Here is a 57,671-nt window from a genome sequence, read left to right on the forward strand (position 1 = left end):
CAAGAAATATCCGGAGGACACCGATCTTCTGGAGGATGTCATCACTGAGAATAAGCAGGCAATCGAAATGGCCAATGTGTACAGCGGTATCCTGAACGGAACTATGGATGCTTTTGCATCGATCATCTCCAATAATATGAATATCGTTATGAAGGTACTGGCGATCATTACCATTGTCATGAGTATTCCGACTATTGTGTTCAGTGCTTACGGAATGAATGTGGCTGGTTCCGGTATGCCCTTATCAAGGAGCCCATTGGGATTTCTGATCATTATCCTGATTTCTGTGGCAATCAGTGTTGTGGCAGCGATCATTCTTTCCAAGAAGCGATTTTTCTGATTTTCAAAAGTTTTCTGAAAGGAGATTTTAATGAAATTTATCGACAAACTGGAACGTAAATTCGGAAGATTCGGGGTTCCGAATCTGACTGTTTACATCATCGGATGTTATGTGTTGGGGTATTTTCTGGCTATGTTTGCTCCGGGAGTTTTGAATATGCTGAGTCTTGATATGTCCATGGTCATGAAGGGACAGATCTGGAGACTGGTGACATGGGTGATCTATCCGCCGTCCAGTGTGGGAGGAACCGGCAATCTTGTGATGTTCCTTCTCGCAATCTTTTTTTTCTATTATCCGATCGGTACTTCACTGGAACGTACCTGGGGAACTTTTCGGTACACATTGTATATTTTTTCAGGTGTTTTGTTTACTGTGATCGCAGCAGTGCTTTTACATGTATTTACAGGTGGTTATGTGGTGATGAACGGGATCGCCTATTCTCTTGGCGGAAATATTTTTACCACATATTATATCAGTCTTTCTATTTTCCTTGCCTATGCAGTCACATATCCGGATCTTCAGCTGCTTCTTATGTTTGTGATCCCGATCAGGATGAAATGGATGGCCTTTGTATACGGACTGTTCATTGCGTGGGATATCGTATCTTATCTTCGAGTCGGGCTTTGGGTAGGTGTAGTACCGATCGTAGCATCACTTTTAAACTTTGTGATCTTTTATTTCAGTACCCGTGATATGAACCGATACAATCCGAAGGAGATCCACAGGAGGCAGCAGTTTAAGAAGGCTGTGGCTCCTTCCAGAACAGGGTCCGGTCCGGATGGGATCGCCAAGCATAAATGTGCGATCTGCGGACGTACCGAAAAGGATGACCCAAACCTGGAGTTTCGTTTCTGCTCAAAGTGCAACGGAAATTATGAATATTGTCAGGATCATTTATTTACACATAAACACGTACAGTAAAACGTAAAAAGAAGGAGAATAATTGATTATGAAAAAAACTAAGATCATTTGTACACTTGGACCTGCCAGCAATAACAGGGAAACTCTGAAGGCTCTTATGGAGAATGGAATGGATATTGCCAGATTCAACTTTTCTCACGGAGACCACGAGGAGCAGAAGGGCCGTGTGGATATGATCAAGGAGCTTCGTGAGGAGCTTGATATGCCTATTGCCATGCTTCTTGATACAAAGGGACCGGAGATCCGTACTAGACTTTTAAAGGACGGACAGAAGGTTAAGCTGGAAGCGGGAAAACAGTTTGTACTTGGAATTGGCGATTTTGAAGGCGACAGCACAAAGGTTGCTATCACATATGAGACACTTTACAAGGATGTAAAACCGGGAAACAGGATCCTCATTGATGATGGTCTGATCGAGTTGGAGGTTAAGGCGATCAAGGGAACCGATATTGTCTGTGATATCTTAAACGGTGGTGAGCTGGGAGAGAAGAAGGGTGTAAATGTTCCCTATGTAAAAGTAAATCTTCCGGGAATCACAGAGCAGGATAAGAAGGATATTATCTTTGGTATCGAGCAGAAATTTGATTTCATCGCGGCATCTTTTGTTCGTTCCGCAGAGGTGATCCGTGAGATCCGTAAGCTTCTGAATGATAATGGTGGAAAGGATATCGGTATTATCGCGAAGATCGAGAATGCAGAGGGTGTTGAGAATATTGATTCCATCATTGAAGCATCTGACGGTATCATGGTTGCCAGAGGAGATCTCGGTGTGGAAATTCCTGCAAGCCAGGTACCTCACATCCAGAAGGCGATCATCCGTAAGTGTAATGAACATTATACACCGGTTATCACAGCAACACAGATGCTTGATTCCATGATCCGTAATCCGCGTCCTACACGTGCAGAGGTAGCTGATGTTGCCAATGCGATCTACGACGGAACCGATGCGATCATGCTTTCCGGAGAGACAGCAGCTGGTAAATATCCGGTTGATGCTCTTAAGATGATGGCAGATATCGCAGAGATGACAGAGCCGCATCTGGATTATAAAGTGTTTATTGAACATCGTTCCATGGATGGAAGAGAGAAGATCTCCAGTGCGGTGGCACTTGCAACGGTGCGTACTGCAAAGAACCTGAAGGCGAACGCTATCGTAACACCGACAATGAGTGGAAATACAGCCAGACTGATCTCCAATTTCCGTCCGAAGGTTCCGATCTATGCGATCACACCAAACTCAACCATCCAGCATAAACTTCAGCTGATCTGGGGTGTAACACCTCTGAAAGGATATCAGAGAGATACCACGGACCATATCATGTCTCAGGCTATGAATGTTGTCCGCAGCCGTCATCTGATACATAAAGGAGACCTTGTTGTATTTACAGCAGGAGACCCTGCGACCAACATGACAAACGGTCGTGGTGCAGTGACAAATATGATGCACGTGATCGAGGCAGAATAAGACTGAGTTTTCTTCGGGAACAGCAGTCGGAAAAACAGGAGATGCAGTTATTATGAAAAAAGAACCATTTGTGACACTTGAGAAACTCAACGAAATTACTGAAAAGTTTCCGACACCCTTCCATCTCTATGATGAGAAGGGAATCCGTGAGAATGCAAAAGCCCTGAAAGAGGCCTTTGCATGGAACAAAGGATTCAAGGAATTTTTTGCGGTAAAGGCAACACCGAATCCATATCTGATCAATATTCTGCAGGAGTATGGCTGTGGCTGCGACTGCTCCTCAGAAACAGAGCTTATGATGGCCAAGGCAGTAGGTTGCAAAAAGGGCGATATCATGTTTTCTTCCAATGACACACCGGAGAAAGAGTTCAGATATGCAGATGAGATCGGTGGGATCATCAACCTTGATGACATTACACATATTGAGAGCGTAGAGAAAGCTCTCGGAAAAATCCCGGAAGTGATCAGCTGCCGTTACAATCCAGGTGGAGTATTTAAGATCAGTAACGGTATCATGGATAATCCCGGAGATGCAAAATACGGAATGACTACCGAGCAGATCTTTGACGCATTCCGTATCCTGAAATCCAAAGGTGCCAAAGAGTTCGGAATCCATGCATTCCTTGCAAGCAACACAGTGACCAATGATTATTATCCAATGCTTGCAAAGGTTATGTTTGAGCTTGCCGTGAAGCTTCAGAAGGAGACAGGTGCACACATTAAATTCATCAACCTTTCCGGTGGTATCGGAATTCCTTATAAACCGGATCAGGAGCCAAATGATATCCGTGTGATCGGTGAGGGTGTCCGCAAGGTTTATGAAGAAGTACTTGTTCCGGAAGGAATGGGTGATGTTGCGATCTATACAGAGCTTGGCCGTTTCATGATGGGACCGTATGGCTGCCTTGTCACAAAAGCAATCCATGAGAAGCATACACATAAAGAGTATATCGGCGTAGATGCCTGTGCAGTAAATCTGATGCGTCCGGCTATGTATGGTGCTTATCATCACATTACGGTTATGGGTAAGGAGAAAGAGCCGTGCGATCATAAATATGATGTGACAGGTTCCCTCTGTGAGAATAATGATAAATTTGCCATTGACCGTATGCTTCCGAAAATCGACAAGGGAGATCTTCTTGTGATCCATGATACAGGTGCTCATGGTTTTGCAATGGGTTATAACTACAATGGTAAACTGAAATCTGCAGAAATCCTTCTTCATGAGGACGGCAGCTTTGAGATGATCCGTCGTGCCGAGACACCGAGAGATTATTTTGCAACCTTTGACTGCTTCCCTGTTTTTGAGAAACTTCTTCAGGATGAAGACGAATTGAAATAAAATAGCGGAAATATATAAAAACAGCCTTCTGTGCATCTTGGTAATGATGCCGGAAGGCTGTTTTATGTTTAAGTGTCTGGTAGGTATAAGATCGCGAGCAGGGCGGAAGGTGGTCAAATGCAGGGTTACAGCTTCCGGCTGCCGGAGATTTCTGCCAGGGCTTTTCTAAACTCAAAGAAAAACAGGATGGCAGTAAATGTAACGGCCAGGATATCCGCAACCGGCTCGGCCATATAAACTGCATTTGTCCGGTCAGCACGGAAAATATTGGGCAGGATATAGATCAGCGGGATGACCAGAATAAATTTCCGGACAATAGCCACAATGATGGAATCTTTGGCTCTGCCAAGGGAGATAAAGGTCATCTGGCAGGCAATCTGGATACCAAAGATAAACACAACTGCCATATAGATCCGGAGCGCTGTTTTTGTGAAAGCAAGTAATGTACTGTCCGAAGTAAACATTCCGGCAAAGATCTGCGGGAAGATCATAATGATCAGCCACAGGATCACGGAATAAGAAACACTTGTTTTTATAAGAAGCTTAAATGTAGAACGTACACGTTTTTCGTTACGTGCACCATAGTTGTAGCTGATGATAGGCTGTGCACCCTGACCAAGTCCCTGAAGAGGAAGCATGGCAAACTGCATGACGCTGGTAAGGATGGTCATGGCTCCTACGGCAACATCCCCGCCGTATTTTAAGAGTGAGGAATTGTAGCAGACAGAGATAACGCTTTCACTGAGCTGCATGACAAAGAGAGAAGAGCCAAGAGCCATACAGGGCAGAATGATATCGGCTTTCAGTTTCATGGTGCTTTTCCGAAGCTTCAGGAAGGTCTTTTTTCCAAAGAGGAAGGAGAGGACCCAGATGCAGGAAAATGCTTGGGAGATCACCGTTGCCAGAGCAGCGCCCCGGACACCCATGTGGAATCCGAAAATAAAAACCGGATCCAGAATAATGTTGGAGATCGCACCGATCAATACGGAGAGCATTCCGGTTTTTGCGAATCCCTGGGCTGTGATGAAATTATTCATGCCAAGAGTCAGCTGTACAAAGATAGTTCCTACTGCATAGATATTCATGTAACCCACCGCATAGTCGATGGTGTTTGCACTGGCGCCGAATGCAAGGAGAAGGCTGCGGTTTCCGAGAAACAGGATAACAGTCAGGATCAGGGAGATGATGATCTGCATGGTGAAGCAGTTTCCGAGAGTCTGTTCGGCTTTCGACGTGTCATTTTTACCCATAAAGATGCTGGCTCTGGGAGCGCCTCCGTTTCCGACAAGAGCAGCGAAGGCAGATACGACCATAATAAGCGGCATACATACACCTACACCGGTAAGGGCAAGAGCACCCTCTCCGGGAATATGACCAATATAGATACGATCGACGATATTGTAGAGCATATTGATGAGCTGTGCGGCAACGGTAGGAAGTGCAAGCTGCAGAAGAAGCTTTCCGACAGACTCGGTTCCTAAAAAGCTTTTGTCTTTTTCCATTTTTTTATTCCTTTCGTGTTTTTTGATAGTATATAATAAAGACCTGACAGATTTCTCCGTCAGGTCTTTTATGCGAATGCCGCTGGCCGGACTCGAACCGGCACGGATCGCTCCGCTTGATTTTGAGTCAAGTGCGTCTGCCAATTCCGCCACAGCGGCATAACCATTTATTATAATAGCACAGTATCAGGTGGCTTGCAAGGATTTTTTCAGAATAAAGGTATTATTTGGAAATATTTTTAATTCTAAAAAGTTTATGAAATCGGATGAGGCATCCTTGAAATTGACTGAAAAAAGTGGTAGAGTGTACTACAAGGCTGTACCACTTGATATAGCACTGTGGATATAGCAATATACTATAAGATAACGGAGGAGACTGCATGAATCTGAATTCAAAAAAACCAGAGAAGCGGCCGCTGTATGTATATTACATTATTGCGGTCGTAATTATTGTTTTGCTGAATGTTTTTGCTCTTCCTGCTCTTTCTGAGAGAAGTGTAAAAGAGACCGATTACACCACCTTCCTGAAAGCTGTAGACAGAGGAAAAGTATATGAAGCAACTATTAATTCTGATTATATCTATTATACGATGAAGGTAGATGGAAATGATGTCTATTGTAAGACGGTATCTGTAGAGGATCAGGATCTTGTATCCCATCTTTACGATGCGGGCGTAAGTATAGAGGGTACTGCACCGCAGAGACAGTCCCTGCTTTTATCTCTGATCCTGGGATATGTACTCCCGATCGCAATCTTTATTCTCCTGGGACGCTGGCTCAGCAAGAAGATGATGAGTTCCATGGGAAACGGAGGACCGGGAGGAATGATGTCCTTTGGCAAAAGCAATGCCAAGGTTTATGTGAAATCCTCTACGGGAATCAAATTTTCAGATGTTGCCGGTGAGGATGAAGCCAAGGAGCTTTTGACGGAAATTGTAGATTTCCTTCATAATCCGGAGAAATACAGAGAGATCGGTGCCTCCATGCCGAAGGGTGCCCTTCTTGTAGGCCCTCCCGGAACCGGTAAAACTCTTCTTGCCAAGGCAGTTGCCGGTGAGGCGGAGGTTCCGTTTTTCTCAATTTCCGGTTCGGAATTTGTGGAGATGTTTGTGGGTATGGGTGCTGCCAAGGTCCGTGATCTTTTTAAACAGGCCAATGAGAAGGCACCATGTATCGTATTTATTGATGAGATCGATACGATCGGTAAGAAACGTGACGGCTCCGGAATGGGCGGCGGAAACGATGAGCGTGAGCAGACACTGAACCAGCTTTTGACAGAGATGGACGGTTTTGACGGTTCCAAGGGTGTTGTGATCCTGGCAGCTACCAACCGACCGGATTCCCTTGACCCTGCACTTCTTCGTCCGGGACGTTTTGACAGAAGGATCCCGGTTGAGCTTCCGGATCTTCAGGGGCGTGAGGAAATCCTGAAGGTTCATGCCAAGAAGATCAAAATTGCGGATACAGTCCGGTTTGATGAAATTGCCAAGGCGGCAGTCGGTGCCTCCGGTGCGGAGCTTGCCAATATTGTCAACGAGGCAGCTCTCCGTGCAGTCCGCGACGGACGGAAATTTGCCACACAGGCGGATTTTGAAGAAAGCATCGAAGTTGTTATTGCCGGATATCAGAAAAAGAACCGTGTACTTTCCAATAAGGAAAAGCTGATCGTTTCCTATCATGAGGTTGGTCATGCACTGGTTGCTGCCAAGCAGACAGATTCTGCACCGGTCCATAAGATCACGATCATTCCACGTACCTCCGGTGCACTGGGATATACCATGCAGGTAGATGAGCAGGAACATTTCCTGATGACTAAGGAAGAACTGGAGAATAAGATCGCTACATTTACAGGCGGCCGTGCAGCGGAAGAGCTGATCTTCCATTCCATTACTACCGGTGCCTCCAATGATATTGAGCAGGCGACCAAGATTGCCAGAGCGATGATCAGCAGGTATGGTATGAGTGATGATTTTGACATGGTTGCCATGGAAAATGTAAGCAATCAGTATCTTGGCGGAGATGCAAGTCTAACCTGTTCCTTTGAGACGCAGACGCTTTTGGACAAGAAGGTTGTGGAGCTTGTAAGACGGGAGCATGAAAAGGCTACGAAGATCCTGACAGATAATATCGGAAAGCTCCATGAGATTGCCAAGTATCTGTATGAGCATGAGACGATCACCGGTGAGGAGTTTATGAAGATCTTGAATGAAGCGCCGGTGGAGATTGAGAATACACAGGAAAATTAAATATGTTGGCGGGAGGGACGCCGAAGGGAATACTTCTGTATGGTCTTCGGCTTCCGTTGGGCGTTAGTTCTAAGACCCTGAAAATCTGCTAAAACCATTAAAAAAAGTTCGGAACTCGCGGCTTGTTGCCGCTCAGACAGCCGAACTTTTTTTAATAACGCAGATTTAACGCAGATTTTTAGAACCTAAGGACTAGCAGCCCTCATCCAGAGACAGAGCCATACAGAAGTATTCCCTCCGGCTGTGCTCTGGCCATGTGGATTGCTTCTGACTAGTCTTTACCATATTTCCGGGTGTACCTTGGAACAGGTGAGTGCCAGACTTCCGGGGCCGATGTGGCAGGAAACGCTCAGGGAGAGAGGGAAGATGTTGACTTCACCGATATTCGGAAAGGTGGTGAGGACTTCTTTTCGGAATTCTTCGGCTGCTTCCAGGTTGTGGGAGTGGATGACATCCAGGTTGATCTTTTCTCCAAAGCGGTCTGCAATGTCATCTTTGATGGCTTTAGTCATAGTGCTTTTTGCCTGGGTCATGGTGCGGGCCTTGGAGAAGGCGTCCAGCTTTTCGCCCTGGATCTGCAGAACCGGTTTCAGACGGAGCATGGTTCCGAGGGCTGCAGCTGCAGGAGTGATGCGGCCGCCCTGTTTCAGGTACTTCAGAGTAGCTACAGTGATATAGATGCTGGAGTCGAAGCGGGTTTTTTCCAGCCAGGTTCCGATCTCATCGGCAGAGAGACCGTTTTTAGCCTGCTGGATAGCCTCGATGGCAGAGTAACGTAAGGTCCCGGAGATCCTCTGGTTGTTTACGACACGTACACGGCCATCATAGTCTTCTGCAAGCATGCGGGCAGTCTGCATGGAGCTGGAGAGACCGCTGGACATGGGGATATGTACGATCTCGTCGTAGTCTTTGAGCAGCTTGTCCCAGAGGGTAGTGACGGATTCCGGTGTAGGCTGGGATGTGGAAACTCTGCAGCCTGGATTTTGTTCAAGATGCTGAAAGAACTCTGATTGGTTCATGTCAATGTCTTCCAGATATTCCTTATCATCTATAAAAAACGGCATTGGAAGCATGTAGATGCCAAGGTCTTTTACCTGAGTGGGAGACATGCCGCAGTTACTGTCTGTAACGATTGCTATAGATTTCATAATGGTGATCCTCCTTGCCTGGATTTTCATATTTGGTCAGTTTTTCTGTTTTCTGACCGGGACATCTCAAGTATACCACAGGAAACCGCCCTTGTCATTCAACGTTTAATTCGCTATAATGATATAACATTCTGGGAAATATTTCCCCAGTCTGGGGCAAATTGTGAAGCGGGATCTCAGAAGAGGCTTATCATATGGGAGAATCCGCTGCTTTGAAAGAGAGGAAAAATATGAACTGTCGTATTGCAGAGGGAATGGTTAATAAATATATCGATCATACGTTGCCGTTGAATGATCTGGAGGATTTTCTGGAGCATATTGAGAAGTGTTCCTCCTGCTACGATGAGCTTGCCACATATTTCATTGTACATAAGGCCATGCAGCAGCTGGATGAGAAACAGGAAGATACTGTTCTGGATTTTAAGGAGCTTCTGGAAGAGGATATCCGAAAATCCAGAAGGTATATCCGAAAAAAGAAATTTCACAGAGCGATCGCTGCAGTGGCAGTCTGCGTTCTGATCGCGGCACTGGTGGTCTTTCTTGTTTTTGTGATCCTGGAACTGAAGGAGGGAATTTGATTTTGAGTGAAAAAATATTACTGATCGATGGTCACAGCATCCTGAACCGTGCGTTTTATGGTCTGCCGGATCTTACCAATGCAGAAGGACGTCATACAGGAGCGGTATATGGATTTCTGAACATTATGTTCAGGATCATGGAGGAAGAGAAGCCGGAGTATCTTACCGTTGCATTTGATCTGAGTGCACCTACGTTCCGGCATAAGAGATATGAAGCCTATAAAGGCACCCGAAAACCCATGCCGGAGGAGCTTCGGGAACAGGTTCCGCTGATCAAGGAGATGCTTTCTGCCATGGGAATCAACATCATGTCCCTGGAAGGCTATGAAGCAGATGATCTTCTTGGTACGGTCGCCAGAAGAAGTGAAGCAAAGGGGATGGATGTTACCATTCTTTCCGGAGACCGTGATCTTCTTCAGCTTGCCACAGATAAGGTGCTGATCCGGCTTCCGAAGACTGTCCGGGGAAAGACAACCATTGAAAACTACCATACAGCGGAAGTTCTTGAGAAATATCAGGTAACGCCGCCGCAGATCATAGAACTGAAAGCGCTGATGGGCGACAGCTCCGATAATATTCCGGGAATCCCGGGCGTTGGAGAGAAAACCGCGACCAAGATGGTCGTGCAGTTCGGTTCCATTGAGAATGCTCATGAGCATCTGGAAGAGGTAAAGCCTAATAAGGCGAAAGAATCTCTTCGTGAGCATTATGATCTGGCACAGCTTTCCAAAGAGCTTGCAACCATCAACACAGATAGTCCGCTGGAATTTTCCTACGAAAAAGCGAAAGTGGAAAATCCCTATACTCCGGAGGCATATGAATTGTGTAAACGCCTGGAATTTAAGAACATGCTGAACCGTTTTGATCCGGCTACGATAGCAGATTCCTCCATGGAACTGGAATTTTTTACCTGTAATGATCTTTCCGGTGTGGAGGCACTGTTTGAAAAAGCAGCGCAGAAAGATCAGGTGGGTATTTCTGTTCTTGCAGATCCGGATCAGGTGTATACCGTGGGACTGGTCCTGGATGAAAAAGAAATCTATCAGATTCCGGTAGGAGGACTTCTCACAGGGGATTACCTTTGCGGAAAACTGAAAACTCTGGCGGACAGTACGGTGCTCTGTGCTATGGATATTAAATCAGTTCTCAAACATGTTTCCCTTGATGATCCGAAGAAGGTTTTTGATGCGGGGGTTGCTGCATATCTTCTGAACCCGCTGAAATCTTCCTATTCCCATGATGACATCGCCAGAGAATATCTGGATAGTATGATGCTCCCCTCAAAGGAAGACCTTCTTGGAAAGACTTCTCTGAAAAAGGCCTGGGAAGAGGAACAGGAATGCCTTGGAAATTATGCCTGCTATCAGGCGTTTGTGCCCTGCATGGCCCGAAAGGTTCTTCTTGAAAAACTGGATGAAACAGGCATGCGTAAGGTTTATGATGAGATCGAGCTTCCTCTTGTCTTTACCCTGGATTCCATGGAAAAATGGGGGATTTCCGTTAAGGGTGAAGAGCTTAAGAGCTATGGTGAAAAACTTAAAGTCCGTATCCAGGAGCTGGAAAAAACCATCTGGCAGGAAGCAGGGGAGGAGTTTAATATCAATTCCCCGAAACAGCTGGGTGTGATCCTTTTTGAAAAGCTGGGACTTCCAGGTGGAAAGAAGACCAAGACCGGCTATTCCACAGCGGCGGATATCCTGGATAAGCTGGCGCCGGATCATGCCATCGTAAAAGATATCCTGGAGTACCGCCAGCTGACCAAGCTGAAATCCACTTATGCAGATGGTCTCGGAAATGTGATCGGAGAAGATGGAAGGATCCACTCTACTTTTAATCAGACGATCACAGCAACCGGTCGTATCAGCAGCACAGATCCGAATCTTCAGAACATACCGGTCCGCATGGAGCTGGGAAGGCTGATCCGTAAGGTTTTTGTGCCGGAAGAGGGATTTGTATTTCTGGATGCTGATTATTCCCAGATCGAGCTTCGTGTGCTGGCACATATGTCCGGTGATGAAAAACTGATCCAGGCTTATCGTGAGGCGGAGGATATCCACCGGCTCACCGCATCCCAGGTGTTTCATGTGCCGCTGGATGAAGTGACATCTCTTCAGCGAAGAAATGCCAAGGCGGTAAATTTTGGAATCGTTTATGGGATCAGTTCCTTTGGACTGAGCCAGGATCTGAGTATTACCAGAAAAGAGGCATCTGCCTATATTGAGAAATATTTCGAGACCTATCCGAAGATCAAGGGCTTTCTGGACGGTCTGGTAAAGGATGGCAAGGAACACGGTTATGTGACAACTATGTTCGGCAGACGAAGGCCCGTGCCGGAGCTGAGATCCAGTAATTTCATGCAGCGCTCCTTCGGAGAACGTGTAGCCATGAACTCTCCGATCCAGGGTACTGCAGCAGATATCATCAAAATAGCCATGAACCATGTTTATGAACGAATGAAAAAAGAGGGACTGCGTTCAAGACTGGTGCTGCAGGTTCACGATGAGCTTCTGATCGAGACAAAGAAAGAAGAGATCGAGGAAGTTTCCCGTATTCTGGAAGAAGAGATGAAGGGAGCTGCAGACCTTGCAGTGGAACTTGACGTAGATATGCACCAGGGTGATAGCTGGTATGAGGCGAAATAAATGAGAGTGATCGGAGTAACCGGCGGAGTAGGGGCCGGAAAAAGTACAGTACTTGGAATCATGGAAGAAGATTTCCAGGCATATGTGATCCAGGCAGACCAGCTTGGTCACATTCTGATGGAACCGGGGGAAGAATGTTACGATGCGGTGATCGCATTGTTTGGAAAAGAAATCATAAAAAAAGATAAAACTATTGACCGGAGACGGATTTCTGATGTAGTATTCACAGATAAGGATATGCTTTTGAAATTAAACGGGATCATCCATCCGGCTGTAAAGCAGAGAATCCTAGATCTTCTTGGAGAACAGAAGGAAGCCGGAAGAGAGATCTGTGTTGTGGAAGCTGCTCTTTTTCTGGAAGAGAATTATCAGGAATTCTGTGATGAAGTCTGGTATGTGTATACAGAGGAGGAAATCCGGATCCGTCGTCTGATGGAAAGCCGTGGCTATTCCAGAGAGAAATCTCTTGGCATTATCCGAAACCAGGTATCTGACCAGGTTTTCAGAGAACATACGGATTATGTGATCGAGAATAATGGAGATCTGAAGGGTACCCGGAGACAGATCAGAGAAGGGATAGAGAGAAATGAGACTTTGTAGTATTGCCAGCGGAAGCAGCGGCAACTGTATTTATGTGGGATCTGAGGAGGCACATGTTCTGGTAGATGTGGGAATCAGCGGGAAGAGTATCGAAAAAGGCCTGAATTCCCTGGATCTTACCGGAAAAGATGTGGACGGTATCCTGATCACACATGAACATTCCGACCATATCAAGGGACTGGGAGTGATCTCCAGAAAATACGGAATTCCCATCTATACCACAGGTGGAACAGCAGATGCCATGCTTCGTATGAAATCCCTTGGAAAAATGCCGGAGGGACTGATCCACGAGATCCGGGAGGATGAGCCTTTTGGGATCAAGGACCTGACGGTAAATCCTTTTACCATTCCCCATGATGCTGCACAGCCGGTGGGTTACCGCCTGGAATGCGGAGAGCATTCTGTGGGCATTGCCACAGACCTTGGAAAATATAATGATTACATTGTAAAAAATCTGGAGAATCTGGATGCGGTGCTTTTGGAAGCAAATCATGACATCCGCATGCTTCAGGTTGGAAAATACCCTTATTATCTCAAACAGAGGATTCTGGGAGACCGTGGGCATCTCTCCAATGAGAATGCAGGACGTCTGCTCTGTCGGATCCTCCATGATAATTTGAAGGCGGTTTTTCTTGGCCATTTAAGCAGAGAAAACAACTATGAAGAACTTGCCTACGAGACTGTGTGCTCGGAGGTGACACTTGGTGACAACCCGTACCGTTCCAGGGATTTTAAGATCCAGGTAGCGAAGAGGGATCACATATCAGAAATAATCACAGTGTAGAAAGGAAAAAACGATGAAGAAGACAATTATCACAGTAGTAGGAAATGACACAGTAGGAATTATTGCAAAGGTTTGTACATATCTTGCAGAGAATCAGGTTAATATTCTGGATATTTCTCAGACCATCGTTCAGGGTTACTTCAACATGATGATGATCGCAGACACAGCAAAATGTGAAAAGGATGGCGGTGAACTTGCAAAAGAGCTTGAAAATCTGGGCAAGGAGATCGGTGTTGTGATCCACTGCCAGCATGAAGATATTTTTAACATGATGCATCGAGTATGATCAAGCAGCGAGTGCGGATTGTCAATGAATATGATATCTACTTTACATCAATCATCAGGGAGAAAATAAAATGATCAATATTTTTGAGGTAAACGAGACAAATAAAATGATCGAGCAGGAGAATCTGGATGTGCGTACCATCACCATGGGGATCAGCCTTCTGGACTGTATCGATCCTGACCTGGATGCACTGAATCAGAAAATATACGAAAAGATCACCACAAAGGCCAGAAATCTGGTAGCTACCGGTGATGAGATCGCAACCGAGTACGGTATCCCGGTTGTAAATAAACGAATTTCCGTAACACCCATTGCTCTGGTTGGCGGGGCTGCATGTAAGAAACCGGAGGATTTTGTGACCATCGCAAGAACGCTGGATAAATGTGCCAAGGAAGTTGGCGTTAACTTTATCGGCGGATATTCTGCACTGGTAAGCAAAGGAATGACTCCGGCAGAGGAGCTTCTTATCCGCTCCATTCCTCAGGCAATGGCAGAAACAGAGCGCGTCTGCAGTTCTGTAAACGTTGGTTCCACCAAGACCGGTATCAACATGGATGCCGTAAAGCTGATGGGCGAGATCATCCTCGCAACAGCAGAGGCTACTAAGGACCAGGATTCTCTTGGATGTGCCAAGCTGGTAGTATTCTGTAACGCACCGGATGATAACCCGTTTATGGCAGGCGCGTTCCACGGTGTCACAGAGGCGGACTACATCATCAACGTAGGTGTCAGTGGCCCTGGCGTTGTAAAGAAAGCTCTGGAGCAGGTTCGTGGCGAGGACTTCGGAACTCTCTGCGAGATGATCAAACGTACCGCATTCAAAGTTACACGAGTTGGACAGCTGGTTGCACGTGAGGCATCCAAGCGTCTTGACGTGCCGTTTGGTATTGTGGATCTTTCTCTTGCACCGACACCGGCTATCGGTGATTCCGTAGCTGAGATCCTGGAAGAGATCGGCCTTGAGAGAGCCGGTGCACCTGGAACAACTGCAGCGCTTGCACTTCTCAACGACCAGGTGAAGAAAGGCGGCGTTATGGCAGCAGCTGCTGTGGGCGGATTAAGTGGTGCCTTTATTCCTGTCAGCGAGGATCAGGGAATGATCGATGCGGTAAACGAGGGAGCTCTTACTCTGGAGAAGCTGGAAGCCATGACCTGTGTATGCTCTGTTGGTCTGGACATGATCGCAGTTCCGGGAGATACCAGGGCGACTACACTGGCAGGTATCATTGCAGATGAGTCTGCTATCGGCATGGTAAATCAGAAGACAACTGCAGTACGTCTCATCCCGGTTATCGGTAAGGGTGTGGGCGAAACGGTTGAGTTCGGAGGTCTTCTTGGCTATGCTCCGATCATGCCTGTAAATTCCTTCTCCTGTGATGCATTTGTACAGAGAGGTGGAAGGATCCCGGCACCGATCCACAGCTTTAAGAATTAATTTTATTTTTGGACTTGACAGACTCACGTTGATGTGCTAAAGTAAACACAACTTAAAAAACAAACCAGTGAGAAAGAGAAGTAAACATTTCAGGAAGCTTCACAGAGAGCGGTGATGGTGGAAATCCGCAGGGGACCAGATGTTGAATGGACTTTCGAGGGCGGCCCGAACTATTTATCTGTACAGTAGGCGCCGACGGGAACCGAACCCGTTACCAATGAGGAGTGTATGTTAGTACACCGGAAAGTGGACGATTCGTCAATTTGAGTGGTACCGCGATAATAAAGAACTTTTATTACCGTCTCAAGCATGATATAAGCTTGGGACGGTTTTTGTGTTACAGGAAAAGCGATTCTGTCGCATGAAAGTTGTTCCGGAAAAGCAGACCGCAAGGTGTACAAAAGGTAATCATAAGCGGAAATAAGAAGGGAGAACAAAACCATGAAAAAAAGAATGTTAGTGATCGCAGCAGCAGTAGCAGCAACAACTATGATGATGACAAGCCCGGTTATGGCGGAAGATTTTAAAGTGGGCATCTGCAATTATGTAGATGATGCTTCCCTGAACCAGATCGTAGACAACATCCAGTCCCGTCTGGAGGAGCTTGGCAAAGAAAAGGGTGTCACATTTGATGTGTCTTATGATAACTGTAATGCAGATGCCAGTGTTATGGAACAGATTATTTCAGATTTTCAGGCGGATAAGGTTGACCTGATGGTTGGTGTGGCTACACCAGTAGCAATGCGTATGCAGTCCGCTACAGAGGGAAGCGATACACCGGTTGTTTTCTCCGCAGTATCTGATCCGGTTGGCTCCGGTCTTGTAGATTCTCTGGATGCTCCTGGTGCAAATATCACAGGAACCAGCGATTACCTGGATACTTCTTCTATCATGAAGCTGATTCAGGCACAGAATCCGGATGTAAAGAAGATCGGTCTTCTCTATGATGTCGGACAGGATTCCTCCACAACAGCGATCCAGGAAGCAAAAGATTATCTGGATAAAGAGGGAATCGAATATGTAGAGCGTACCGGAACCACTACCGATGAAGTCCAGCTCGCAGCAGATGCACTGATCGCTGACGGTGTGGATGCCGTATTTACACCTACGGACAACACCATCATGACAGCAGAACTTTCTATTTATGAAAAATTCATCGACGCAGGAATCCCGCACTACACAGGTGCCGACTCCTTTGCATTAAATGGTGCCTTTGTAGGATATGGGGTTGATTATGCAAATCTGGGACAGAAAACAGCCGATATGATCGCTGACATCCTGATAGATAATGCGGATCCGTCTAAGACAGCTGTTGAAACCTTTGACAATGGTACTGCAACAGTTAATACAGAAACCTGCAAGGCACTTGGACTTGATTTCGATACCGTAAAGAAGGCATTTGAGCCTCTCTGCACACAGGTAAATGAGATCACAACTGCAGAAAGCTTTGATGAAGTAGAATCAAAATAAATTAACCGCTCACTTTTGTGAGCAGTTATGAAATAAATCCAATTGGAGGAAATCACTGTGACGATTGCAACTATGCTCTCCCTCGGGGAGACTGCCCTGAAGCTTGGACTGATCTGTTCTCTGACAGTTCTTGCTTTGTTCCTTAGTTATTCCATGCTGAATGTCTGCGACCTTTCTACAGATGGCTGCTTTACCTTCGGGGCCGCTGTAGGAGCCGTAGTTGCTGTAAGCGGACATCCGTTTCTGTCCATTGCGGCAGCCATGGCAGCAGGTGTTACATCAGGATTTGTAACGGCTATCCTGCAGACGAAGCTGGGAGTAGACAGCCTGCTTGCAGGTATTATTGTAAATACTGCGTTATATTCCGTAAATATCGCGGTCATGGGAGGGTCATCCCTGATCAATATGAATCGGACGACCACAGTATTTACCATGATGAAGGATGCGCTTGCAGGTACACTGTTAAAAGGCAGGGAAGATATCCTCATTGCAGCCATCGCAGTGATCCTCGTGATCGTATTTCTGGTATTCTTTCTGAAAACAAGACTTGGTCTTGCGATCCGGGCAACCGGAAATAATTCTGATATGGTAAAATCTTCCTCCATCAATCCGGTCTTTACAACGGTCATCGGCCTTTGCGTGGCAAATGCATTTACCGCACTTTCCGGATGTCTTCTGTCTCAGTCACAGAAATCCGTAGATATCAACATCGGTCAGGGTATGGTCACCATCGCACTGGCATCCTTGCTGATCGGAGGTACCCTTCTCGGACATGGAGGAATTTTTGTGAGAGCGGTGGGAATGGTGCTTGGTTCCTTTATCTTCCGCCTTGTGTATACCATCGCACTTCGGTTCAATATGCCGGCATTTATGCTGAAGCTGGTATCCTCTGTGATCGTTGTTCTTGCAATTTCCGGTCCGTATCTTAAGAAACAGTGGCCGCAGATCCGAAGAAGAATGACTCATACAAAAGGGGGAAGATGATCTATGTTAAAAATCAGCCATATTTCAAAAACATTTAATCCGGGAACCGTAAACGAAAAAAAGGCGATCACAGATCTTTCCCTGGAACTGAAAAAAGGCGACTTTGCTACGATCATCGGTTCCAATGGTGCAGGAAAATCAACACTTTTTAATGCGATCTGCGGTGATTTTCTTACAGATGCCGGTTTGATCGAGCTGGATGGCAGGGATATCACATTTATGCCGCAGCATGCACGCGCAAAAGAGATCGGACGTCTTTATCAGGATCCGATGCGTGGTACTGCACCGGGAATGACGATCGAAGAGAATCTTGCACTTGCAGCCGGCAAGGGTGGGTGGCTTTCCCGCACGACCCGGCAGGAAAAAGAGCGTTTTCGTGAGGAATTAAAGAAGCTGGACATTGGGCTGGAAGAGCGGATGAGCCATCCGGTAGGTCTTCTTTCCGGTGGACAGAGACAGGCGCTGACGCTTTTGATGGCAACCATGAATCCGCCGAAATTACTTCTTCTGGACGAGCATACTGCAGCCCTTGATCCGGGAACTGCTGAGAAAGTCCTTAATCTCACTAGACGGATCGTGGAAGAAAATCAGCTGACCTGTCTGATGATCACACACAATATGCAGTCAGCAATTGATCTTGGTAACCGTATCCTGATGATGGACTCCGGCAATATCGTGCTGGATATCGGAGGGGAAGAGAAGAAGGATATGACCGTGGATGGCCTTCTTGAGAAATTTAAAACGGGAGTGGGCAAGGCTTTGGATAATGACCGTATTCTTTTGTCTGAATAAACGGAATAAATAATGAAGAACCGTTACCGATCATGTGTAAAGTGGAAAATGAATAGCTGCTTTACACAGGTGATGGTTCTTTTTTTATGAAAATTCTTGAGTATGTCACGTTACCGTGATAAAATAAATGAAATCACTTTGTGATTTCATTTATGAGCAAGTAGCGAAGCGGATTGCGAATATCCGTTTGATTTTATTATGGAAGAGGGACGAATGATATGCAGTTTTCAAAAAGACTGGACCGATTTGGAGATGAAATTTTTGCTGCTCTGAACAACCGGCGTATGGAGCTGGAAGCACAGGGCATGAAGATCTATAACATGAGTGTGGGAACTCCGGATTTCAAGACTCCGGAATATATCAAGAAAGCTGTAGCGGAAGCAGCTATGGATGACAACAACTGGAAATACAGTCTCCGTGATCTGCCGGAGCTTCTGGATGCAGTCTGTATTTATTATAAGAAACGTTTTGATGTGGAACTGACACCGGACATGGTAATGACTGTTTATGGAAGCCAGGAAGGAATGGGGCATCTTGGCATGGCGCTTTGTGATGAGGGAGATACAGTACTTCTTCCGGATCCGTGCTATCCTGTATTTGCAGCAGGAAGTCTGATGGCAGGAGCAGTTCCTTACTATTATCCGCTGGTTGCAGAACATGATTTTCTTCCCTATGTAAAGGGAATTCCGGAAGAAATAGCGAATAAGGCTAAATATATGGTAGTATCCCTGCCGTCCAACCCGGTAGGAAGCATTGCCACTCCGGGACTTTACGAAGAAATCGTGGAATTTGCGAAAAAATATGATATTCTGATCATTCATGATAATGCGTACAGCGATATTATTTTTGACGGGGCATTTGGAGGAAGTTTTTTGGCCACTCCGGGAGCGAAAGATATTGGAGTGGAATTTTTCAGTCTTTCTAAATCCTTCAATGTTACAGGCGCAAGACTTAGCTTTCTGGTGGGCCGGCCGGATGTGATCGCAGCACTCCGCAAATTGAGAAGCCAGATCGACTTTGGTATGTTCCTGCCGTTTCAGAAAGCAGCTATTGCAGCACTTCAGGGACCGCTGGACAGCGTAAAAGAACAGTGTCAGAAGTACCAGGAGAGAAGAGATGCTCTCTGCCAGGGACTTCGTGATATCGGATGGGAACTTCCAAATGGAAAAGGCACCATGTTTGTCTGGGCGAAGATCCCGGGTGGCCGCACCGACAGCATGGCATTCTGTATGGAACTGATGGAAAAGGCCGGCGTCATCGTGACTCCGGGAGCAAGCTTTGGTCCCCACGGAGAGGGCTACGTACGTTTCGCCCTGGTACTTCCGCCGGAGAAGATCCGGGAAGCAGTGGAAGCGATCCGAAAAAGCGGATTAAACTGAATAACTGAAAGTTGTTCAAAATCCGATCTCAAGCCATGAAAAGATTACTTATCAGCGTTCAAGCCGCTGTGGATCTTAAATGATCCGCAGCGGCTTTTTCATCTCGTGGATGAAAGGCTGACCTGTTTTGTGGCAGAGAAGCATTTCGTAAAGATTGGAAGCCGCACAGGTTTCATTAAAAAGTCGAAGCGCAGTTTCATCGAGGATCGCAGATGCATCGGCGGCTTTGGTGATTAGCGGGATTGAGGAGTTTTTCTTGATCTGGCTGAGAAGCGGAGCGCTGTTTTTTTGAAAGCCAAGTACCCGGGCATAGGGAATGTGTCCGGGTGCTTTTGTTTTTTGGTCAAGAAAGATCCGGACAAGGCTGCGGCAGATAGCAGAACGGGTAATATCCCGTGTTTTCAAAAGATCCGCAAACTGGGAAAAACCTTCATATTGATTTCGGGATTTCAGGATACGCCGGATCAGTGCATCCGAAAGCTCCGGATACATTTTTAAAGTTTCTTCGGATTCCTGAAGCAGTTTGTAATGCAGAGGAAGATCCAGTGCTGAGTCAGAAATCCATGCTCCTTTTTTGAGAGAATCCAGGAATCCGGGAAGGGAAGCAGAAGGGATCAACCGGGAAAGATCAGCAGACTGCACAATTCCTTCGGATTTTTTCATAAGGCTCCGGATGCCGGAAGCAGAGGGAAATTCTTCGTCGGAAAGAAGAGAAAAATCCGTATCATGATAACCACTTCCCTTTCTTAAAAGTGCATGAGGAAGGATACGGCTGTTAAGACGGAGAAGCGCTTTGCAGTATTCGATTCCCAGGATGTTATTGGGAGAAGAAAGAATGAGTTCAATATGTTCTGATGAAACGCCGAATGTGTTATGCACGGAAGTGGCTTTTTCTCGCATGTAACGGATCAAAGCACTGCTTCTTGCAGCAGGAAAACTCATTCCGGTACGAAGATTCTGCTGAAGGAGTTTGCGGTATTCAAACGGTTCCTTTACAAGAATCTGTGCAATATTCATAAGAGTCTCTGTATCTCCGCATTCACTTCCGAAACATAGCTCATCTACAACACCAAGCCCGTCAAGAAGGCTTACGCCACCTGCGGCAAATCCTTCCGCACTGGCCGTTGCTGTCTGTACCGGCATTTCCAGGATCAGATCGGCGCCTCCGAGAAGAGCCATCTCAGCCCGGAGATGTTTTTCCATAAGGGCAGGAGCCCCTCTTTGAACAAAATCCCCGCTCATGGCGATCACAATATAATCAGCACCAAGGATCTCCCGGGCATAGCGGATCTGGTATTCGTGACCTTTGTGAAATGGGTTATATTCTGCAATGATTCCAACAACTTTCATATAAAAAAGTACCTGCCATTTCTGAAAATTATAATGGTGCTATTTTAACATAAGCAATGTAAAAAGTTAAGCGGCATTCGAAATCTGTTTTGCTGCCATAAACCCGAATGCTGCTGTCCGCTCTGGGCCCGGCAACACCCTTTGGGAGATACAGAAATCACGCAAATTTATGATCATGCGCCGAAATCCTCGGGCCATCTGTGATCTTTATCCACAAAAAACACATCGCAGAACATTGTCGGTAAACAGTAACAATTGCACTTCAAAAAATACGCAGTATAGCCATTTTCTGACAATGAAACGCTTGAAAAGAAAAGGGTAAGGGGGTATAATAAACATAGTGTAGTGCCCGAACAGACACTAGCGTTTTTGTTACATCAAGAAAGGAGCCATTTAATCATGGGATTTGTTGAACTGCTTAAAAAAAGAGCAAAAGAAAGCGTAAAAACAATTGTACTGCCAGAGACAGAGGATATGAGAACTCTTGAGGCAACTGACAAGATTCTGAAAGAGGGAGTTGCAAAGATCATCCTCATCGGTAATGAGGAAGAGATCAACAAGAAAGCTGCAGAGGGCGGCTTTGATATTTCCGGTGCACAGATCGTAGATCCGGAGAAATCTGACAGAACTCAGGCATATATTGATAAATTTGTAGAGCTGAGAGCAAAGAAGGGAATGACACCTGAGAAAGCGAAAGAGATCCTTCATACTCAGTACCCATACTATGGCGTAATGATGGTTAAGATGGGGGATGCAGACGGTATGGTATCCGGTGCATGCCATTCTACAGCAGATACACTTCGTCCATGCCTTCAGATCCTGAAGACAAAACCGGGAACCAAGCTTGTATCCGCATTCTTCCTGATCGTTGTTCCGGATTGCGAGTATGGTGCAAACGGTGCATTCGTATTTGCTGATTCCGGCCTGAACCAGAACCCGACTCCGGATGAGCTTTCTGCGATCGCAGCATCTTCTGCTGAGTCCTTTAAGCTTCTTGTTCAGGAGGAGCCGATCGTAGCTATGCTTTCCCACTCCACTAAGGGAAGTGCAAAGCATCCTGACGTAGATAAAGTCGTAGAGGCTACAAGAATTGCCAAAGAGGAGCATCCGGAGCTTAAACTTGACGGAGAGTTCCAGCTTGATGCAGCTATCGTTCCAAGCGTAGGCGCATCCAAAGCACCGGGAAGCGAAGTAGCAGGTAAAGCTAATGTACTGGTATTCCCTGACCTTGATGCAGGTAACATCGGATACAAGCTTGCTCAGCGTCTTGGTAAAGCAGAAGCATACGGACCTGTTACACAGGGTATCGCAAAACCTGTAAACGACCTGTCTCGCGGATGCTCTGCAGATGATATCGTAGGTGTTGTAGCAATCACAGCAGTACAGTGCCAGGCAGAGGATAAATAATTATTAAAAGATCAGGAGAGTTAAATCATGAACGTATTAGTTATCAACTGTGGAAGTTCTTCATTAAAATATCAGTTAATCGATTCTGAGACAGAGAATGTACTTGCAAAGGGTCTCTGCGAGAGAATCGGTATTGACGGAAGACTGGTATATCAGAAAGCCGGATGTGACAAAGAGATCACAGAGGCAGCTATGCCAACACATAAAGAAGCAATCCAGATGGTACTGGATGCTCTTACAAACGATAAAACAGGTGCAATCGGAAGCCTTAAAGAGGTTAATGCGATTGGACATCGTGTCGTACACGGAGGCGAGAAATTTGCTTCTTCTGCAGTGATCACAGACGAGATGATCAAAGCAGTAGAAGAGTGCAATGACCTTGCACCGCTTCACAACCCGGCTAACCTCATTGGTATCCGTGTATGTGCAGAGCTTATGCCAGGCGTACCACAGGTAGGCGTATTTGATACCGCTTTCCATCAGACAATGCCTGCTAAAGCATATCTCTATGGACTTCCGCTTGACTTCTACAAGAAATATAAAGTAAGAAGATATGGTTTCCACGGAACATCCCACAGCTTCGTATCCAAGAGAGCTGTTGATTTCCTTGGCCTTGACAAAGACAACTCCAAAGTTATCGTCTGCCACCTTGGAAACGGATCTTCCATCAGCGCAGTTGTAAATGGCAAATGTGTAGATACAACAATGGGTCTTACACCACTTGAAGGTGTTGTTATGGGAACTCGTTCCGGTAACATCGATCCGGCTATCATGGAGTTCATTGCTAAGAAAGAGAACCTGGACATTGAGGGCGTTATGAATGTACTCAACAAGAAATCTGGTCTTCTCGGACTTTCCGGCGGACTTTCCAGCGACTTCCGTGACCTCAACGAGGCAGCTGAAGGCGGAAACGAGGATGCAGCTAATGCCATCGACGTTCTCTGCTATAGCATCGCTAAATTCGTAGGCGGATATGTTGCAGCAATGAATGGTGTTGACGCGATCGTCTTCACAGCAGGTATCGGTGAGAATGCGATCCCGGTACGTGAGAAGGTTGTCAGCTATCTCGGATACCTTGGCGTAACACTTGACAAAGATGCTAACGGACATCGTGGCGAGGAAATCGTGATCTCCACACCGGACTCCAAGGTTAAGGTTGCAGTTATCCCGACAAACGAGGAGCTTGCAATCTGCCGTGAGACTGTAGCACTGGTATAATCAGCTGTTTCAGTACCGGTACAGAACCGTTCGGGCATGATCGGTAATCAGGCAGAATTATATATTACTGTGGATCAGCAGTATACATTCGGGGGGCGGACAATTAAAGGTCCACCCCCGTAATTTACCCCGAATTTCTGATTAAGCCAACAGTAACAAAAAATTAAAAAAATGTAATATTTTCCCGAAAATAACGTTGACAAATCACAAGACCATATGTATAATGGATTGAGTGTGGATAGGAGAGACTTATGCAGATTCATTTATTAGACATTTCTTCCTGTGATGGCAAGACGATCCAGGAATCAGTTATTCCTGAACTGGAGAAGATTGATTTTCAGATGGGAAGTTTTCCGGTACTTGCGAAGGAACCGGTAGAGCTTACGATCACCAATACCGGTGATAAGGTTCTTGAGCTTACAGGAACCGGTAAGATTACAGTGGGCATTCCCTGTGACCGCTGTCTTGAGACAGTAGCCGTCGAGATACCGCTGGAATTTAAGAAGAAGCTTGATATGAAGCTTTCTGATGAAGAGCGTGTCAATGATCTGGATGAAAGCAGCTATCTCACAGGTATGAACCTGGATGTGGACCGGTTGGTCTATCTTGAGGTATTGATATGCTGGCCTTTAAAGGTCTTATGTAAAGAAGACTGTAAAGGTATCTGCAGCCGCTGCGGGAAGAACCTAAACGAAGGTCCCTGCGGATGCAAGGAGGAGCCTAAGGATCCCCGCATGGCAGCTATCAGTGATATATTCAGTAAATTTAAGGAGGTGTAACCTATGTCCATTTGTCCTAAGAACAAATCTTCCAAAGCTAGACGTGACAAGAGAAGAGCGAACTGGAAAATGAGCGCTATGAACCTTGTTAAATGTAGCAAATGTGGAGCACTTATGATGCCACACAGAGTTTGCAAAGCTTGCGGAAGCTACAATAAGAAGGAAATCATCAAAGTTGAGGACTAATTTTAATTAGACAGTCAATATATGATGCGAAAAGAGTCTGGTATGCTGAGATAAGTATACCGGCTTTTTTTATACTCTGGGGGGAAATAAAAAAATATGAAACAGAACAAAAATCAGAAAAATACCGCCGTGAACCAGATCACAGAGGGTGTGATCTGGAAGCAGCTTCTGATATTCTTTTTTCCGATCTTGTTTGGAACTCTGTTCCAGCAGATCTACAATACTGCCGATACAGTTGTAGTAGGCCGCTTTGTGGGAAAAGAAGCATTGGCAGCAGTAGGAGGCTCATCCAGTATGATCGTGAATCTCATCGTAGGTTTTTTTGTAGGTTTATGTTCCGGTGCGTCTGTAGTGATTTCTCAGTTTTACGGAGCGAAAGACCACAAAAACCTTAAAAAAGCACTTCACACATCCATGATCTTCTGCCTGGCTGCCAGTATTATTGTGGGAACAGCAGGTTTTATCCTGGCTGAGCCGATCCTTCACCTGATGAAAACACCGGCAGAAGTAATACCGGATTCTGTGTTGTACCTGCATATCTATTTTGCGGGAACATTTTTCAATCTGGTCTACAACATGGTATCCAGTATCTTAAGAGCAGTGGGGGATTCCAAAAGACCGCTCTATGTGCTGATCATTACCTGTTTGTTGAATATTTTGCTGGATGTTGTATTTGTAGTGATCTTCCATATGGGAGTCCTCGGTGTTGCACTTGCAACAGTCAGCTGCCAGGCAGTCAGTGCCATCCTTGTAACCTGGTTCCTGATGCGCGCAGAGGATATTTATCGTCTGGAATTTCATGAGATCCGTTTTGATCTCCGGTCTTTGGGGGCAGTTCTCAGGATTGGACTTCCGGCAGGACTGGAATCGGTGATGTATAATATTGCCAATCTCACCATTCAGATTTTTGTCAATGAACTGGGGACTGACACAGTGGCAGCCTGGGGAACTATGGGAAAGATTGATGCGGTGTTCTGGATGGTATGCAATGCTTTTGCCATCTCAATTACCACCTTTGTGGGACAGAATTATGGTGCCGGAAAATACCACCGCATGCGAAAAAGTGTCCGCGTCTGTATGGTGATGGCATACATTTCGGCGTTTATTGTAAGCGGAGCACTTATTCTGTTCGCAAATCCGATCTACCATTTGTTTACAACCGATCAGGTGGTTGTAGACATTGGGGTGCATATGATCCGTTTCCTGATTCCGTCCTATGCTATTTATGTTGTGATCGGAATTATTTCCGGAGCGCTGCGTGGTGCCGGAAGAGTACTGGTTCCTATGATCCTGACCTGTGGAGGAGTCTGTCTTTTACGTATCATCTGGTTGTTTGCTTTTGTAAGATCTCATCCGGGGATCGACAGTATCATGCTCAGTTATCCGGTGTCCTGGATAATTACTGCGGTACTGTTTGTCATCTATTATTTTCGGCGATTTCCAGGTATGCAGAAAAAGAAATAACGATATATGAAAAGGTGCTGATTCTGTGCAATAGCAGTGATCAGCACCTTTGTTTTGTTCGAAAGATGTCGATTTATTACGTATAGATTTGATTGCCTGAAAGCTGAAAAAGAGGTATTCTGGATGCAGATAGATGAAACATATGTAATGGGGATGACCAGATATGTATAATCTGCAAAAAACAATACGATATGGTTTTTGGTTGATACTTGAAGTTATTGCGCTGTGTGTCGGTATGATTTATAGCACGAGGACTGTACGGGCTGAACCTGAAGTACAGCAGCCGGCCAGAAAAGTAACAGAAGTTGTTACTGAAAAATGGACTGTGATCAGTGGAAAACGTCTGGATCTTATCCTGAAATATATGGGAGATATAAATTTTGAAAAAGAAGGAATCAGTCTTCGTATCCCTGCTTCTGTGGCACAAAGCTGGAAGGTAGCAGAGAATGGTACAATACAGGCACTGGTACAAAAGGTTTCCAATCATTCATATGAAATAAAGATCTATAAAGGCACTCAGAAGATCACGGATATTCCGGGGAGCCGGATCATGATACCGGTAAAAGAGATGTTTCCCAACGGAGATCCGGAAACTATGGAAATTACGGATTCCCGAGGAAGAAAACTAAAGACATTCCTGGATAAAAAGCAGGATCTTCTGATCGTTGACACGGACGAGACAGGAATCTTCTGCGTAAGAGGTCGGAAAATAGATGATATAGAAGAGAATCCTTTTGCAGTGGCAGTCCTGACGACAGCAACAATGATAACAGTGCTGATCGTAGGAATCCGAAGCAGATCCGGAAAGCGAGGTGACAGTCATAAAGGAGAAAAGTAGGCAATGGACCCTGATCTTTGGACTTACTGTGGTGTTATCTATGACTGCTTTTTTTATGATGTATCTCATAAATAATGAATATACAGCGAAAGGCGAGCAGCCCATTCAGGGAATCCTTTGTCTGGATGATAAAGATGCGGCGGCAAAGCTACATTATCTTGCCAGGGAATGGCAATATTTTCCGGGAAAGCTGCTTACACCTGAGATGCTGAAAAAGGATCCAGGATATTACAGTTGTTATATTTCGATCGGAGAACGTAATGAAATGGAACTGGGGAATAAAGAGGCTTCTACGTATGGATGTGGGACATACCGGATGTTTCTGATCCTGCCCGAAGAGGAAAAAATCTGGGCGATATCTATGGCGGAGGTTTTTTCCGCATACCGAATCTATATCAATGGAGAACTGGCCGGGGAAGTGGGGGATCCTGACGAAAAAACCTATATGGACCGGGTCATGAACCGTGTTTTTACGTTTCAGGGATCCGGGGTTGTAGAAATTGTCATAGCAGTAGCAGACAAAAGCCATATCAGATCCGGAATCCAGGCTATTCCGGTTTTGGGATCTCCGGTCCGTGTAAGCATACAGAGAGGACTGCGGGTACTCGGAAGCGGCTGTGCCATTGCGTTCTGTATCTGTATCATGTTTGGGACTCTTATGGTACATGTCAGAACCAGGACAAAAGAATTTGCTATTTTTAATCTGGTCTGTCTCTGTGTGGCAGGATATTCGTTATGCTCCCTGGTACATAATTTTTTTCTTCTTCCCACGAGGCCCTGGTATGCCCTGGAAACTATGATCTATTATCTGATCCTTTCCTGCATGATCCGGCTTGAGGATTGTATTATAGGAAAAAAAAGGGGCATATATCTGTTTCTTTTGATCGATCTCTGGATCGTAGTAGCTTTCTTTCTGGAGATTTTTGCGGATATACTTCCTTCAGCCAGGCTTCTTTATGATGTTGTCTGGATCAGTGAGGCAGTCAAATGGGTGGCAGCGATCTATATGCTGCTCAATACTTTTGGAGAAACAGATTGCAGATATGGAAAGATCGTTTTGGTGGGAACAACGATTTATGCCTGTTCCCTTGTGGCAGATCGGATAGGGTATCTTTATGAGCCGATTTTGGGAGGAGGTTTCCCGGAGACAGGTGGGCTGATACTGACAGCTGCGTTTGGCTGTGTTCTGTGGAGAGACCTGTCAGAAGCATATAAGATCAGTCTGACTTATGAGGTATATAGTCATCAGACTGAACTTCGTCTCCTTGCCCAGAAAAATCATTACGACCGATTAAAAGAACAGATGGAAGAAACCAGCCGTGTCCGTCATGATATGCGTCAGCACCTTCGTGTTCTGTCTGCATTACTGGAACGTGAGCAGTATGGAGAAATGCAGAAATACCTTTGCCGGTATACCCGTGAATTCCAGGAACGTTTGACCTATCATTCTTACTGTAAAAATCAGGTTGCCGATGCGATCTTACATTATTATGAAGAACTATGCAGAAAAAACGGGATCGTTTTTCAGTGTCAGGTAGAGGCACCGGAAAAAACAGGGATCCAGGATACAGATTTTTGTCGTCTCTTTGGAAATCTTCTGGAAAATGCCATAGAAGCGGCACAGCTTTGTCCGAAAGGCAGTTCCAGATTTGTCCGTGTACAGATACGTACCAGAAATAATAAACTTCTTATAAAAGAAGAAAACAGCTGCACAGATCCCTTACGCAGAAATAAAACAGGATTTTTTTCAGGTAAGCATTCCGGACAGGGGATCGGAACTGCGTCGATCATGGAAATTGCGGCACGTTATGGAGGGTTTGCGGATTTTCAGTCTGAAAATGGCATTTTTAAAGCTGAGATATTTCTTCATCTGACGCAAAGAGATACTGAAGATAGGCTTTACGGATAGCAGAAGAGCCACGTTTCCGGATCTGGACGACCTCCCCGTTGTCCAGAAGAAAGCCTTCTTCAGAAGCTTCCTGTATACGGTCCATATTGACGACACAGCCACGGTAACAGGAGAGAAAATTGGGACAGTCCCGGATCTGCTCCTCAAATTTGTGAAAGGTAAGATAAGAACGGACCGGACCGGCGTCGGTATGAAGGCACACTGCATTTCGGAATGTATCTGCATATAAAATACTGCGCAGAGGGACCCGGATGGGAACCCGGTCAGAAACGACTTCAATGTAACGGGATGCCAGTAAATGCCTGGATTGAAAGGAATCCAGAATGGAACAGAGTTTTTCTGGCTGAAATGGTTTCAGAAGATAATAGGAGGCTCCTACATCATAGCTTTCCACAGCGAAATCACTGCTGGTAGTGACAAAAACAAGGATGCAGTTATCGGACTGTCTTCGGATCCTGCGCGCAGCTTCCATACCTGTCATCCCGTCCATATAAATATCCAGGAACAGGATCTGAAATTTTCCGGGCTGATAATCTTCAAAAAATTCTTCTGCGCTGAAAAAATGACAGATTTCTGCCCGGATCTGTTTTTTCTCAAAATAGGAAACAGCGATATTCTTCAGGGCTTCTGCATCCGTTGAGATGTCATCAATAATTGCAATATTCAAAATAATATAACCTCCGGTTTATAAAAGAGTAGTAAAAATAGTATATCATAACTTTTATGTATATCCAATATCGGATTTTGGCCTGAAATGACGTATTGTGTAGAAAATTATCAGGAATGAACGTGCTTTTAGCAGATATTTAACATAAAAATGTCATATTTCATGGAAACTGTCATTTTGTCACAGGTCTGTTGTCATTTCCTGATAATTTTTTTACAATAGCGTCAAAAGATACGAAAGGCGGTGGATATACGAAAAATAAGGGCAGCAGCTGGCGACACCAGAAACTGTTGACCAAAATCCAGATAAAAAACAATCCCCCAAGAGGGCTGTACTTCCAGATTTGAGGTACAGCCCTTTCCCCTGTCATAACAGTGATTCTTGACGGAATCGTGGAAATTCGCTATCATGGAAATGATTTTTATATACTTTGGAAGAAAACGGAGAAAATGCGCATGAACATTCTTAATATAGAACATATCCACAAAATTTTTGGAGATAAGGTGATATTTGATGATATCTCCTGCGGCATCGATCAGGGAGAAAAAATAGGTATCATCGGTGTAAACGGAACCGGTAAAACTACTTTGCTCCGCGTGATCGCCGGAGAGGAAGAACCGGACGAAGGGCAGGTGATCACCCAGAACGGGATCCGGATCAGCTGGCTTCCCCAGACTCCGGAATTTCCGCAGCATATGACCATTCTGGACTATGTGGCAGAAGGCAAATGGCAGAAGGACTGGAGTACCGAAAGTGAGGCCAGACGCATGCTGAATACACTTGGTATTACCGATCAGAATATTAATATGGATAATCTTTCCGGTGGTGAAAAGAAAAGAGTGGCGCTGGCAAGGATGCTTTTAAATCCGGCTGATATTCTGATCCTGGATGAGCCTACCAACCATCTGGACGGAGAAATGGTCATATGGCTGGAAGATTTTCTCCGGAATTTTCGTGGGACGGTGATCATGGTCACTCATGACCGTTATTTCCTGGATCGTGTGGCAAACCGGATCCTGGAGATCAGCCACGGAAAATTATATTCCTATGCAGGAGATTATTCCAGATTTCTGGAGCTGAAAGCGCAGAGAGAGGAAATGGAGCTTGCCAGTGACCGGAAGCGCCGCAGTGTACTTCGGATGGAACTGGAATGGGCAGCAAGAGGCTGTCGTGCCAGAAGTACAAAACAGAGAGCAAGGCTTGACCGTTTGGAAGCACTGAAGGCGGGAAAAACCCCGCTGAAAGAGCAGAATGTGGAAATGGATTCCATTGAGACCCGTATGGGAAAGAAAACCATAGAGTTTCATCATGTAAGTAAAACCATCGAAGGTCGTCTTTTGATCAATGATTTTGATCATATTGTTCTTCGTGATCAGCGTCTCGGGATCATCGGGCCAAATGGCTGCGGTAAGTCCACACTTCTTAAAATGGCAGATGGACTGATCTTGCCGGATTCCGGAGAGATTCAGATCGGAGAAACGATCCGTATCGGGTATCTTGCACAAAACGTTCCGGATATGGATGGAAGACAGCGAGTGATTGATTATATCCGTGAGGTGGCGGAATATGTTCCGACAAAAGAAGGAAGGATCACAGCTTCCCAGATGCTTGAGAGATTTCTTTTTGATCCGGCCATGCAGTACACCCCGGTGGAGAAGCTTTCCGGAGGTGAGAAGCGAAGACTGTATCTTTTGAAGGTTCTGATGGAGGCGCCAAATGTTCTTCTTCTTGATGAGCCCGGAAATGATCTTGATATTCCCACCATGACCATTCTTGAGGACTATCTGGATTCTTTTTCCGGCATCGTGATCACAGTGTCCCATGACCGCTATTTCCTGGATAATGTGGTGAACCGTATTATGGCATTTGAGGGAGATGGCCGGCTTGTCCAGTATGAGGGCGGTTATACGGATTATCTGGAAGCAAAGGAAAGAAAGGGACAGTCTCTGGAAACGCGTTCAGATATGAATGGCGGTACAGTACAGGGAGAAACAGCTGAGCCTGAGAAAAAGAAATCCGCTGCAGATACCTGGAAACAGAACCGGAAACAGAAACTGAAATTCACCTATAAAGAACAGAAAGAATTTGACACTATTGACGATGACATCGCAGCATTGGAAGAACGTCTGGAGCAGATTGACAAAGAGATGGCTGCCAATGCCACAAATGCGGGAAAACTCAGGAAGCTTTCCGACGAGCAGCAGGAAATCCAGCAGAAGCTGGACGAAAAAATGGATCGCTGGGTATATTTAAATGATCTTGCAGAACAGATTGAAAATCAGAAAGAGTAAAAGATATTGACTTCTCAGGCAAAACTCTAGTATCATAAATAACGGTACGTTAACCGGATAAACTGCAAAGCAGTTATTCGGTTATGAGTAGGTAGCGAATGTGGATTTCGAATATCCGCTTAACTTTTGGTACTCTGCAATGAAAATCCTTATACGGATGTGTATGAGGATTTTCACTACAGTGTACCATATGCATTCCGAAAAGATTTCGGACAGAGAAAGGACAACATATGTCAGAAATGGTAAAAGTCGTTGTAGATGCAATGGGTGGTGACAATGCTCCCGAGGAACCGGTAAAAGCCGCGGTGGAAGCTGTGAAAGAAAAAGAGAACATCCAGGTCATCCTTACAGGAGTACAGGATGTGATCGAAGCAGAGCTTCGGAAATACCCGGATTATCCTAAGGACAGGATTCGCGTGGTGCATGCGTCTCAGGTGATCGAGACTGCGGAACCTCCGGTCATGGCTATCCAGAAAAAGAAAGATTCCTCTATTGTAGTGGGATTAAATCTTGTAAAAAAACAGGAGGCCGATGCCTTTGTTTCCTCCGGAAGCACCGGTGCGGTACTGGTAGGAGGCCAGGTGATCGTAGGCAGGATCCAAGGAATCCGGAGACCACCTCTTGCTCCGCTGATCCCTACGGCAAAGGGCGTTTCCCTTCTGATCGACTGTGGTGCCAATGTAGATGCGAGACCAGATCATCTGGTACAGTTTGCGCAGATGGGTTCCATCTATATGGAAAATGTAGTGGGTATTAAGAAACCAAGAGTTGCTATCGTTAATAACGGTGCTGAGGAAGAAAAGGGCAATGCGCTGGTAAAGGCTACCTTCCCTCTGTTAAAAGCATGTAAGGATATCAATTTCATCGGAAGTATTGAGGCGAGAGATATCCCGTCAGGTTATGCAGATGTAGTAGTCTGTGAAGCTTTTGTAGGAAATGTGATCCTCAAGCTTTATGAAGGTGTTGGAGCTACTCTGATATCTATGATCAAAAAAGGTATGATGACAAACATTCGCAGTAAAATGGGAGCTCTGATGGTAAAACCTGCTCTTAAGGAAACCTTAAAATCATTTGATGCCAGTGAATATGGCGGAGCACCGCTTCTTGGTCTGAAAGGTCTTGTGGTCAAAAGCCACGGAAGTGCCAGAAGCGTAGAAATCCGTCATGCGATCTTTCAGTGCGAGCAGTTTAAGGAAGAGAAGATCAATGAAAAGATCGAGGAGTTTATAGCAGCTGAGCAGAAAGCACAGGCGGAAGAAAAAAGCGAAAAAAAATAAAACCGGGATTGCCGGAAATATTACAGACAGAACAGGAGGCGAACAGTCGTGGAACTGGAAATGCTGAAGACCATCATCGAAAAAACTCTGGGAAAAAATATGGATGCCATTACAGAAAAAACTACCTTTGTGGATGATCTGGGAGTGGATTCTCTGGATTTTTTTCAGATTCTTATTGATCTGGAGGAAACTTTTGATGTTCGTATCGCCCCGGAGGAAGCCGAGGAGATCGTTACTGTCGGCGATGCAGTGGAGACTCTTCGCCGGGTAACGAAGGGAAGAAGAAATGGAAAATAATTTAAAAAAGCTGGAGCAGACTATCGGATACCAGTTTACCGCAAAATCTTTACTGGAGCAGGCAATGACACACAGCTCCTATGCCAACGAAAAACACCTTGGAAAGCTTGGATGCAATGAGCGTCTGGAGTTTCTTGGAGATGCGGTGCTGGAGTTGATCAGCAGTGATTTCCTGTACAAAAAATTCCGGAATAATCAGGAAGGTGAGTTGACCAAGAAACGTGCCAGCATGGTATGTGAAAAGAGTCTTGCCTACTGTGCAAGAGAATTCGGGCTTCCGGAGTTTATCCTCCTTGGAAGAGGTGAGGAAATGATGGGCGGTCGTAAAAGAGATTCCATCGTTTCTGATGCCCTGGAATCTCTGATCGGGGCTATGTATCTGGACGGTGGATTTGAACCGGCACAGGCTTTTGTTATGAAATTTATCCTGAACGATCTGGAGGATAAGAGGATTTTTTATGACAGCAAGACAGTGCTTCAGGAAATGGTACAGGAAGGCGGAAATCATCCGGTGGAATATCGTCTTCTGAAAGAAGAGGGACCGGACCACAGCAAGAGCTTTACTGTGGAGGCGCTGATCAATGGAAAAAGTATGGGAACCGGAACCGGCCATACAAAAAAGGCAGCAGAACAGGCTGCAGCCCTAGAGGCAATACGCAGTATAAAATAACAGCAGGTGGCCAATGTATCTGAAAAATATAGAGGTGCAGGGATTTAAATCCTTTGCACAGAAAATAAATTTTGAATTTCATAACGGGATCACCGGCATCGTAGGACCTAACGGCAGCGGAAAAAGTAATGTTGGCGATGCAGTCCGCTGGGTTCTGGGAGAACAGAGCGCCAAGCAGCTTCGAGGCGGGAATATGCAGGATGTTATCTTTTCAGGAACGGAGCTTCGCAAGCCTCTGAGCTTTGCGTCCGTGGCTATTACACTTGATAACAGTGATCACAAGCTCCCGGTGGATTTTGAAGAAGTAACCGTTACCAGAAGACTGTATCGTTCCGGTGAGAGCGAATACCGCATCAACGGCAGCTCCTGTCGTTTAAAGGACATCAATGAGATGTTCTATGATACCGGTATCGGAAAAGAAGGATATTCCATCATCGGACAGGGTCAGATCGATAAGATCTTAAGTGGAAAACCCGAAGAACGCCGAGAGCTTTTTGACGAGGCAGCCGGGATCGTCAAATTTAAAAGACGAAAAAATACCACACTGAAGAAGCTTGAGGAAGAACAACAGAATCTGGTCCGTGTCACGGACATCTTAAGTGAGCTGACCAAGCAGCTGGAACCGCTGGAACGTCAGTCTGAGACTGCAAAAATATATCTGGCAAAAAGAGAAAATCTGAAAGAGCTGGATATAAATATGTTCCTCCTGGAATATGAACACACCGGAAATCTGATCCGCGAGCTGGAAGAAAAAACCAGGATCGCAGAAAATCAGTTAAAAGAAGCCCAGGATGCTCATAGTCGTACCAAGGATGAATATGAACGTCTGGAAAAAATACTGGAAGAGCTGAATGAGCGGATGGAGGCGTTGCGGGAAGAAAGCCGGGATCGTGCTATCCGTAAACAACAGCTGTCCGGTGAGATCAATGTTCTTCATGAACAGATCCTGGCAGGAGAGCAGAATGATAGTCATTATCGCAGCCGTCTTTTAGCAGTTCAGGAAGATACGGAGAAAAAATCTGCAGACCAGGAGGCTCTGGAAGAGCAAAAAGCAGATCTTCAGGCAAATTTACGGGAGATCGACAGAAAACTTGCTGACGAGCAGAAAAAAATGGACAATATCCAGAGCAGCATCGAAGAATGCACCCAGGCAGTGGAAGATGGTAAGAATGAGATCATTGAGATCCTTAATTCCCGTGCAAACACCAAAGGTAAGGCACAGCGTTTTGATGCCATGAAGGAGCAGCTGGATATCCGGAAAGCAGGGATCAGTCAGAGGATCCTTTCCCTGAAAACCCAGGAAGAGGAGCAGCAGTCAGCGATCGATCAGGCACAGAAGGAATACGACACTATCACGAAGGCCATTCAGGAAACCAGAGAAGAAGGCAGCCGTCTTACAAAAGAGATACATGCCATCCAGGAAACCCTTAAACAGCAGAATACACAGCTGGAAAAGGAACAGACGTCCTATCATAGGGAGGCATCCAGACTGGAATCCCTTCGCAATATCACAGAACGTTATGATGGATATGGAAACAGTATCCGCCGTGTCATGGAACAGAAGAATCATGTTCCTGGGATCCGTGGCGTAGTGGCGGATATCATTCACGTTGAAAAAAATTATGAGATCGCTATTGAGACAGCTCTTGGCGGAAGTATTCAGAATATCGTTACGGATAACGAGCAGACTGCTAAGCAGATGATCGAATTCCTGAAAAAAAACCGGTATGGTCGTGCGACTTTTCTCCCGTTAAACAGCATTTCTTCAAGAGGCGAGTTTAATCAAAGAGGTGCTTTGAACGAACCGGGAGCTATTGGTCTTGCCAGTGGCCTGGTAACTGCAGAGAAGGAATATGACGGTCTGATCGGATATCTTCTTGGCAGAGTGCTGGTGGTGGATCATATCGATCATGCTATTGCCATTGCCAGAAAATACCGACACAGTATCCGTATGGTAACGTTGGAGGGAGAATCCTTAAGTCCAGGCGGTTCCATGACCGGTGGAGCTTTTAAGAACAACAGCAATCTTCTTGGGCGTCGTCGTGAGATCGAGGAACTGGAAAAGAAGGTAAAAGAGCTGGCAGCCGGGTATCATGAGATCCGACAGTCCATGGAAGATAACCGCAGCAGAAGAAATGAGATGCGTGATACTGTGGCGGCGCTGCAGCAGAAATTTCAGGAACAATCCATTCAGCAGAATACAGCCAGGTTGAACATTGAACAGCTGGAGAAAAAAGCGGAGGAGATCCGCGGCGGTTATACCAGGATCGAGAGGGAGCAGGAGGAGATCCGTCTTCAGGCAAGAGACATGCAGGCAGATAACATAAAGATCACGCAGGAACTTGAAGCATCCAAAAGGGATGAGGAAGAGCTGGAAACGTTTATTGAGACCCGGCAGAAGGAGCTGGAGGACTGGAAAAAGGACGAAGCGGAGACTTCAGAGAAGCTGGAAAGGATCCGTCTTGACGCATCTGCATCCCAGCAGAAGGAAAGCTTCATAAAGGAAAATCTGCGGCGCCTGAAAGAGGAGATCGAAGTTCTTTCGAAAGAGAGGGAAGAAATTCTGGATTCTCTGGAAAAAGGCAGCCAGGAAACTGCAGAAAAGAGAAAGACGATCGACAAGGTCCGTAAGGAGATCGAAGGCTTTGCCGCAAAAGAAGAGGCGGCTGCAAAACAGCTGGAAAAATGGCAGCAGGAAAAGGAAGAGCGCACAAAAAGCCATAAGGAGTTTTTTGAAAAGCGTGATGAGCTGTCTGGCCAGATCAGTCTTCTGGACAAAGAATGCTTCCGACTGAAGACTCAGGCAGAAAAGATCGAAGAGAACCGGGAAGCAAGGATTTCCTATATGTGGGAAGAATACGAGATCACTCCGAATAATGCCTTGCAGTACAGGAAAGAAGAAATGAATGACAGGCATGTGATGAAGCAGCAGATCCATAAATTAAAGGACGAGATCCGAGCTCTTGGCTCTGTCAACGTCAATGCCATTGAGGATTACAAAGAACTTCTGGAACGGCATACGTTCTTAAGCGGTCAGTACAACGATCTTTTGGAAGCGGAAAAAACGCTGGAACAGATCATCCAGGAGCTGGATGAGGGCATGCGGAAGCAGTTTAGCGAAAAATTCGGAGAGATCCAGAAAGAATTTGATAAAGCCTTCAAAGAACTGTTCGGCGGAGGCCGGGGAACTCTGGAACTTGCGGAAGACGAGGATATCCTTGAGGCAGGGATCCGGATCATTTCCCAGCCGCCCGGAAAAAAACTCCAGAACATGATGCAGCTTTCCGGTGGGGAAAAAGCTCTGACAGCCATTGCACTTCTTTTTGCGATCCAGAATCTGAAGCCTTCACCATTCTGTCTTCTGGATGAGATCGAGGCTGCACTGGATGATTCCAATGTAGGACGTTTTGCGGGATATCTTCAGAAGTTGACGAAGAACACACAATTTATTATAATAACACATAGACGTGGTACCATGAATGCAGCAGACAGGCTTTATGGAATTACCATGCAGGAAAAAGGGGTATCCACGCTGGTATCCGTAGATTTAGTAGAGAACCAGCTTACCCAGTAGCAGAGGGGATGAATCAGTATGGCAGAAGAAAAAAAAGGATTTTTTAAACGTCTGGTAAGCGGACTTACCAAAACGCGAGACAATATCGTTGCCGGCTTTGATTCCATTTTCAGCGGTTTTTCCAGTATTGATGATGATTTTTATGAAGAACTGGAAGAGATTCTGATCATGGGAGATATCGGCATTAACGCAACCACTTCCATTCTGGAGCATTTAAAGGAGCAGGTTGCTGAGCAGCATATCAAGGAGCCGTCCCAGTGCAAACAGCTTCTGATCGACAGCATCAAAAAACAGATGCAGGTAGAAAGCACAGAATATGAGTTTGAGAATCGGAAATCCGTGATCCTTGTGATCGGTGTCAACGGAGTCGGCAAGACTACCTCCGTAGGCAAACTGGCCGGTAAATTAAAGGATCAGGGAAAAAAGGTCATCCTCGGAGCTGCAGATACCTTCCGTGCGGCAGCCGGGGAGCAGCTGACACAGTGGGCCAACCGTGCAGGCGTTGAGATCATCGGCGGTCAGGACGGAGCAGATCCGGCATCTGTTGTCTATGATGCCGTGGCAGCAGCCAAAGCCAGAAATGCAGATATTCTGATCTGCGATACCGCAGGAAGACTTCATAATAAGAAAAACCTTATGGAAGAGCTTCGCAAGATTTACCGTATTCTGGAACGTGAGTATCCGGAAGCATATTTGGAAACGCTGGTAGTTCTTGACGGAACCACGGGCCAGAATGCGCTTTCCCAGGCAAGACAGTTTGCCGAGGTCGCAAACGTTACCGGAATCATTCTTACCAAACTTGATGGTACAGCCAAGGGCGGAATCGCAGTAGCGATCCAGTCTGAGCTTGACATACCAGTAAAATACATCGGAGTAGGCGAAAGTATCGATGATCTGCAGAAATTTGATGCAGACGCATTTGTAAACGCCCTCTTTGACGTAGAAGAAAGGAGCTAAATACAAATGCTTACATTAGAGAGCTTTGAGGAAGCGGCAGCAAAAGTAAAAGAAGTGACACAGGAAACAAAGCTGATATACAGCAGTTATTTCTCAGATATGACGGGAAATAAGGTTTATCTGAAGCCAGAGAATATGCAGCGTACCGGTGCATATAAGGTGCGTGGCGCATATTACAAGATCAGCACACTTTCTGACGAAGAGAGGAACAAAGGTCTGATCACTGCATCTGCAGGAAATCATGCCCAGGGTGTTGCTTATGCTGCACATAAATATGGAGTAAAAGCAGTCATTGTCATGCCAACTACCACACCACTGATCAAGGTAGAGCGCACCAAGAGTTACGGTGCGGAGGTTATCCTTCACGGCGACGTATATGACGAAGCCTGCGCACACGCACTTGCCCTTGCAGAAGAAAAAGGATATACCTTTATCCATCCATTTGACGATCCGGCAGTAGCAACCGGTCAGGGAACTATCGCCATGGAGATCGTACAGGAACTTCCGCTTGTAGATTACATCCTGGTACCGATCGGAGGGGGCGGACTTGCTACAGGTGTCTCTACACTTGCGAAGCTTCTGAACCCACACATCAAAGTCATCGGTGTTGAGCCGGCAGGCGCAGCATGTATGAAGGCATCCCTGGAGAAAGGTGAGGTCGTAACGCTTCCTCACGTAAATACTATCGCAGATGGTACTGCAGTACAGACTCCGGGAAAAAATATCTTCCCATATATCCAGGAAAATCTGGACGATATCATTACCATCGATGATGATGAGCTGATCGTGGCTTTTCTTGATATGGTAGAAAACCACAAGATGATCGTAGAGAACTCAGGACTTCTTACTGTAGCAGCTCTCCGTCATCTGGATGTAAAGAATAAGAAGATCGTTTCCATCTTAAGCGGTGGAAATATGGATGTGATCACCATGTCATCGGTTGTACAGCACGGACTGATCCAGCGTGACCGTATCTTTACCGTATCCGTACTTATTCCGGATAAGCCAGGTGAACTGGTACGTGTTGCAAGTGTGATCGCTGAAAATCAGGGTAATGTTATCAAACTGGATCATAACCAGTTTGTAAGTACCAACCGAAATGCAGCCGTAGAACTTCGGATCACTATGGAAGCATTCGGAACAGATCATAAGAATCAGATCGTTGCAGCTCTGGAAAAAGCGGGTTGCAAACCGAGAGTGGTACGTGCTATACTGTAGGACGTGTTATATTGCAATAACTGAAACTTCTGACCGGACTGTTGCATATGATGTAACAGCCCGGTCTTTTGCGAAAATACCTGCATAGACAGAAAGGACAGATAAATATGTGTGGAATTGTAGGATTTACAGGTAGACACCAGGCAGCTCCGATCCTTTTAGATGGACTCTCCAAGCTGGAATACAGAGGATATGATTCCGCTGGAATCGCCGTACGTGACGGCGAGGACGAGACGGAAGTGATCAAAGCCAAGGGAAGACTGAAAGTTCTGTCAGAAAAGACAAACGGCGGAGAGACTGTACCGGGAACCTGTGGTATCGGTCATACCAGATGGGCAACTCATGGTGAACCTTCTGAGAACAATGCACATCCGCATATGACAGACGACGGTAATATCGTAGCAGTCCACAACGGCATCATTGAGAACTATCAGGAACTGAAAAATAAGCTCACCCGTAAAGGCTATACTTTCTATTCTGAGACCGATACCGAGGTAGCAGTCAAGCTGATCGATTATTATTACAAGAAATACGAGGGAACACCGGTGGATGCCATCACACATTCCATGGTACGTATCCGTGGTTCCTATGCCCTTGCGATCATGTTCAAGGATTATCCGGGTGAAATATATGTAGCCAGAAAAGACAGCCCCATGATCCTTGGAGTGGCAGAAGATGAATCCTTTATCGCTTCTGACGTACCGGCGATCCTGAAATACACCCGCAATGTATATTATATCGGCAATCTGGAGATGGCGCGTGTGAAAAAAGGCGAAGTCACCTTCTACAATCTTGATGGAGATGAGATCGAGAAAGAGCTGAAAACCATTGAATGGGATGCAGAAGCAGCGGAAAAAGCCGGATATGAGCATTTCATGATGAAAGAGATCCATGAACAGCCAAAGGCAGTACTGGATACGTTGAATTCCGTGCTCAAGGATGGAAAGATCGACCTCAGTGAAGTTGGCCTGGAAGAAGAAAGCATCCGGAACATCCAGCAGATCTATATCATAGCCTGCGGCTCCGCTTATCACGTAGGAATGGCAGCACAGTATGTGATCGAGGATCTTGCACAGATCCCGGTAAGGGTAGAGCTCGCTTCCGAATTCCGTTACCGAAAAATGGCCCTTAACACCAACAGCCTTGCAGTGATCATCAGCCAGTCCGGTGAAACAGCAGACAGTCTTGCAGCACTTCGTAAATGCAAGGAAAATGGTATTCGTACACTGGGAATCGTTAATGTAGTGGGATCTTCCATTGCACGTGAGGCTGATAATGTATTTTATACTCTGGCCGGACCGGAGATTTCTGTAGCTACTACCAAGGCGTACAGCACACAGCTGATCGCAGCTTATACACTTGCGATCCAGTTTGCAATGGTAAGAGGAACGATCACAGAAGAAGCCTACAGCAATTATATCAGTGAACTGCAGACACTTCCGGATAAGATCTGTAAGATCCTGGAAGATAAAGAGCGTATCCAGTGGTTTGCCTCAAAACAGGCAAATGTAAAAGATGCTTTCTTTGTAGGAAGAGGAATTGATTACGCTATCAGCCTGGAGGGCAGTCTGAAGATGAAAGAGATCAGTTACATTCACTCTGAAGCCTATGCTGCCGGAGAGCTGAAACACGGAACGATCTCCCTGATCGAAGACGGGACTCTTGTGATCGGTGTGCTGACCCAGCCGGATCTCTACGAAAAAACAGTCAGCAATATGGTTGAGTGTAAGAGCCGTGGCGCCTACCTTATGGGCCTGACCACATTTGGCAATTACAATATCGAGGATACCGCAGACTTCACCGTCTACATCCCGAAAACAGACCCGCACTTTGCAACATCCCTGGCAGTGATCCCGCTTCAGCTTCTGGGCTACTACGTAAGCGTAGCCAAAGGACTGGATGTGGATAAGCCACGAAATCTGGCGAAGAGCGTGACAGTGGAGTAAAAAATATATATGGACTATAGAGAAAGCCTCAGAGTATGTATATGCGAAAATACTCTGAGGCTTTTTTATAAAATCTTTACGCAAAAATAGTTTCATGGTATCATATAGACATATGATGCTGTGAAATTATTTTGCTTTTCAGGGGATATTAAGAAGGGGTGACGGGTACATGCTTATGCCGGTAGTGCCAGAGAGGAGATTGAACTGAAACCAGAGTGCCCGGACAGCCATAGAGCAGATAAAGGAGAAAAATTATCCGGAGTCTTTACAGAAATGTACAGGGAATATCCTGGCTTGTGGGGATCAATTATAACAAACCAATCAACAGTGGTAAGCTTTTGGAGCTGCTGTCACAGTACAAATAATAAGATAGGAAAAAATATATGAAGAATACAGTGGTGATCTTTAATGCCGGTATCGGTGCGCTGACTCTTGGTTTTCAAAATGCCGGTTATGAGATTTTGAAAGCATATGAGCCGGACAGAAAAGTGATAGAGATCTATCAGGAAAATATAAGTCAAAATGTAACTGCATGCAGCCTTTCTTCCATAGATCCTGCCACAGTTCCGGACAGTGATGTCTGGGCTTTTGATCTGACGCAGTCGAAAGCAGAAGAGGTGTTTTATAGTTTGACCCTGGTGCAAAGAAGACGACCGCCGGCCATTCTTTTTGTTATGAAAAAGCAATTATGGAAAGGGTTCATAAAGGAGCACATTTTTCAGCTGCAAGAATATGGATACCATATCACGCATAAAAATATCCAGAGTTCGGAGGTTACTGCATTTCCGCTGCGGGAAGAATTTGCATATATTGTTTCAAAAAGAGTGAATGCTTCGGATATGATCATGCCGGTGCAGGTCCATAAGAGTAGTATCCTGTTGGATGGCTGGGTGGAAATGAATCCACAGGATTCCTGGTATTACAGAATTGATTTTGCGAAAGAGAAGATTGATGCTTCGCATGCCGGTGACAGCGTTTTGTGTTGGGAAAAAGGCGGTTATCGGGAATCCGGGCAGGTTCGTCTGAATCTGATAAAAATGCCGCTGATCCGTATCCATGGCGTCTATCATAAGATCACACACAAAGAAATAGCCAGATTAAAGGGATTTCCGGAAGATTTTCCACGTTCTGTGCCAAACAAAAGCCGGATGTACAGAAGCCTGATATATGCGCCGAACATAAAAGTGACAGAACAGGTCGTTCGCAATCTCTGCGTAGAACCCTATATAAATTCAGAGGGTGATGTGCAGATGAAAAACTGGGAAAATATGGCCCGCTTTAAGCAGCTTTTTGAAAAATACCTTACATATAAAGGGGTTTCTTTCCAAAGCGATGAATGGGTCTTTATGACCAGAATGTACAGTGATTCCAAAGAAATCGCTACACTTAAACGGTTGCAGAGTTATAGCCGTCTGGTTGGAAAAGCAGTGTCAGATCAGAAAAAGGATCTGCCATTACAAAATATCTGTGTAGTGGCGAATCTGGTCTCTGATGAGACTAAGAGAAAGTACGAAGAGGCGAAGCTTGGATATGTCTGGGACATCCGAAATGTGCTGTGGCTCTTTGAGGACTATCCGGAACTGAAGAACGAACTGATCTCGATTCTGAATTATTCGGTGGAAAACATAGAACCGGAGAGACCGGAGCCTTTTATCTTTGAGGAAAGCAGCCAGATGGAGAATACGGATCCGGAATCGGTTGCTGACAGCTATATAGCGCAGTTAAAAGTGTTGGAGACCGGTAGTGCAGCTTTCAAGAAATATGAGGAACTTTGTGTTTCTATTCTGAAATATATCCTTGGAGAATATCTGACTTTGTGGGAGCAGCAGAAGACAACAGAGGAAGATCTGTATCGTTTTGACATGTGCTGTAAGATCAAAAACGGGGTGACACAGGATTTTTTTGACACGATCTGTAAGTATTTTTCTACGAAGTATATCGTGTTCGAGTTTAAAAACTATGAAAAGCCTATTACTCAGAGGGAAATTTACACTACAGAAAAATATCTGTACGAAAAAGCTCTCCGTAAAGTTGCGATCATTATTTCCAGAAAAGGAGCGGATAAACATGCGAAAATGGCTGCACGGGGAAGTCTACGGGAAAGCGGGAAACTGATCATCTGTCTGTCTGATGAAGATATGAAAGCGATGCTCCAGATAAAAAAAGAAGGGGAAAGAACAACGGGAGAGTACCTGGAAAATATTTTGGATGATATGCTGATGCGCCTGGAAAAATAAAAAATTTTGTGAAAAATAACTCAAAAATACTCATTTCGAAGGCAGAGTTTTGGAAGATGATCCGCTGCCTTCGATTTTTTTATTTTCGAAATAAATCTGTTGTTGTAATATGGAAATTGATGTGGCATAATAAATGGGAAAATGTTAAAAATAAGAAAAATCCAGATTAAGGAAATGTAAAGTTGCATTTTCAGGATAACATGGCTCCTGACAGATTATGACAGGAAGCGAGTATGACAAAGGAGAAAATTATGGCAATTTTTTCAATGATCTTATCTTTGTTGTGTGGAGTATCATTATTTTTGTTTGGTATGTCCCTAATGGGCGATGGTCTGAAGCTGGCAGCTGGTAATAAGCTGGAAGCATTTCTTTATAAGATGACCAATACTCCGCTGAAGGGTGTCGCACTTGGTACTGGTGTTACCAGTGTGATCCAGTCGTCTTCTGCGACGACAGTTATGGTGATCGGTTTTGTAAACTCCGGTATGATGAAACTGAAACAGGCGATCGGTATCATCATGGGAGCCAATATCGGAACCAGTATTACTGGCTGGATCTTATGTCTTTCTTATATTGAAGGATCAAATGGAATCGCTAGTGTTCTTTCCACAGCAACTATTTCTGCTGTTGTGGCTGTAGTTGGTATTATTTTCCGTATGTTCTGTAAGCGTACCTTACATAAGAACGTGGGAAATATCATGCTTGGTTTTGCAATCCTGATGACAGGTATGCAGATGATGAGTGGTGCGGTATCTCCATTGCGTGAGAGTCCGATGTTCATCAAGATGCTGACTATGTTTTCCAATCCGATCGCGGGTATTCTCGTAGGTATCGCTTTTACTGCGGTACTCCAGAGTGCGTCTGCAACAGTCGGTGTGCTCCAGGCTCTTTCCGTAACCGGTATCCTGACATTTGCAAGTGCATTTCCGATCGTTCTTGGTATCGGTGTTGGTGCTGCATGTCCAGTTCTGATCTCAGCCATCGGAGCAAATAAGAACGGTAAAAGAACTGCTCTTGTATATCTGATCAATGACCTGTTTGGGCTGATCCTCTGGTCTGTGATCTTTTATACCGTGAATGCGTTTGTACATTTTACATTTATGGATATGACCATGACACCGGTAGCGATCGCGCTTTTGAATACGGTGTTCCGTCTGGCAACGGTTATCGTGCTGTTCCCGTTTATTTCAAAGATCGAGAAGCTGGTATGCTGGCTTGTGAAGGATGACAAAGAAGATCTGGAAGATGAGGCAGACTTTGATCTTCTGGAAGAGCGTCTTCTGAATTACCCGGCCCTTGCTATCGCACAGTGTCACCGTGTAATGAACGGAATGTCCAAGAAGCTCCGTAAGAATGTCAACAGAGCCATGAATCTTCTGAATGATTATCAGCAGGATAAGTATGATAAGGTTCAGCGAAAAGAGGATCTGATCGACAAGTATGAAAGTCGTCTAGGAGAGTATCTGATCCAGCTGACAAAGAGAGAGATGAATTCTGCACAGACAAGACAGACTTCACTGTATCTGCATACGATCAATGACTTTGAGCGTATCGGTGATCATGCTTCTTACATTGCTCATATGTCCAATGAAATGCATGATAACCATACGAATTTTTCACAGGAAGCCTGGGATGAGCTGAATGTTGTTATGGAGGCAGTTCGTGAGGATATCAATATAACCTGCAATGCTTTCATGAAAGACGATAAAGAAATGGCACAGAGAGTAGCACCTCTCGGAGCTGTGATCACAGGACTTTGTGATGTACTGAAGATGCGTCATGCAGAGCGACTGAGCCAGGGCAAATGCGGACTGGAAGAGGGAACGGTATTTAGTGATATCCTTAACAGTTTCTGTCGTATCGCAACTCACTGTGCAAGTGCTATGGTGGCACTTATGAAGAGCGGAGAGACAGGATCTGATCTTCATATTCACGATTCCAAGATCTATCCCACAAACAGTGCGGACTACTACCAGTATTTCAAGGAATACGGACAGAAATATGATATTGGAAATCAGGAAGGCCATATGCTCAGCATGGAGCCGGAAGAAGTAGAATAAGAAATTCAGGCAGCGGAAATGTAGATATTCCGCTGCCGTTTTTGTTAGGGATTTGCCCTAACAATGAAAAAAGAAGGGGCTGTCGCACTAATTTTTTAGTGCGACAGCCCCTTTGTACTGAGGTGATTATAGTTCAGAGAACAAAATATGTCACTCCTCTATTTTTCATTACTTTTTGTAAAAATCATATAATTGCTGATAATTAGTAATAGGGGTTATCAAAATACAGATTTCATGATATGATAAATCTATCAGATAGCGTGAGACATATAATGGGGATATGTATCTCGCAGAAAGAAAAGGGAGGGTTTTATTATGGGTGAAAGTATGATCACATCGTTTGACGGAACGAAACTGTATCTGAAAAAAGAAACAGCAGCAGACAATAAAGCTGTGATCGTGATTGTCCACGGACTTTGTGAGCACCAAGGCAGGTACGATTATTTTGCGGAAAAACTTCATGAGGCGGGAATCGGAACCTATCGTTTTGATCACAGAGGACATGGACGGTCTGAGGGTGAAGAGACTTTTTATTCAGATTTCAACGAGCTTCTGGACGACACCAACGTAGTTGTGGATATGGCAATTGAAGAAAATCCGGATATCCCGGTATTTCTTCTTGGACACAGCATGGGAGGCTTTACAGTTTCTCTGTACGGAGCCAAATATCCGGACAAAAAGCTCCGGGGGATCATTACCAGTGGTGCGCTGACCGCAGATAACGGCAATCTGATACGTGGTGTGCCGGGAGAAATGGATGTACATACGCGCCTTGCCAATCAGCTGGGTTCAGGTGTATGCTCTGTACAGGAAGTGGTAGACTGGTACGGAAAAGATCCATACAATAAACAGTCCTTTACAGCGGGGTTATGCTATGCGATCTGCGACGGACTTGACTGGTTCAAAGAGAAAAAAGCAGAGTTCCATTATCCGGTCCTTATGACACACGGCGAGAAAGACGGTCTGGTAAGTGTACAGGATACCTATGATTTCTTTAAAGAAGCAGGATCAAAAGACAAGCAGATGAAGATCTACGGCGGACTTTTTCATGAGATCCTGAATGAGTATTGTAAAGATGAAGTGATCGGGGATATGATCCGGTGGATGGAAGTGAGAATCTGAATATAAACAAATTGTTTTACAAGTAGCAGCAAAGCCAGGTGGAAACATATAACACCTGGCTTTCTTTTGCAAAGAGATTCTGTTACAATAGCAGGATGAAAACAAGAAGACAGAACAGGAGAAAAATAACCATGTCAAATATCATAGAAATCACAGATTTCAACGCTTCGGAGCTGGATGTATATGCCAGGATCTCGGAGATACAGCTTTTGAACCGGGCAGAACCGGAGAAGGGGATCTTTATTGCGGAGAGCCCGAAGGTTATTGAGAGAGCTTTAGATTCCGGGTGCCAGCCGATTTCTTTTCTGGTGGAACATAAACATGTTGAGGGTGAGGCAAAAGAACTGATCCGTCGTTGTGAAGACATCCCGGTTTATACGGCAGAATTTGATGTGTTGACGCAGCTGACTGGATTCAAGCTGACAAGAGGAATGCTCTGTGCAATGCGCCGGCCGGCGCTTCCTGATATAGTCGATGTATGCAAAAATGCCCGCAGGATCGCAGTTCTGGAAAATGTGGTAAATCCTACTAATATAGGCGCGATCTTTCGTTCTGCGGCGGCTCTTGGGATGGATGCGGTGCTGCTGACACCGGGGTGCAGCAATCCATTGTACCGCCGTGCGATCCGTGTCAGCATGGGAACCGTATTCCAGATACCATGGACATTTTTTGATGAAAAAACAGAGTGGAAAACGGAAGGAATCCGGTCTCTGAAAGCGATGGGATTTAAGACGGCAGCCATGGCTCTTAGGGAGGATTCCTTTGATATTGATGATCCTCATTTGATGGCAGAAGAAAAACTGGCAGTAGTTCTTGGAACAGAGGGGGATGGCCTTGCTTCGGAGACCATTGCGGACTGTGATTATACGGTATGTATTCCAATGGCACACGGTGTGGATTCACTGAATGTGGCGGCAGCCAGTGCAGTTGCATTTTGGCAGCTGGGAAAACGCTAAATATTTAAGAGAGTTTCCGTTTTTTATGATCTTGCATTCCGGTTTTCTTCTTCCATATCCATCAGATGAAAAGAAAGCAACAGATACAGGATCTCGTTTCTGTCTGTAAGATCTGAATCCAGAAAAGCTTTGATCTTATCCAGACGATAAAGAAGAGTACTTCTGTGGATAAATAAAGCGCTGGCAGTATGAGAAATGTTCTGGTTGTGCTCCAGAAAACAACGCAGTGTTTCATAGAGATGAGATTGCTTTGCCTCATCCTTATATTTCATTGACAGAAGCTTTTCGTGACAGATCATGTAAGCAGGAAGCTTTTTGGTTGCCTGTTCCAGAATATAGGGCAGAGCGATGGAGTCAAAATAGTGGATACTTTCTGCGGGATTTTTGCGTTTTCCAACCTGCAGGGTAACAGAAGCCTGCGTGTATTGCCGGTGGAAATTAAAATGTCCAAGCATCTTCCGGCTGTATCCGGCGCTTAACATGCTGCTTTTGATAAAGCCCTCGATCTTATCGGAAATCTCATGGATAGTCAGAGTGCAGAGATCCAGATTGATAAAAAGCACAGCATTGCCTTTATGTTCCGTGGCACAGGTGGCAGGAATTGTATTTTCCAGATAGTTACAGATGGCATTAAGTGTCAGATTTTTCTGGTCGATCAGTCCGGTCTGGATCAGGATGCATTGATACATATGGGAAGAAAGCCATCCCACATTTGTCAGTTGCTGACTGATTTTTACATAATCAGCTCCGGGATCTGTCAGAATGGACATAAAAATCTGATGAAGAGGAAAAGCTTTATCCCGACTGTGCATGATACCTGTGGAAAGTGCATGGGATACCATCTGGGAAAGGTACTCCAGAACAAAACCAAACGTATCATCCAGGGGAACCTCACCTTCGGAAAACATCAGCCTGTATACTGCTTTATCACTATTGGAGATATTTACGCAAAGAGAAGGAGCAGTAAGGCCATTTCCCGGATAATAAAAATATCCGGTTTTATAAAAAGCCTCTTCGTAATGAGGATCCTGCTTCAGGCTGTCCACAATAGCCCAGGAATTTTCAGTGGAACCCAAAACAGAATTGGAAAGATCACTTAGATTCCAGTCTCTGGAGGCAATGATAGTAAAATCCATACCGATCAGCATTATTGGATTAGGGATAACGGAAGCTGTAAGATCTAGAAGCTCCTGGATAGATGCGTTCCGGAGACGGGAATCCATCAGGGACTGATTCCACTGATCATAGAGGATAAAAATATCCTGAATCCTGTTAAAGACAATATTGACCGGAATATCTTCAGGGATGATACACATGTTTGGCTGAGTTAATTCGTAGTTCTGATAGATTTTTCCAATCATCAGGAACAGAATATTTTTGGGATGATGAAAAGTGAGCTGAAAATCCGGATCTGTGATAAGGTAAACACGCCCATCCTGAAGAGAGGTGTTCTTTTCAAAGCAGGAAGGGCAGGAAAGGGAAGGAATTGTATCCAGCCTGGATGTATGCAGGGGAAAAGATTTCTGTAAATGATAGCAGATGAGTTTTGCACTGAGTTTCAAGGAAAATCCTCCTTCCTATATTTTGTAGGAAAAAATAGGAATAATAGCCATGTTATGTGGAAGTGTGATTCTTTTGATTTACAGTATAATAGAATCATAAGGAGAAAACAAGTGCAGAAACAAGCCTTTTATATTGGGGTGTGGCAAAACAAGTGCGGAAAAAAGGGCAGGGCTGTATGTCTGTTAATGATCTTCCGAAGCTGATCAAAGAATATGGAAAAGATATCACATTTATTAATAAGAAGTAAATAGAATAACAAAGGTCGGAAAAGCCTGCAAAACCCAGCAGAAAAGTGCTTTTCCGGCCTTTTTTTGTGAAATTCAGGAAAAAATAAATTTGTAAAGCAAAAACCCTTGACAGGTATGATGGAATCGTGTATGATAGCCAAGGTGATTACAGATGGAGAAATTTGTAGAGCAGACATTTTTATTTGATTTTTATGGAGAGCTTCTGACAGAGAGGCAGCGGCAGGTGTACACCAGTGTGGTATTTGAGGATTATTCCTTAAGTGAGGTTGCTGAGGAACTTGGCATCAGCAGACAGGGTGTGCATGATATGATCAGACGGTGCAATCGGACGTTGGAAGAATATGAAGAGAAGCTTCATCTGGTCGAGAAATTCCTGAACATCCGCAGTCAGGTCATAAAGATCCATGAACTGGCTGACAAGTACCACGCCGAAGATATTGCGGCGATTTCCAATGTGATATTAGAGGAGTTATGATCAATGGCATTTGAGAGTTTAACAGATAAACTGCAGAATGTATTTAAGAAGCTGAAGGGCAAGGGCCGTCTCACAGAGGCTGATGTCAAGGTAGCACTGAAGGAAGTTAAGATGGCGCTTCTGGAAGCGGATGTTAACTTTAAGGTCGTTAAGCAGTTTACGAAATCCGTTCAGGAAAAGGCTATCGGACAGGATGTTATGAATGGTCTGAATCCGGGACAGATGGTGATCAAGATCGTAAATGATGAGCTGGTCAACCTGATGGGAAGTGAGACAACAGAGCTTCCGATCAAACCGGGAATGGATCTTACCGTTCTTATGATGGTCGGTCTTCAGGGTGCAGGTAAGACAACGACGGTTGCCAAGCTGGCAGGCAAACTGAAATCCAAGGGAAAGAGACCACTGCTTGTGGCCTGTGATGTTTACCGTCCGGCAGCGATCACACAGCTGCAGGTAAACGGTGAGAAACAGGGCGTCGAGGTCTTTTCCATGGGAGATAAGCAGAATCCCGTGGATATTGCAAAAGCAGCTATCGAGCATGCGAAATCCAATCAGCAGAATGTTGTGCTCATCGATACAGCAGGACGTCTTCACATTGATGAGGATATGATGCAGGAGCTTGAGGATATCAAAGCGAATGTGAATGTAGATGCTACAGTGCTTGTAGTTGATGCCATGACAGGACAGGATGCGGTAAATGTGGCGCAGAACTTTTCTGATAAAGTCGGCATTGATGGTGTGATCCTGACTAAGATGGATGGTGATACACGAGGCGGCGCTGCGCTTTCCATTAAAGCCGTGACCGGCAAACCGATCTTCTATGTTGGTATGGGAGAGAAGCTTTCAGATCTGGAACAGTTTTATCCGGAACGTATGGCTTCCAGGATCCTTGGAATGGGCGATGTAATGAGTCTGATCGAGAAGGTGGAAGCATCTGTGGATCAGGAACAGGCTCAGGAGATGCAAAAGAAGCTGAAGAAAATGGACTTCGACTTCAATGATTATCTTACCAGCATGGAGCAGATGAACAAGATGGGTGGTATTTCCAGTATCCTGAACATGCTTCCTGGAATGGGCGGTAAGATGAAGGATATCGAGGGTATGATCGATGAGAAGGCTATGGACCGTACCAAGTCCATCATTCTTTCCATGACACCTCAGGAGAGAAGTAACCCCAACATTTTGAACATCTCACGCAAGAACCGTATCGCCAGAGGCGCCGGAGTGGATATTACAGAAGTAAATCGTCTTGTGAAGCAGTTTGAGCAGAGCAAGAAGATGATGAAACAGATGCCGGGATTAACAGGCGGCAAGATGAATATGGGAAAAAGAGGCGGCTTTAAGCTTCCCTTTTAATAAATAACAATAAATTTTCAGAAAGATAATTGGAGGAAAACAAAAATGGCAGTTAAGATCAGATTAAGAAGAATGGGACAGAAGAAAGCACCTTTCTATAGAATCGTAGTAGCAGATTCTCGCTGCAAACGTGACGGAAGATGCATCGCAGAGATCGGAACATATGATCCGAACCTTGACCCAAGCGTATACAAAATCGATGAAGAGGCAGCAAAAAAATGGCTTGCAGCTGGTGCTCAGCCTACAGAGGTAGTTGCTAAGCTTCTTAAACTTGCCGGAATCGAGAAATAATACCTGACAGATTTGGATCTGTGGCCTTAATGAGGCAGGAGCAAGGAGGTATGTAATGAAACAACTTGTAGAAGTAATTGCAAAATCTCTTGTTGAAAATCCGGATGAAGTAGTCGTTACTGAGACTGAAAAAGACGACGCGATTGTTGTTGAACTGAAGGTCGGACCGGCCGATATGGGTAAGGTTATCGGAAGACAGGGCAGAATTGCCAAGGCAATCCGTACTGTTGTGAAAGCGGCTTCTTCAAAAAGCAGCAAAAAAGTGATTGTAGATATTCTGCAATGAAAAAGAGACAGGAGCTGTGGATTCCATGGCTCCTGTTTTTACTCTGAAAGGGAGCAAAAATGGAAGATTTATTAAAGGTAGGAGTTATCACAACGACCCATGGCGTCCGTGGTGAAGTAAAAGTTTTTCCGACAACGGATGACGCAGAGCGTTTTCTTGATATTGAATATGTGCTTCTGGATACAGGAAAAGAGCTTCGCAGACTGAATATTCAGAATGTAAAGTTTTTTAAAAATCTTGCGATCCTGAAGTTTGAAGGCATTGACAACATCAATGATATTGAAATGTATAAGGGCCGTGAGCTTTGGATCCCACGTGAAGAGGCACAGGAGCTTGGCGAGGACGAATATTATGTGGCGGATCTCATCGGAATGGAGGTACTTCTGGAGAATGGGGAGAAATTCGGAGTGCTCCGTGATGTGATGGAGACCGGCGCCAATGATGTTTATATTGTAGATCGTGTGGATGGCGAGGAAATCCTGCTTCCTGCGATCCATGACTGTGTTCTTGATGTGGATGTTGAAAAAAATACCATGACTGTACATTTGATGAAAGGGCTTGTTTAAATGAATTATCATGTACTTACATTATTTCCGGAAATGATTGAGAACGGAATGAACACAAGTATTACAGGCCGTGCCATTACAAAGGGACTGTTATCACTGGAAGCGATCAATATACGGGATTTTGCATTCAATAAGCACCAGAAGGTAGATGATTATCCTTATGGCGGCGGAGCCGGAATGCTGATGCAGGCGGAGCCGGTATATCTGTCTTATGAATCCATTGCAGAACGTATTGGAAGGAAACCCCGCGTGATCTTTCTGACTCCTCAGGGAAAAACCTTCAATCAGGATATGGCAAAAGAGTTTGCCCTGGAAGAAGACCTGGTTTTCCTCTGTGGTCATTATGAGGGAATTGATGAGCGTGTTCTGGAAGAAATCGTAACAGACTATGTTTCCATTGGTGATTATGTACTTACCGGAGGAGAACTTCCGGCTATGGTCATGATGGATTCTATTTCCAGAATGGTACCAGGTGTTCTGAATAATCAGGAATCCGGTGAGACGGAATCCTTTTCCGGGAATCTTCTGGAGTATCCCCAGTACAGCCGCCCGGAGGAATGGCATGGCAAAAAGGTTCCGGAGGTGCTGCTTTCCGGACACCATGCCAATGTGGATAAATGGAGAAGAGAGCAGTCTATCATCCGTACAGCCAAATGGAGGCCGGATCTTTTACCAAAAGCTGATCTGACCAACAAAGAGTGGAACGAGGTCCGCAGGCTTCGCAAACAGTGGAAAGAGGAAGTGGAAAAATAATTATGAAAACATCAGATTTTTATTATGATCTGCCGCAGGAACTGATCGCTCAGGATCCGCTGGAGGACAGAAGTTCTTCCAGACTGATGCATCTGTCCCTGAAAGATGGAAGTATCGAACATCGTCATTTTACCGATATACTGGATTACCTGCATAAGGGAGACTGTCTTGTGATCAATGATACCAAGGTTATCCCGGCACGTCTTTATGGTCACAAGGAAGAAACTGGAGCGCTGATCGAGATCCTGCTTCTAAAACGCCGCGAAAATGATATCTGGGAGTGTCTTGTAAAGCCGGGAAAAAAAGCACGTCCCGGTGCAAAGATCACTTTTGGTGACGGTATCCTGAAGGGTGAGATCATTGATATTGTAGATGAGGGAAACCGTCTGATTCAGTTCCATTATGAGGGGATTTTCGAAGAGATCCTGGATCAGCTGGGAGAAATGCCGCTGCCGCCGTATATTACCCACAAGCTGAAGGATAAGAACCGTTATCAGACTGTATATGCAAAGAATGAGGGATCTGCTGCCGCACCTACCGCAGGACTTCACTTCACGCCGGAGCTTCTTGAGAAAGTAAAGGAGAAGGGTGTGAATATTGCACATGTAACTTTACATGTAGGTCTCGGAACCTTCCGCCCGGTAAAGGTAGATGATGTAGAAAAGCACCACATGCACTCGGAGTTTTATATTGTGGAAGAAGATCAGGCAAAACTGATCAATGATACAAAGAAAAACGGCGGAAGAGTGATTTCTGTGGGAACTACCAGCTGCCGTACCCTGGAGTCCGCAGCTGGAGAGGATGGAATCGTGAAGGCCGGAAGCGGATGGACAGAGATCTTTATCTATCCTGGATATAAATTCAAAGCTATCGATGGACTGATCACCAATTTCCATCTGCCGGAGTCCACGCTTCTGATGTTAGTTTCAGCCCTTGCCGGAAAAGAACATATTATGGCTGCTTATGAAGAAGCTGTTAAGGAAAGATATCGTTTCTTCAGTTTCGGGGATGCCATGATGATCGAATAAGATTTAAAATTACTTTTTATATAAATAATATCCCAACGGATCGCAGCATGGAAACATGCATTATTACAGGATCTGTTGGGATATTATTTTTTGTTATGCTATTTATTCTTCACTGTCAGAGCCTTCCGATGTAGCGGATGAAGAATCCGCGGCAGGAATCGCAGCACTGCGTTCCTCTATCTTGGATTTGATCCTGGATGCCTCATCTCCGGATGCAGGAGTTGGCTGATAATTGTTGTAGCCATCTGCGGAAGAAATAGAACAGGGAATGATATTGGTCACGTTATCAGCCTGTACGCCTTCTGAGGTGACAGTGAAGGTCTGCTGGAAGATCATGGTGTCCATATCACTTGGAGAACTGTTTCCTCCAAAACAGAAATTGCCAAGACTGTAGACGATGTTTTTTCCTTTATAGGTTTCGATTCCCTGGAGTACATGCGGATGATGGCCACATACCAGATCTGCACCTTCATCGATAGCAAGACGGCCAAGGGTCATCTGATTGGTATCAGGAACTGTTTCGGTCTCATTGCCCCAGTGGAAGATCACAACTATAAGTTCTGCCCCATCTGCTTTGACCTTTGCGATATTATCTTTCAGCTGCTGTTCGCGTCCAAGATGATCCTTCAGCTCATAAATTCCGACAAGGCCAACTTTGATCCCCTTGATGTCCATAACCGCAGTATCATCATAACCGAAGTGTGTAATGCCTGCATTATCCAGAGCAGTCAGAGTATCCGTGTAGCTCTGCTCTCCGTAATCATGGCTGTGATTGTTTGCAGTGTTTACGGCTTCAACGGAACCGCTGGTGAGTATCTGAGCATATTCGGCAGGTGCTTTAAATGCAAAGGTTTTATCTTCTCTGGCATCGGAATCGGTGAGAGTTCCTTCAAAATTGGCAATTGTCAGGTCATCTGCCTCAAAGATGCTTTTTACATTCTTAAAGAAATAATCTTTGCCGTTGTTATCGTAGCATGCGTTCAGACTTGTGTCATAATCAAAGGTCTCATCGGTACCCAATGTGCAGTCCCCGACTACGCTGAGCGTCAGTGAAACGGGATCTTTCACAGCAGCAGCTTCTTTTTTTGCCTTTTTTGCGGCCTCCTCTTCCTGGGCCTTCTGCAGTGCAGCGGCTTCTGCAGCTTTCCGGGAAGAAATGCATGCACGTGCGGAAAAAATGATCACAAGAATAAGTATGATCAGGATCCCGCCAGCTGCAAGAAACATTTTCTGACGGCGTACCTGGTAATATCTGGATTTTTTGCTGATGTCATTCCTGCGAGTCCCAGTGGAACGTGAACGGGAATTACGGGATGCAGAACCAGAATGCTTTCGCCGTGCTTCCCGTGCTTTGGTGGCTTCTCTGCGTGCCTGCTCCGGATCATGGCCATGAGGCGGCCGCCTTCGATTGTCGTTTGCCATTCTTTTTCTCCTTCGTATGTAAAGATATCTTTATTATAGAAAGAATGGTAAGTATTGTAAAGAAAGAATCGCGGACTTTTCAGAAAAAGAAGTTTTTGATATAATAGTTAGGCCAAAAGGCAGAAATATAAACTACAGGGAGATGGTACTGATATGGTATTATATATCGGAAATCATACAAGTTCGTCCAAAGGCTATGCTGCCATGGGGCGTCAGATGCTGAAAAACGGTGGAAACACGTTCGCTTTTTTTACCCGCAATCCCAGAGGAGGCAAGGCAAAAGAGATCGATCCTGCAGATGTGGAAAGATTTCTGGAGCTTTCTAGGGAAAATCATTTTGGAAAGCTGGTGGCACATGCACCGTATACCATGAATGCCTGTGCCGCAAAAGAAAATCTGAGAGATTTTGCAAGAGAGATCATGGCAGACGATCTGAAACGTATGGAATATACACCGGGAAATTATTATAATTTTCACCCGGGCAGTCATGTAGGGCAGGGAACTGAGACGGGAATTACCAAAATTGCGGAAATCCTCAATGATGTCCTTACAGAAGAACAGAGTACGACCGTCCTTCTGGAAACTATGTCCGGCAAGGGTTCGGAAGTAGGAGCAACGTTTCAGGAGCTTCGTGATATCATTGACAGGGTGGAAAAAAATAATAAACTGGGTGTCTGCCTGGATACCTGTCATGTATGGGATGGCGGTTATGATATTGTCCATGATCTGGATGGTGTTCTTGATGAGTTTGACCGGGTGATCGGCCTTTCCAGATTGAAGGCTGTTCATCTTAACGACAGTATAAACGGACTGGGCAGTCATAAGGATCGCCATGCAAAGATCGGCGAAGGCCAGATCGGCCTGGATGCACTTGTGAATGTGGTGTGCCATCCGGCTCTTGAGGGAATTCCCTTTATTCTGGAGACACCAAATGATGATGAAGGATGGAAAAGAGAAATTGCACTTTTACGAGAACGATATTCCATGAAAGGAGATTGATCCATGAAAAAGTTCAGATATTTTATCCTGGTGCTTGCCGGGGTGGCAGCGATGATGCTGGGAGGATGCAAAGATAAGGAAAAATATGACGAATCTGCTTTTCAGGATGACCTGGAACCTCTGAGTGAGGATGAAGTGGAGGCCATGGACCAGAATGGTGACGATGAGATGGCAGTAGCTGATGAAAGCGACCTGGAGCAGCTGCAGGATTCTGAAAATGCTGCAGGATCAGGAGACACAGATGGGTCCGCTTCATCGGATGCAGCAGACTCACAGAGCGAAAAGAAACTGGATGAAAATGGCACCTATACAGATAAAGATGAAGTGGCCCAGTACATTTATGAGTA

At 45.2% G+C, this 57,671-nt stretch carries 49 protein-coding genes, 1 tRNA gene and 1 other annotated feature (2 of these 51 cut by a window edge); of the genes, 43 read left to right on the forward strand and 7 right to left on the reverse strand.

The annotated features are described in order from the left end of the window. The 4 genes in view from NE638_RS02945 to NE638_RS02960 are tightly spaced (at most 52 nt apart) and all read left to right on the forward strand, a layout consistent with a single transcriptional unit that may run on beyond the window. Positions 1–340 carry the 3' portion of a magnesium transporter CorA family protein gene (locus NE638_RS02945; RefSeq protein ID WP_022426904.1) on the forward strand. 602 nt of this gene lie to the left of the window's left edge, so the window shows 340 of its 942 coding nt (coding positions 603–942); its start codon lies beyond the left edge, outside the window; it ends in the stop codon at positions 338–340. 30 nt (positions 341–370) lie between these two features. Further along, a complete protein-coding gene (locus NE638_RS02950) occupies positions 371–1,261 on the forward strand; it encodes a hypothetical protein (protein ID WP_022426903.1) in 891 nt (296 codons plus the stop codon). 28 nt (positions 1,262–1,289) lie between these two features. After that, the gene (gene pyk / locus NE638_RS02955; RefSeq protein ID WP_059085912.1) at positions 1,290–2,726 is read left to right on the forward strand and encodes a pyruvate kinase; all 1,437 of its coding nucleotides are present in this window, start codon (positions 1,290–1,292) and stop codon (positions 2,724–2,726) included. 52 nt (positions 2,727–2,778) lie between these two features. Continuing rightward, positions 2,779–4,068 carry a diaminopimelate decarboxylase gene (locus NE638_RS02960; RefSeq protein WP_173722174.1) on the forward strand — a complete coding sequence of 430 codons (1,290 nt, stop codon included), beginning with the start codon at positions 2,779–2,781 and terminating at the stop codon, positions 4,066–4,068. Positions 4,069–4,193: 125 nt separating this feature from the next. Here the strand turns inward: NE638_RS02960 and NE638_RS02965 are convergent, their stop codons facing one another. Next, a complete protein-coding gene (locus tag NE638_RS02965) occupies positions 4,194–5,570 on the reverse strand; it encodes an MATE family efflux transporter (RefSeq protein ID WP_110103270.1) in 1,377 nt (458 codons plus the stop codon). Positions 5,571–5,647: 77 nt separating this feature from the next. After that, a tRNA-Leu gene (locus NE638_RS02970) sits at positions 5,648–5,729 on the reverse strand. A 221-nt stretch (positions 5,730–5,950) separates the two neighbouring features. Here NE638_RS02970 and ftsH point away from each other — a divergent pair. After that, complete coding sequence (ftsH, locus tag NE638_RS02975) at positions 5,951–7,816, forward strand: ATP-dependent zinc metalloprotease FtsH (protein WP_015525255.1); 1,866 nt, start codon at positions 5,951–5,953, stop codon at positions 7,814–7,816. Positions 7,817–8,094: 278 nt separating this feature from the next. On the opposite strand, the gene NE638_RS02980 is transcribed toward ftsH, so the two are convergent. Beyond that, positions 8,095–8,964: a DegV family protein gene (locus NE638_RS02980; protein ID WP_044962134.1), complete on the reverse strand. Its 870-nt coding sequence runs from the start codon at positions 8,962–8,964 to the stop codon at positions 8,095–8,097. A gap of 194 nt (positions 8,965–9,158) precedes the next feature. Between NE638_RS02980 and NE638_RS02985 the strand changes: the two genes are divergently transcribed. The 10 genes from NE638_RS02985 (at position 9,159) to NE638_RS03030 (ending at position 19,914) form a co-directional block, all read left to right on the forward strand. Then, the gene (locus tag NE638_RS02985; RefSeq protein WP_021652535.1) at positions 9,159–9,542 is read left to right on the forward strand and encodes an anti-sigma factor family protein; all 384 of its coding nucleotides are present in this window, start codon (positions 9,159–9,161) and stop codon (positions 9,540–9,542) included. 2 nt (positions 9,543–9,544) lie between these two features. After that, positions 9,545–12,184: a DNA polymerase I gene (gene polA, locus NE638_RS02990; RefSeq protein ID WP_173745759.1), complete on the forward strand. Its 2,640-nt coding sequence runs from the start codon at positions 9,545–9,547 to the stop codon at positions 12,182–12,184. Then, positions 12,185–12,784, forward strand: coding sequence for a dephospho-CoA kinase (coaE, locus tag NE638_RS02995; protein ID WP_173745760.1), 600 nt, complete (start codon positions 12,185–12,187; stop codon positions 12,782–12,784). Beyond that, the gene (locus NE638_RS03000; protein ID WP_015525250.1) at positions 12,771–13,568 is read left to right on the forward strand and encodes an MBL fold metallo-hydrolase; all 798 of its coding nucleotides are present in this window, start codon (positions 12,771–12,773) and stop codon (positions 13,566–13,568) included. The genes coaE and NE638_RS03000 overlap by 14 nt, the downstream gene beginning before the upstream one ends. A gap of 13 nt (positions 13,569–13,581) precedes the next feature. After that, positions 13,582–13,854 carry an ACT domain-containing protein gene (locus tag NE638_RS03005; protein ID WP_015525249.1) on the forward strand — a complete coding sequence of 91 codons (273 nt, stop codon included), beginning with the start codon at positions 13,582–13,584 and terminating at the stop codon, positions 13,852–13,854. 70 nt (positions 13,855–13,924) lie between these two features. After that, the gene (locus tag NE638_RS03010) at positions 13,925–15,289 is read left to right on the forward strand and encodes a PFL family protein (RefSeq protein ID WP_173745761.1); all 1,365 of its coding nucleotides are present in this window, start codon (positions 13,925–13,927) and stop codon (positions 15,287–15,289) included. Positions 15,290–15,347: 58 nt separating this feature from the next. Continuing rightward, positions 15,348–15,598, forward strand: a binding site (T-box leader). Between the two features lie 132 nt (positions 15,599–15,730). Next, on the forward strand, positions 15,731–16,759 hold the full coding sequence (locus NE638_RS03015) for an ABC transporter substrate-binding protein (protein ID WP_021652537.1): 1,029 nt from the start codon (positions 15,731–15,733) through the stop codon (positions 16,757–16,759). A 72-nt stretch (positions 16,760–16,831) separates the two neighbouring features. After that, complete coding sequence (locus tag NE638_RS03020; protein ID WP_021652538.1) at positions 16,832–17,743, forward strand: ABC transporter permease; 912 nt, start codon at positions 16,832–16,834, stop codon at positions 17,741–17,743. Positions 17,744–17,746: 3 nt separating this feature from the next. Continuing rightward, a complete protein-coding gene (locus NE638_RS03025; protein WP_021652539.1) occupies positions 17,747–18,535 on the forward strand; it encodes an ABC transporter ATP-binding protein in 789 nt (262 codons plus the stop codon). Positions 18,536–18,753: 218 nt separating this feature from the next. Next, a complete protein-coding gene (locus NE638_RS03030; protein ID WP_173741174.1) occupies positions 18,754–19,914 on the forward strand; it encodes a pyridoxal phosphate-dependent aminotransferase in 1,161 nt (386 codons plus the stop codon). Positions 19,915–19,989: 75 nt separating this feature from the next. On the opposite strand, the gene NE638_RS03035 is transcribed toward NE638_RS03030, so the two are convergent. Further along, complete coding sequence (locus NE638_RS03035) at positions 19,990–21,264, reverse strand: tRNA(Met) cytidine acetate ligase (RefSeq protein ID WP_173745762.1); 1,275 nt, start codon at positions 21,262–21,264, stop codon at positions 19,990–19,992. Between the two features lie 399 nt (positions 21,265–21,663). On the opposite strand from NE638_RS03035, the gene pta reads away from it, so the two are divergent. The 7 genes from pta to NE638_RS03070 all read left to right on the forward strand — a co-directional run bounded on the left by pta (position 21,664) and on the right by NE638_RS03070 (position 29,065). Then, entirely contained in the window at positions 21,664–22,671 is a 1,008-nt protein-coding gene (gene pta, locus NE638_RS03040) for a phosphate acetyltransferase (RefSeq protein WP_015525244.1), read from the forward strand. A gap of 27 nt (positions 22,672–22,698) precedes the next feature. Continuing rightward, positions 22,699–23,889 carry an acetate/propionate family kinase gene (locus tag NE638_RS03045; RefSeq protein WP_021652542.1) on the forward strand — a complete coding sequence of 397 codons (1,191 nt, stop codon included), beginning with the start codon at positions 22,699–22,701 and terminating at the stop codon, positions 23,887–23,889. Positions 23,890–24,140: 251 nt separating this feature from the next. Next, positions 24,141–24,668 (forward strand): YceD family protein, encoded by a 528-nt coding sequence (locus NE638_RS03050; RefSeq protein WP_021652543.1) that lies wholly within the window; start codon positions 24,141–24,143, stop codon positions 24,666–24,668. A gap of 3 nt (positions 24,669–24,671) precedes the next feature. Continuing rightward, complete coding sequence (gene rpmF / locus NE638_RS03055; protein WP_015525241.1) at positions 24,672–24,854, forward strand: 50S ribosomal protein L32; 183 nt, start codon at positions 24,672–24,674, stop codon at positions 24,852–24,854. 96 nt (positions 24,855–24,950) lie between these two features. After that, on the forward strand, positions 24,951–26,318 hold the full coding sequence (locus NE638_RS03060; protein WP_059085904.1) for an MATE family efflux transporter: 1,368 nt from the start codon (positions 24,951–24,953) through the stop codon (positions 26,316–26,318). A 163-nt stretch (positions 26,319–26,481) separates the two neighbouring features. Then, a complete protein-coding gene (locus NE638_RS03065) occupies positions 26,482–27,156 on the forward strand; it encodes a hypothetical protein (RefSeq protein WP_021652547.1) in 675 nt (224 codons plus the stop codon). Between the two features lie 40 nt (positions 27,157–27,196). Beyond that, entirely contained in the window at positions 27,197–29,065 is a 1,869-nt protein-coding gene (locus tag NE638_RS03070) for a GHKL domain-containing protein (protein ID WP_092069910.1), read from the forward strand. Here NE638_RS03070 and NE638_RS03075 read toward each other — a convergent pair. Further along, positions 29,004–29,732 carry a LytR/AlgR family response regulator transcription factor gene (locus tag NE638_RS03075; RefSeq protein WP_114002550.1) on the reverse strand — a complete coding sequence of 243 codons (729 nt, stop codon included), beginning with the start codon at positions 29,730–29,732 and terminating at the stop codon, positions 29,004–29,006. The genes NE638_RS03070 and NE638_RS03075 overlap by 62 nt on opposite strands. Before the next feature lie 455 nt (positions 29,733–30,187). On the opposite strand from NE638_RS03075, the gene NE638_RS03080 reads away from it, so the two are divergent. The 12 genes from NE638_RS03080 to NE638_RS03135 all read left to right on the forward strand — a co-directional run bounded on the left by NE638_RS03080 (position 30,188) and on the right by NE638_RS03135 (position 48,337). Continuing rightward, complete coding sequence (locus NE638_RS03080; protein ID WP_173745763.1) at positions 30,188–32,023, forward strand: ABC-F family ATP-binding cassette domain-containing protein; 1,836 nt, start codon at positions 30,188–30,190, stop codon at positions 32,021–32,023. 230 nt (positions 32,024–32,253) lie between these two features. Next, the gene (plsX, locus tag NE638_RS03085) at positions 32,254–33,300 is read left to right on the forward strand and encodes a phosphate acyltransferase PlsX (protein ID WP_147603522.1); all 1,047 of its coding nucleotides are present in this window, start codon (positions 32,254–32,256) and stop codon (positions 33,298–33,300) included. A 48-nt stretch (positions 33,301–33,348) separates the two neighbouring features. After that, positions 33,349–33,597 carry an acyl carrier protein gene (locus NE638_RS03090; protein ID WP_147603521.1) on the forward strand — a complete coding sequence of 83 codons (249 nt, stop codon included), beginning with the start codon at positions 33,349–33,351 and terminating at the stop codon, positions 33,595–33,597. Beyond that, the gene (gene rnc, locus NE638_RS03095) at positions 33,587–34,267 is read left to right on the forward strand and encodes a ribonuclease III (protein WP_021652555.1); all 681 of its coding nucleotides are present in this window, start codon (positions 33,587–33,589) and stop codon (positions 34,265–34,267) included. Before NE638_RS03090 ends, rnc begins: the two co-directional genes overlap by 11 nt. A gap of 13 nt (positions 34,268–34,280) precedes the next feature. Further along, complete coding sequence (smc, locus tag NE638_RS03100) at positions 34,281–37,841, forward strand: chromosome segregation protein SMC (protein ID WP_092069922.1); 3,561 nt, start codon at positions 34,281–34,283, stop codon at positions 37,839–37,841. Positions 37,842–37,859: 18 nt separating this feature from the next. After that, a complete protein-coding gene (ftsY, locus tag NE638_RS03105; RefSeq protein ID WP_015525230.1) occupies positions 37,860–38,798 on the forward strand; it encodes a signal recognition particle-docking protein FtsY in 939 nt (312 codons plus the stop codon). 6 nt (positions 38,799–38,804) lie between these two features. Further along, a complete protein-coding gene (gene ilvA / locus NE638_RS03110) occupies positions 38,805–40,016 on the forward strand; it encodes a threonine ammonia-lyase (protein ID WP_015525229.1) in 1,212 nt (403 codons plus the stop codon). Positions 40,017–40,123: 107 nt separating this feature from the next. Further along, a complete protein-coding gene (gene glmS, locus NE638_RS03115; RefSeq protein ID WP_022427034.1) occupies positions 40,124–41,962 on the forward strand; it encodes a glutamine--fructose-6-phosphate transaminase (isomerizing) in 1,839 nt (612 codons plus the stop codon). Between the two features lie 383 nt (positions 41,963–42,345). Further along, a complete protein-coding gene (locus tag NE638_RS03120; protein WP_059085897.1) occupies positions 42,346–44,199 on the forward strand; it encodes a DNA cytosine methyltransferase in 1,854 nt (617 codons plus the stop codon). A gap of 251 nt (positions 44,200–44,450) precedes the next feature. Beyond that, complete coding sequence (locus tag NE638_RS03125; protein WP_059086898.1) at positions 44,451–46,259, forward strand: Na/Pi cotransporter family protein; 1,809 nt, start codon at positions 44,451–44,453, stop codon at positions 46,257–46,259. A gap of 315 nt (positions 46,260–46,574) precedes the next feature. Then, complete coding sequence (locus NE638_RS03130) at positions 46,575–47,381, forward strand: alpha/beta hydrolase (RefSeq protein ID WP_015525224.1); 807 nt, start codon at positions 46,575–46,577, stop codon at positions 47,379–47,381. 131 nt (positions 47,382–47,512) lie between these two features. Further along, positions 47,513–48,337, forward strand: coding sequence for a TrmH family RNA methyltransferase (locus NE638_RS03135; protein WP_059085896.1), 825 nt, complete (start codon positions 47,513–47,515; stop codon positions 48,335–48,337). 23 nt (positions 48,338–48,360) lie between these two features. Here the strand turns inward: NE638_RS03135 and NE638_RS03140 are convergent, their stop codons facing one another. Then, the gene (locus tag NE638_RS03140; RefSeq protein ID WP_059085895.1) at positions 48,361–49,899 is read right to left on the reverse strand and encodes a PucR family transcriptional regulator; all 1,539 of its coding nucleotides are present in this window, start codon (positions 49,897–49,899) and stop codon (positions 48,361–48,363) included. A 400-nt stretch (positions 49,900–50,299) separates the two neighbouring features. Between NE638_RS03140 and ylxM the strand changes: the two genes are divergently transcribed. The 7 genes from ylxM to queA are packed head-to-tail and all read left to right on the forward strand — an operon-like array spanning position 50,300 to position 54,903. After that, on the forward strand, positions 50,300–50,623 hold the full coding sequence (gene ylxM / locus NE638_RS03145) for a YlxM family DNA-binding protein (protein WP_015525222.1): 324 nt from the start codon (positions 50,300–50,302) through the stop codon (positions 50,621–50,623). Positions 50,624–50,626: 3 nt separating this feature from the next. Beyond that, positions 50,627–51,979, forward strand: a complete 1,353-nt coding sequence (gene ffh, locus NE638_RS03150; RefSeq protein ID WP_015525221.1) for a signal recognition particle protein — start codon at positions 50,627–50,629, stop codon at positions 51,977–51,979. A 45-nt stretch (positions 51,980–52,024) separates the two neighbouring features. Then, positions 52,025–52,270 (forward strand): 30S ribosomal protein S16, encoded by a 246-nt coding sequence (rpsP, locus tag NE638_RS03155; RefSeq protein ID WP_015525220.1) that lies wholly within the window; start codon positions 52,025–52,027, stop codon positions 52,268–52,270. Positions 52,271–52,325: 55 nt separating this feature from the next. Beyond that, on the forward strand, positions 52,326–52,556 hold the full coding sequence (locus NE638_RS03160) for a KH domain-containing protein (RefSeq protein ID WP_015525219.1): 231 nt from the start codon (positions 52,326–52,328) through the stop codon (positions 52,554–52,556). Between the two features lie 59 nt (positions 52,557–52,615). Further along, positions 52,616–53,122, forward strand: coding sequence for a ribosome maturation factor RimM (gene rimM, locus NE638_RS03165; RefSeq protein WP_059085894.1), 507 nt, complete (start codon positions 52,616–52,618; stop codon positions 53,120–53,122). Further along, the gene (gene trmD / locus NE638_RS03170; RefSeq protein WP_015525216.1) at positions 53,123–53,875 is read left to right on the forward strand and encodes a tRNA (guanosine(37)-N1)-methyltransferase TrmD; all 753 of its coding nucleotides are present in this window, start codon (positions 53,123–53,125) and stop codon (positions 53,873–53,875) included. A 2-nt stretch (positions 53,876–53,877) separates the two neighbouring features. Then, positions 53,878–54,903 carry a tRNA preQ1(34) S-adenosylmethionine ribosyltransferase-isomerase QueA gene (queA, locus tag NE638_RS03175; RefSeq protein WP_015525215.1) on the forward strand — a complete coding sequence of 342 codons (1,026 nt, stop codon included), beginning with the start codon at positions 53,878–53,880 and terminating at the stop codon, positions 54,901–54,903. Positions 54,904–55,005: 102 nt separating this feature from the next. On the opposite strand, the gene NE638_RS03180 is transcribed toward queA, so the two are convergent. Then, the gene (locus NE638_RS03180; RefSeq protein WP_173745764.1) at positions 55,006–56,325 is read right to left on the reverse strand and encodes a CapA family protein; all 1,320 of its coding nucleotides are present in this window, start codon (positions 56,323–56,325) and stop codon (positions 55,006–55,008) included. Between the two features lie 153 nt (positions 56,326–56,478). Between NE638_RS03180 and NE638_RS03185 the strand changes: the two genes are divergently transcribed. Both NE638_RS03185 and NE638_RS03190 read left to right on the forward strand, forming a co-directional pair. Further along, the gene (locus NE638_RS03185) at positions 56,479–57,324 is read left to right on the forward strand and encodes a deoxyribonuclease IV (RefSeq protein WP_173740298.1); all 846 of its coding nucleotides are present in this window, start codon (positions 56,479–56,481) and stop codon (positions 57,322–57,324) included. Positions 57,325–57,327: 3 nt separating this feature from the next. Next, positions 57,328–57,671: the 5' portion of a ribonuclease domain-containing protein gene (locus NE638_RS03190; protein WP_015525212.1), read on the forward strand. The gene runs 193 nt beyond the window's last position; only the first 344 of its 537 coding nucleotides appear in the window; its start codon is at positions 57,328–57,330; its stop codon lies beyond the right edge, outside the window.

The sequence above is a fragment of the Blautia sp. MSK.18.38 genome, assembly GCF_024460535.1.
Classification (GTDB): domain Bacteria; phylum Bacillota; class Clostridia; order Lachnospirales; family Lachnospiraceae; genus Blautia_A; species Blautia_A fusiformis.

Excerpts from the sequence above, each read along its gene's own strand:
- rimM (WP_059085894.1), top strand. The coding sequence starts at position 52,616 with ATGGAAGATTTATTAAAGGTAGGAGTTATCACAACGACCCATGGCGTC.
- rpsP (WP_015525220.1), top strand. The coding sequence starts at position 52,025 with ATGGCAGTTAAGATCAGATTAAGAAGAATGGGACAGAAGAAAGCACCT.
- NE638_RS03025 (WP_021652539.1), top strand. The coding sequence starts at position 17,747 with ATGTTAAAAATCAGCCATATTTCAAAAACATTTAATCCGGGAACCGTA.
- NE638_RS03125 (WP_059086898.1), top strand. The coding sequence starts at position 44,451 with ATGGCAATTTTTTCAATGATCTTATCTTTGTTGTGTGGAGTATCATTA.
- trmD (WP_015525216.1), top strand. The coding sequence starts at position 53,123 with ATGAATTATCATGTACTTACATTATTTCCGGAAATGATTGAGAACGGA.
- NE638_RS02960 (WP_173722174.1), top strand. The coding sequence starts at position 2,779 with ATGAAAAAAGAACCATTTGTGACACTTGAGAAACTCAACGAAATTACT.
- NE638_RS03135 (WP_059085896.1), top strand. The coding sequence starts at position 47,513 with ATGTCAAATATCATAGAAATCACAGATTTCAACGCTTCGGAGCTGGAT.
- ylxM (WP_015525222.1), top strand. The coding sequence starts at position 50,300 with ATGGAGAAATTTGTAGAGCAGACATTTTTATTTGATTTTTATGGAGAG.
- rpmF (WP_015525241.1), top strand. The coding sequence starts at position 24,672 with ATGTCCATTTGTCCTAAGAACAAATCTTCCAAAGCTAGACGTGACAAG.
- plsX (WP_147603522.1), top strand. The coding sequence starts at position 32,254 with ATGTCAGAAATGGTAAAAGTCGTTGTAGATGCAATGGGTGGTGACAAT.
- NE638_RS02980 (WP_044962134.1), bottom strand. The coding sequence starts at position 8,964 with ATGAAATCTATAGCAATCGTTACAGACAGTAACTGCGGCATGTCTCCC.
- NE638_RS03010 (WP_173745761.1), top strand. The coding sequence starts at position 13,925 with ATGATCAATATTTTTGAGGTAAACGAGACAAATAAAATGATCGAGCAG.
- NE638_RS03180 (WP_173745764.1), bottom strand. The coding sequence starts at position 56,325 with ATGGCAAACGACAATCGAAGGCGGCCGCCTCATGGCCATGATCCGGAG.
- NE638_RS03030 (WP_173741174.1), top strand. The coding sequence starts at position 18,754 with ATGCAGTTTTCAAAAAGACTGGACCGATTTGGAGATGAAATTTTTGCT.
- pta (WP_015525244.1), top strand. The coding sequence starts at position 21,664 with ATGGGATTTGTTGAACTGCTTAAAAAAAGAGCAAAAGAAAGCGTAAAA.
- NE638_RS03070 (WP_092069910.1), top strand. The coding sequence starts at position 27,197 with ATGACTGCTTTTTTTATGATGTATCTCATAAATAATGAATATACAGCG.
- NE638_RS03000 (WP_015525250.1), top strand. The coding sequence starts at position 12,771 with ATGAGACTTTGTAGTATTGCCAGCGGAAGCAGCGGCAACTGTATTTAT.
- NE638_RS03060 (WP_059085904.1), top strand. The coding sequence starts at position 24,951 with ATGAAACAGAACAAAAATCAGAAAAATACCGCCGTGAACCAGATCACA.
- NE638_RS03015 (WP_021652537.1), top strand. The coding sequence starts at position 15,731 with ATGAAAAAAAGAATGTTAGTGATCGCAGCAGCAGTAGCAGCAACAACT.
- NE638_RS03065 (WP_021652547.1), top strand. The coding sequence starts at position 26,482 with ATGTATAATCTGCAAAAAACAATACGATATGGTTTTTGGTTGATACTT.
- NE638_RS03050 (WP_021652543.1), top strand. The coding sequence starts at position 24,141 with ATGCAGATTCATTTATTAGACATTTCTTCCTGTGATGGCAAGACGATC.
- NE638_RS03120 (WP_059085897.1), top strand. The coding sequence starts at position 42,346 with ATGAAGAATACAGTGGTGATCTTTAATGCCGGTATCGGTGCGCTGACT.
- pyk (WP_059085912.1), top strand. The coding sequence starts at position 1,290 with ATGAAAAAAACTAAGATCATTTGTACACTTGGACCTGCCAGCAATAAC.
- smc (WP_092069922.1), top strand. The coding sequence starts at position 34,281 with ATGTATCTGAAAAATATAGAGGTGCAGGGATTTAAATCCTTTGCACAG.
- NE638_RS03160 (WP_015525219.1), top strand. The coding sequence starts at position 52,326 with ATGAAACAACTTGTAGAAGTAATTGCAAAATCTCTTGTTGAAAATCCG.
- ilvA (WP_015525229.1), top strand. The coding sequence starts at position 38,805 with ATGCTTACATTAGAGAGCTTTGAGGAAGCGGCAGCAAAAGTAAAAGAA.
- rnc (WP_021652555.1), top strand. The coding sequence starts at position 33,587 with ATGGAAAATAATTTAAAAAAGCTGGAGCAGACTATCGGATACCAGTTT.
- NE638_RS02985 (WP_021652535.1), top strand. The coding sequence starts at position 9,159 with ATGGGAGAATCCGCTGCTTTGAAAGAGAGGAAAAATATGAACTGTCGT.
- NE638_RS03045 (WP_021652542.1), top strand. The coding sequence starts at position 22,699 with ATGAACGTATTAGTTATCAACTGTGGAAGTTCTTCATTAAAATATCAG.
- ffh (WP_015525221.1), top strand. The coding sequence starts at position 50,627 with ATGGCATTTGAGAGTTTAACAGATAAACTGCAGAATGTATTTAAGAAG.
- NE638_RS03080 (WP_173745763.1), top strand. The coding sequence starts at position 30,188 with ATGAACATTCTTAATATAGAACATATCCACAAAATTTTTGGAGATAAG.
- queA (WP_015525215.1), top strand. The coding sequence starts at position 53,878 with ATGAAAACATCAGATTTTTATTATGATCTGCCGCAGGAACTGATCGCT.
- glmS (WP_022427034.1), top strand. The coding sequence starts at position 40,124 with ATGTGTGGAATTGTAGGATTTACAGGTAGACACCAGGCAGCTCCGATC.
- NE638_RS03185 (WP_173740298.1), top strand. The coding sequence starts at position 56,479 with ATGGTATTATATATCGGAAATCATACAAGTTCGTCCAAAGGCTATGCT.
- ftsH (WP_015525255.1), top strand. The coding sequence starts at position 5,951 with ATGAATCTGAATTCAAAAAAACCAGAGAAGCGGCCGCTGTATGTATAT.
- NE638_RS02950 (WP_022426903.1), top strand. The coding sequence starts at position 371 with ATGAAATTTATCGACAAACTGGAACGTAAATTCGGAAGATTCGGGGTT.
- NE638_RS03035 (WP_173745762.1), bottom strand. The coding sequence starts at position 21,264 with ATGAAAGTTGTTGGAATCATTGCAGAATATAACCCATTTCACAAAGGT.
- NE638_RS02965 (WP_110103270.1), bottom strand. The coding sequence starts at position 5,570 with ATGGAAAAAGACAAAAGCTTTTTAGGAACCGAGTCTGTCGGAAAGCTT.
- NE638_RS03020 (WP_021652538.1), top strand. The coding sequence starts at position 16,832 with ATGCTCTCCCTCGGGGAGACTGCCCTGAAGCTTGGACTGATCTGTTCT.
- NE638_RS03130 (WP_015525224.1), top strand. The coding sequence starts at position 46,575 with ATGGGTGAAAGTATGATCACATCGTTTGACGGAACGAAACTGTATCTG.
- ftsY (WP_015525230.1), top strand. The coding sequence starts at position 37,860 with ATGGCAGAAGAAAAAAAAGGATTTTTTAAACGTCTGGTAAGCGGACTT.
- NE638_RS03005 (WP_015525249.1), top strand. The coding sequence starts at position 13,582 with ATGAAGAAGACAATTATCACAGTAGTAGGAAATGACACAGTAGGAATT.
- coaE (WP_173745760.1), top strand. The coding sequence starts at position 12,185 with ATGAGAGTGATCGGAGTAACCGGCGGAGTAGGGGCCGGAAAAAGTACA.